This is a genomic window from Oscillibacter sp. 1-3, assembly GCF_000403435.2.
Taxonomy (GTDB): domain Bacteria; phylum Bacillota; class Clostridia; order Oscillospirales; family Oscillospiraceae; genus Oscillibacter.
This window is the reverse complement of record NZ_KE159708.1, coordinates 358,132-415,802: the sequence shown is the minus strand read 5'-3', so window position 1 is coordinate 415,802 and position 57,671 is coordinate 358,132. Positions and strand designations below refer to the sequence as shown.

Here is a 57,671-nt window from a genome sequence, read left to right as displayed (position 1 = left end):
TTTTGAAAAAGGTCACCTACCCCACCCTGGACGATATGTACGCCGCCATCGGCTACGGCGGCTTCACCGCCCAGAAGGCCGTGAGCCGGATGCAGGGCGAGCTCCAGCGCATCGCCAAGCAGCAGGCTGAAAAGCACGCCCTGGAGGCCCTGGAGAACGCCCCCAGGAGCGAGGAGCCCCGTCCCGCCGCCCCCAAGCGGATCAAGAGCGAGCAGGGCATCATCGTGGAGGGACTGGACAACTGCCTGGTGAAGTTTTCCAAGTGCTGCACCCCCGTGCCGGGGGACGAGATCGTGGGCTTCATCACCCGGGGATACGGCGTGTCCGTCCACCGCAGCGACTGCCCCAACGCCTCAAAATCCCGCCGGACGGACCCGGCCCTGGCCGACCGGTGGATCAAGGTCTCCTGGGGCAGCGACACCAACGAGAGCTATCCCACCACCCTGGAGGTGGTGGCCAAGGACCGGCTGAACCTGCTGCTGGACGTATCCGCGGCCCTGTCCACCACCAAGACCTTCGTCTCCGGCATTCAGTGCCGCAGCACGGACGACGGCTTCGCCATCGCCCGCATGGAGATCCGCGTCCGGGACGGGGAGCAGATGCACACCATCATCAACAAGCTTAACCAGATCTCCGGGGTCCTCCAGGTCACCCGGCCCTCTGGCTGACGATTAGGAGGGAGTTTCCATGCGCGCTGTCGTCACCCGCGTGAAGCACGCGTCCGTCACCATTGAAAACGAGGTCCGCGGCCAGATCGGCCAGGGCTACCTGGTCCTGCTGGGCGTGGGGCCCAACGACACAGAGGACACCGCCGTGAAGCTGGCGGACAAGATCTGCAACCTCCGGATCTTCGAGGACGAGGAGGAGCGGATGAACCTGAACCTGGAACAGGTGGGCGGGAGCCTTCTGGTGGTCTCCCAGTTCACCCTGTACGCCGACACCTCCTCCCGCCGCCCCGGCTTTTCCAAGGCCGCCAAGCCGGACCTGGCCATTCCCCTCTACGAGAAATTTATGGCCCGGTGCCGGGAGCGGGGCTTCCCGGTGGAGCACGGCGAGTTCGGCGCCGATATGCAGGTGGACTCCCGCAACGACGGGCCCGTGACCATCCTGCTTGACACGGAAAACCCATAAGGAGGTCTTTTTCATGGGACTTTTCTTCGGCAAACGCAAACCTGCCCCCGGCCAGCCCAGCGGAGACTGGCCCTGGACGCTGAATGTAAGCGGTGCGCTGCGGCCCAATTTCGGCACCTGGGAGATGATCGTCTCCGAGCTGCGGGAGCTGAATCTGGAGGAGGCGGACAGCTTCCTCATTCTGGAGCAGAAGGACCCCCGGGACCCCCAAAATTATTGGTTCATCCAAAGCGCCATAAACCGGGCGGGCCCCCATCCCGGCTGGTACACTGTAGAGGTGGGCTGGGGCTCCAGGCAGGGAAAGGCCCTTTGGGACCTGGATGTACAGACGCTGGAGGAGGCCGTCCCCTTCTTCCGGGCCGCTTACGACCGCAAAGCTGTGGATCTGTCCGGGTTTGAGGACATGTCCGACATGCTGGGCTGAACAGGAGAGATATGATGAAAGTCAGTATGACGCAGGTGGGCCCCATCGGCACCAACTGCTATATTTTGGAGGACGAGGCCGCTCATCAGGCCGCCGTCATCGACCCCGGCGGGGACGCGCCCCGCCTGCTGGAGGCGCTGAGAGGGCTGGACGTCCGCTATATCCTGCTGACCCACGGCCACTACGACCACACCGGTGCCGCCGCGGAGCTGGCTGCGGCTTTTCCCCAGGCGGAGGTCTATATCCACGAAAAGGACTACTGCGATGTGGACCCGTCCCTGTTTCCCCTGCGCACGGAGCTCTCCGGCGTGAAGTTCTACGGCGAGGGAGACCGGTTGACCCTGGGCGGCCTGGAGCTCCAGGTCCTCCACACCCCCGGCCACTCCGAGGGCAGCGTGACCCTGCGCTGCGGAGATCTTCTCTTTTGCGGGGACACCCTCTTCGCCGGCTCCTGCGGGCGGACGGACTTTCCCGGCGGGGACACGGCGAAGATCCTGTCCTCCCTGCGGCGTCTGGGGGAGCTGGAGGGCGACCTCCAGGTCCTGCCCGGCCACATGGAGGACAGTACCCTCAGCCGGGAGCGGCAGGCGAATCCCTACCTCCGCCAGGCCATGAGCGGCAGGTTTTAATTTATGAAACTGGTATTGAGAGGCCATGACGAGCGGTATACTGTGGAACAGAGCCTGATGAATCTGTTCCCCGGGGAGCTGCCGGTCTATGGGCCCGCGGCCCCGGGGGAGGACGGCGCCGTTGTCACCTGCCGGGAGGCGGGGGACTTTCTGACGGCATCGGCGGAGATCACCCGCGGCGGGCGCACCGTCTCCCGAAATTATGAGACCGCCCTCTCCGGCCCGGACTTTGATCGGGAGGGTCAGCGGCGGCACGCCGTGGGGGCCTGTTTTTATCTGGCGGCCCTGGAGCTTCTGGACGCTCCGCCCCCCTGGGGGATGCTGACCGGAGTGCGGCCCGACAAGCCCGCCGCCTGGGCCGTCATGGCCGGGAAGACCGCGGAAGAGGCCCAGCGGATGCTGGAGCAGACCTACTTCGTCTCCCCCTCCCGGGCCGCGCTGGCGGCGGAGACCGGCGGCACGGCCGCGGAGGCCGCCCGGGGGCTGGAGCCCCGGGACATCGCCGTGTATATCGGCATCCCCTTCTGCCCCACCCGGTGCGCCTACTGCTCCTTTGTAAGCCAGTCGGTGGAAAAGAGCTTCTCCCTGATGGCCCCCTATGTGGACGCCCTGGTGGACGAGATCCGGACCGGGGGCGAGATGGTCCGGCGGCAGGGCCTGCGGGTCCGGGCCCTCTACATGGGCGGCGGAACCCCCACCACCCTGACGGCGGAGCAGCTGAACCGGGTGCTCGCGGCCTTTGCGGAGTCCTTTGACGCCGCCGCCTGCAGCGAGATCACCGTGGAGGCGGGCCGGCCGGACACCATCACGGCGGAGAAGCTGGCGGTCTTAAAGGCCTGCGGCGTCACCCGGGTGTCCGTCAACCCCCAGACCATGGAGGACCGCGTCCTCCGGGCCATCGGCCGGAACCACACCGCCAGAGACATTGCCCGGGCCATGGATTTGACGGCGCAATACGGCTTTTCCCATGTGAACATGGACCTGATCGCGGGACTGCCGGAGGACTCCCCGGAGGGCTTTTGCCGGTCCCTGGACGCCTGCCTGGCCTATGGCACGGACAACGTCACCGTCCACACCCTGGCCCTGAAAAAGGGCAGCCGCATCCTCACTGAGGGCCTCACCATCCCGCCGCCGGAGGCGGTGGCGGAGATGCTGGACTACGCCGGCCCCGCCCTCCGGGCCGCGGGGCACCGCCCCTACTACCTCTACCGGCAGAAATACATGTCCGGCAGCTTTGAGAACATCGGCTGGTGCCGCCCCGGGGCGGAGTGTTTGTACAACATCTATATTATGTCGGAGCTGTGCTCGGTCCTCTCCTTCGGCGCCGGCGGGTCCACCAAGATGGTGGAGCCCGGCACCAACCATATCGAGCGGGCCTTCAACGTGAAATACCCCAAAGAGTACACGGAGCGGCCCGAGAAGCACCTTGGCAACCAGCGGCTCTTCGCCGCGTTCTATGAAAAGCTTTTCCCCGCCTGAAAGGAGGCCTTCGCCATGTCCTACTCCCTGCGGGAGATCAATGAACAGATCCGCACCGATCCCCAGGGCTTTGCCCGGCGCAGCGACGACGCCTACACCGAAAAGGTGAAACGGGCCGCCCACAAGATCGCCGCCCGCCGGAGCGAATCCCACATCGTGCTGCTCTCCGGCCCCTCCGGCTCCGGCAAGACCACCACCGCCATGAAGATCGAGGAACAGCTCAAGGAGATGGGCATTGAGACCCACACCATCTCCATGGACAACTACTTCAACACCATCGACCCAGAGACCGCCCCCCGGACGCGGGAGGGGGCCATCGACTACGAGTCCCCCTTCTGTCTGGACGTGGACCTGCTGAACCGCCACTTCGCCATGCTGGACCAGGGGCGGACCATCCACGTGCCCAAGTACGAGTTCGCCCGCCAGATGCGCTCCGACATCCTCTCCCAGCCCCTGCGCCTGGGGGAGGACGAGATCGCCGTGTTTGAGGGCATCCACGCCCTGAACGACATCATCGTGGGTAAAAACCCCAGGGCCTTCAAGCTCTATATCGCCGCCCGCAGCAACATTGTGGACGAGGACGGCAGCGTCGTCTTCCAGCACGCCTGGTTCCGCCTCTGCCGCCGCATTGTGCGGGACTTCAAGTTCCGGGGCGCCGACGCGGAGTTCACCATGAAGCTGTGGAACAACGTCTGCCGGGGGGAGCGGCTGTACATCTCCCCCTACAAGGAGAGCGCGGATATCATGTTCGACTCCTCCCTGCCCATCAGCGTCTCCGCCCTGAAGCCCTTCGTGGTACCCCTGCTGGAGGCTCTGCCCGCCGGAAAGTACCCCGTGGTGGACGACATTCTGCGGGGCCTGGAGAAAATTGAGCCCCTGGATGAGAAGTATATCGCCGCCAACTCCCTGGCCCGGGAGTTCATCGGCGGAAGCGCCTACTTTGACAACCCCGCCGCCGCCAACTGAAAAACGAAAGGAGACACCCCATGAACGAGAAGCTGCAAAACCTGCTGGAACTGGTCCGGCGCACCGCCTGGCAGGCGGGCGACCTGGCCGCCGACGCCGTCTACGGCGCGGGACAGATGGCGGATGACCTGCTGTCCTCCGCCAAGCTGCGCGTCCGCGCCGCCACGGTGGAGGGCGACATCAAAGGCAAGCTGACGGAGGTGGGCGAGATGGTCTACGCCACCCACACCGGCAATCCCACGGAGTCCGAGGATCTGCTGGCCAAGCTCCGGGAGATCGACGAGCTCAAGGCCCAGCTGGCGGACATCAACGAAAGCCTCGGCCGCGCGCCCGCGGCCCCCGTCTGCCCCACCTGCGGCGCGGCCGTCCGGGAGGAGGACGCCTTCTGCCGGGAGTGCGGAGGGAAGCTGTGAGCGCCCCCCTGGACGAAGCCCGGTACCGGGAGAGCGCCCAGGCCCTGGCAGCCCGCCTGGGGGATTTCCGCCCCCGGGTGCTGCTGATTCTGGGCTCCGGCCTGGGCTTTCTGGGGGACGAGGTGGAAAACCCCATTGTGATCCCCTACGGGGAGGTCCCCCACATGCGCTGCTCCACCGCGCCGGACCACAAGGGGCAGTTTGTCTTCGGGCGCCTCAGCGGCCAGGACGCGGCCGTGATGCAGGGCCGGCTCCACACCTACGAGGGCTGGAGTATGGAGGAGGCGGCGTACCCCGTCCGCCTCGCGCGCCTGCTGGGGGCGGAGACTCTGGTGGTGACCAACGCCGCCGGGGCGGTGAACACCGCCTTTTCCCCCGGGGACATCATGCTCATCACAGACCACATCAAGCTCTTCGCCGGCAGTCCCCTCACCGGGCCCAATATCGACACCTTCGGCCCCCGGTTTCCGGACATGAGCCGCGTCTACACCCCGGCCCTTCAGGAGACCGCCCGCGAATGCGCCGGGGCGCTGGGCCTGCCTCTGCGCCAGGGCGTCTATATGTACTTCCCCGGCCCCCAGTTCGAGACCCCTGCCGAGGTGCGGGCGGCCCGCCTCCTGGGCGCGGACGCCGTGGGCATGTCCACCGTGCCGGAGGCCATCGCCGCGGCCCACTGCGGCATGCAGGTTTTGGGTTTTACCCTGTGCACCAACATGGCGGCGGGCGTGCTGGAGCAGCCGCTCTCCGGCGATGAGGTCATCGCGGCGGGCCAGGCGGCGGCGCCCCGGTTCTCCGCCCTGGTCAAGGCCTGCCTGGAAAAGGTATAGCGGCGGCCGCGGCGGCATACGGTTATGCTGAATCAGGAATTGGGAATTTGGGCGTCCGGCTCCGCCGGAGGAATTCGACGCTTACCCCGCCTTCTTTTCAATTCCGAACTCCCAGAGCAGCAATCCTGAAAATTGCTGACAGCAGGCCGCCGAGAGCGGCGGCCCCTGCGCATTGCCTGCAGAGGCGGGTCTGTTTGTCAGGAATTTTCACGTTTGCTATGATTCCCAATTCCTAATTTTCCGAGGTATTCTCATGTCCAATCCAACCAAAAAGCAGTCCTTTATGGGCGGCGCGGCCATCCTGGCCTCCGCCGTGGTCGTCGTCAAGCTCATCGGCGCGGTCTACAAGCTGCCGCTGAACAACATCTTGGGCGATGTGGGCAAGACCTACTTTGACACCGCTTACCTCATTTACAACTTCCTGAATATCTTTGCCACTGCGGGACTGCCCCTGGCCATCTCCAAGCTCACCAGCCAGGCCCACGCCCAGGGCCGGGAGAACGAGAAGCGGAAGATCTTCCGCACCTCCATCTGGCTCTTTTTTGCCCTGGGACTGGCGGGATCTTTACTGATGTTCTTCGGCGCAGACCAGCTGGCGGCCTTCGAGGCCAATCCCATGGCCGCCCAGGCCATCCGGGCCCTGGCGCCGGCGGTGTTCTGCGTGTGCCTGCTGGCCTGCATGCGGGGCTACACCCAGGGCCAGGGGAACATGACCCCCACCGCCGTCAGCCAGGTGCTGGAGGCGCTGTGCAAGGTGGGCCTGGGCCTGCCCCTGGCCTGGTATATCCTGCGCCTGAGCCGGGCCGCGGCGGAGGACAACATGGCGGGCGTGGCCGCCGGCGCCATCTTTGGCGTCTCCGCGGGCACCATCCTCTCCGTCTTCTTCCTGATCTCCTACCTGCTGACCCACCGGAACCGGGCGGACTCCCTGGACGTCCCCTCCTCCGGCGGGGCGATCCTGCGGCAGGTCCTGGTCATCGGCATTCCCATCACCCTGGGCAACTCCGCCCTGGGCATCATCAACCTCATTGACACCAAGATCGTCATGGGACGGCTCCAGAGCGCCCTGCTGCTCAGCGAGGTGGACGCCGCGGCCCTCAACGGCCAGTACCGCATGGCCATGGATATGCCCAATATGGTGGCCTCCTTCGTCTATCCCGTCACCATGAGCCTGATCCCCTTCGCCGCCGCGGCCATCGCCCAGCGGGACACCGCCCGGGCGGACCGCATCATCTCCTCCGCCTTCCGGATCATCGCCGTGCTGGCCATTCCGGCGGGCGTGGGCCTCTCGGTGCTGTCCACGCCCATCATGCGCCTGATCCTGCCCAGCCGGCAGGAGGCCGCCGCCGCTGCGGGCCCCCACCTGCAGGTTCTGGGCCTTGCCACCATCTTTATCTGCCTGATGATCCTGACCAACGCCATTTTGCAGACCTACGGCAAGGAGAAGCTGCCTATTTTCACGGTTATTGCCGGCGGCGTCACCAAAATTGTGATGAATTACGTCCTGGTGGGGAATCCTGAGATCAACATCCACGGCGCTCCCATCTCCACTCTGTGCTGCTATCTGGTCATCGTGGGACTGAATCTGTTCTTTGTCTGGAAGTACTCCGCCAAAAAGCCCCGCTATCTCCAGCTCTTCGCAAAGCCCGTCCTGGCCTCTGTGCTGATGGGCGCCGGCGCCTGGGCGGTGTACGGCTTCGTGAACCGGACCCTCTCCGGCGGACACTCCGCCTACGGCGCCAACGCCATTGCCGTCCTGGCGGGCATTCTGGCGGGCGTGGCGGTGTACGGCGTGCTGGTCGTCGCCCTGCGCATTCTCCGGGCGGAGGACGTGCGCTCCATTCCCCACGGGGAAAAGCTGGCGCGGCTTCTGCGGCTGAAATAGTACGCAATCGTTTTTCTCAGGTTCTTTTCCAAACAGTAATCGAAAAATCTGTTGTTCTATGCGAAAAAACTTGCAAAGGCAGGCAATCTATGGTAGATTTTCAATGTAAAGACCGCTACGGCTGGGAGGACCTTCTGGAAATTACCAGGCTCCTCCGCTCCCCCGGCGGTTGTCCCTGGGACAGGGAACAGACCCACAACTCCATCCGCCGCAACTTCCTGGAGGAGACCTATGAGGCGCTGGACGCCCTGGACCGGGACGATCCCCACGGCATGTGCGAGGAGCTGGGGGATATTTTGATGCAGGTGGCCCTCCACACCCAGATGGAAACCGAGCGGGGCCGCTTCACCATGGACGACGTGGTGGACGGCGTATCCAAAAAGCTGGTATACCGCCATCCCCACGTGTTCGGCGGCGCTCAGGCGGACACCGCCGAGGAGGTGCTGGTGAACTGGGAGGCGCTGAAACGGACGGAGAAGGGCCAGCGGTCCACCGCCGACGCCATCGAGGCCGTCCCCCACACCCTGCCCGCCCTGTGGCGGGCGGAGAAGACCGTCTCCAAGACCGCCAAGGCCGGCTTCAACTGGTCCGGCCTTGACCGCCCGCTGGACAAGCTGGAGGAAGAGGTCCGGGAGCTGCGTCAGGCCCTGGAGGCCGGCGGCCCGGCGGACGCCCCCCACGGCGTGCAGGAGGAGCTGGGCGACCTGCTCTTCATTGCCGCCAAGATCGCCCAGATGTCCGGCGTGGACCCGGAGGAGGCTCTGCACCGGGCCTGCGACAAATTTGACCGGCGCTTCCGCCGGGTGGAAACGGCGGCGGACAGGCCCCTGCCGGAGTACACAGAGGAGGAGCTGATCGCGCTCTGGGAGCGCGCCAAGGAACCGTCTTAAACGCATCCGCGTTAAGAAATAAATGGAAACACCAAAGATTTTTTAGGAGGATCAATCAATGAACAAAGCTGAACTCATCAACGCCGTCGCCGCTTCCGCCGACGTCTCCAAAAAGGACACCGAGGCGGTTATCACCGCCATGCTGGATACCATCACCGATGCTCTGAGAGAGGGCGACAAGGTCCAGCTGGTCGGCTTCGGCTCTTTTGAGGTCAAGAAGCGCGCCGCCCGCATTGGACGGAATCCCCGTACCAAGGAGGAGATCGAGATCCCCGCTACCGTGCTGCCCGTGTTCAAGGCCGGCAAGCTTCTCAAGGATACCGTTGCGAAATAAAGAGGGGACTGCGTCCCCCCTTTAGATCCCCCCCCCCTGTTCTACCGGACATATGGGGGCGGACGAAAGACAGCTCCGTTCTACCGGGGCGGATTCCAACACCAGTGACTTCGGTCACTGGTGTGTTTGCCCCTGGGGCAAACAGATCAAGGTATGTTCGGCAGGCACATGTCCTGCCGAACATGATTTCATATTTTTCTTTTGCCTCCGGCAAAAGAACCGGGAAATCCTAGACCTTGTTTGAAAAATGGCGGAATGCCCAATGGCGAGAGATATTTTCGCCAATCAAGGCAAATTTTTCAGGCGGGCTGACGCCCGGCAAGAACATTTAACGCAGAGTGGCGGATCAAGATCCACCGTTTGGGCCTTTTGACTTTTTTCAAACATGGCCTAAGTTTCCCCTGGCCCCTTTCCTTAGTCCTTTTCCACGGCGGCTGCCGGGTGAGGGGTCGAGCAGCAGCCTGGCAGGAAAGTGCCGGCAGTTTTTGGAGGTATGCCCTGTATGCGACTGGATAAGTACTTGAAGGTCTCGCGGCTCATCAAGCGGCGGACCGTGGCCAACGAGGCCTGCGACAACGGGCTGGTCACCGTCAACGGCAAGCCCGCCCGGGCCTCTTACGACGTGAAAATCGGGGACCAGATCTCCCTGCGGTTCGGCGTGCGGACCATTACGGTGGAGGTGCTCTCCGTCCAGGAGACCGTCCGCCAGGCCGACGCCGGGACGCTGTACCGGGAGATCGGACGCTGAAATCTTGTCATAGTTCCCCGCCTCGTCCCATATAGTGGGGACAGGGAGGGACGCCGTATGAATGATTACAATTCCATGCCCCAGGCCGCCCACCGGCTGGAGCTGATCGGCCGGGACCGGCTGACGGTCTCCGGTGTGGAGGACGTGGAGCGCTTTGACGAGACGGGCATCATCATGTCCACCTCCGCCGGGACTCTGGTAATCACCGGGGAGGATCTGCACATCGGGAAGCTGTCCCTGGACGGCGGGGAGCTCCATGTGGACGGCCGGGTGGACTCCGTGTCCTACGAGGACGACGGGGCCGGCCGGGGCGGCTTTTTCAGCCGCCTGTTCGGATAGACCATGGGAAACCAGGTCTCCAACCAGCTGCTGGTGTTCGGCCAGTCCATCCTGCTGGGCCTGTGCGCCGGACTGCTGTACGACCTGCTGCGGCCCTTCCGCCTCCGCCTCCCCCGTCTGACGGGACTGCTGGACAGCCTGTACTGCCTTTTGGCCGGAACCGCCGTATTCCTCTTCCTCCTGCGGGGGGCGGACGGACAGCTGCGGGGCTTTGTGGTATTGGGAGCGCTGGGCGGGGCGGTGCTGTTTTTCGGCATTTTTTCGGCGCTGCTGCGGCCTGTGTGGGCCTTTTGGGCGGACACAATGGCGTATTTGGCCCGGCTGTTGTCCATGCCCATGATGTGGACAAAAAATTTTTTCAAAAAAATTGCCCTTCGCGGAAAAAAGCTCTTTTATTTTTCGCGAAAATGCTATACAATAAGAAAAAACGGACGGAGGCATCCGTCCCGGAGAGGAGGCGGCGGACATGGCAAAAAAAGAGCGGGCCCCAAGGCGAAATCGCCGCATTCTTCGCGCCGGTCCTCTGACGAAGCTTTTGCTGCTGCTTCTGCTGCTGGGCATCAGTCTGCAGCTGTACCGCCTCCAGGGGCAGGTAGAGGCCGCACAGGCGGAAAAAGACCTTCTCGCCGCGCAGGTAGAGGTAAAGCGCCAGGAAAATAACGCCCTGGCTGCCGACATCGCGGCCGGAGGCACCCAGGAGAAAATGGAGGAGATCGCCCGGAACGAGCTGGGCATGGTCTTTCCCGGCGAGTACGTGCTTTGCGATGGAATAGACTGACCGGCGCCGGGCGGATGGAGGAGATCCTCCGCGCCGGAGGCCGGCCTGTTCTTTTTCATATATGTGTGTGAAAAAAATTTGGAAGGAGAAAGAAACAGCGGTATGGATCCTCAGGTTGGGAGTATTTTGGAGGGCAAGGTGGCCAGCATCACAAAGTTCGGGGCCTTTGTCGCCCTGGAGGGCGGGCGGTCCGGGTTGGTACATATCTCGGAGATCGCCAACACCTTTGTAAACGACGTACACGACTTTTTACAGGAGGGACAGGAGGTCAAGGTTTTGGTCCTCTCCGCGGAGAAGGGGCGCATCAACCTCTCCATCAAAAAGGCCCTGCCGCCCCAGGAGCGCCCGGCGTCCCGGGGACCCAGGCCCTTCCACGCGCCCCGGCCGGCGGCCCCGCAGCAGACGGACCGTCCGCACCCCGCGCAGGCGGTCCAGAAGCCCCTGCCGCCCTCCGGCGACCAGGCCTTTGAGGACAAGCTCAAGCGCTTTCTCTCCTCCTCCGAGGGGAAGATGGCGGACCTGAACCGCAGCATGGACGGCAAGCGGGGCGGACGCAGGCGGCGGTAACGCGCAGCATTCCCCGGCAGGGTACGCTCCGCCGGGGATTTTCATTGGTGGAGAGTGGCTTATGCGCTATACCATACGGGAGATGTCCCCGGCAGAATATCCCCTTTTGGAGGATTTTTTATACGAGGCCATCTATCTTCCTGAGGGAACGGCGCCTCCGCCCAGGTCTATTCTCAATGAGGAGTCCCTGCGGGTCTATATCCGGGAGTTCGGCAGCCGGCCCGGCGATGTGTGCCTGACAGCGGAGGCCGGCGGTCAGGCCGTTGGCGCCGTCTGGGCGCGGATCATGGATGATTACGGCCATGTGGACGATGAGACCCCCTCTCTCGCCATATCCCTGTATCCGGCCTGCCGGGGACGGGGGATCGGGACGGACCTGCTGGAGCGTATGCTCGCACGGCTCCGGCAGGATGGATACAAACAGGTCTCCCTCTCCGTGCAGAAGGCAAACCGTGCCGCCAGTCTGTACCGGCGGATGGGATTTGAGATTTTCCGCGGCACGGAGGAGGAGTGGATCATGCTCCGCCGTCTATGAGAACCTCCTCTCCGGATGCGGGCACAGAATACCCAAAGGAGTGAATCTGATGAAATGGATGATCGCGTCTGACCTCCACGGCTCCGCCCGGTGCTGCCGCGCCCTGCTGGAGGCCCTTGACCGGGAGGGGGCGGACCGGCTGGTGCTGCTGGGAGACCTGCTGTACCACGGCCCCCGGAACGACTTTCCGGAGGAGTACGACACCCGGGCCGTCACCGCCCTGCTCAACGGCGTGAAGGACCGCCTGCTGTGCGTCCGGGGCAACTGCGACAGCGAGGTGGACCAGATGGTACTGGAGTTCCCCATGCTGGCGGAGTACGCCTTCCTGACGGCGGACGGCCTCAATATCTTCGCCACCCACGGCCACAACTACGGGCCGGACAATCCGCCGCCTCTGCGGCCCGGGGACTTCCTCCTCTGCGGCCACACCCACCTGCCTGTGCACCGGGACTGCGGCGGATACACCTATCTGAATCCCGGCTCCCTGTCTTTGCCCAAGGAGGGCACGCCCCACAGCTATATGACGCTGGAAAACGGCGTGTTCACTTGGCGCGGCCTGCTGACGGGAACGCCCTTCCAGCCCCTGAATTGAAAAAGCGGAGACCGCCGTAGGCGGTCTCCGCTTTCAGCTTGTCGAAAAAGTAATTTCGACAAGCTGCTGTAGATTTTCAGAACTTCAAAAAGTTCTGAAAATCTGGTGATTTCAATAGCGCAGGAAACCCCTCTTGGGTTTCCCGCACACACCCTTCCTTTCCGTTGACGAAATCTCCAGCGTTTTTTGACAGTCTGAAAGCGGAGACCGCCGTAGGCGGTCTCCGCTTTTCTTCTTATCGCTTTATCGCTTCTTACAGTACTTTGCTGAGGAAATCCCGCAGTCTTGGATGCTTAGGGCTGCCAAAGACCGCCTCCGGGGCCCCCTCCTCCAGAACCAGCCCGTCGGCCATGAACAGCACACGGCTGCCCACCTCCCGGGCGAAGCCCATCTCGTGGGTCACCACCACCATGGTCATGCCGTCCCGGGCCAGCTCCTTCATCACGTCCAGCACCTCGCCCACCATCTCCGGGTCCAGGGCGGAGGTGGGCTCGTCAAACAGCATCAGCTGGGGCTTCATGGCCAGGGCCCGGACGATGGCCACCCGCTGCTTCTGGCCGCCGGAGAGCTGGCTGGGGTAGGCGTCCGCTTTGTCCGTCAGCCCCACCCGCTGGAGCAGGGCGTCCGCCTGGGCGTCGGCCTCCTCCTGCTTCATCTGGCCCGTGCGCACCGGGGCCAGGGTGATGTTTTTCCGGATGGTCATGTTGGGGAACAGGTTGAAGTGCTGGAACACCATGCCCATCTGCTGGCGCACCTGGTCGATCTTCACTTTGGGGTCGGTAATCACGGTGCCCTGAAAGGTGATGGTGCCCTTACTGGGGGTCTCCAGCAGGTTCAGACAGCGGAGGAAGGTGGACTTGCCGGAGCCGGAGGGCCCGATGATGACCACCTTCTCCCCGGGATCGATGTGCTGGGAGATGTCGTTGAGCACCAGATGATCCCCAAAGGACTTGGATAGATTTTTAACGTCGATCACTTTCCCGCAGCCTCCTTTCCAGCTTCCCCTGGAGCCAGGTGAAGATAATGACGACGCTTAAGTACATCACGGCGATGCCGATCAGCGGCGGCATATAGTCAAAGGTCCTGCCGCCGATGGTGCTGGCATAGTACAGCATCTCCGCGCCGCCGATGGCCTGTGCCAGGGAGGTATCCTTGAACAGCGTGATAAACTCGTTGCCGAGGGACGGCAGGATGTTCTTGAACGCCTGGGGGATGACGATAAAGCGCATGGTGTCAAAATATCCCAGGCCCAGGGAACGGCCCGCCTCGGACTGGCCCGCGTCCACGCTCATCAATCCGCCCCGGATGATCTCCGCCACATAAGCACCTGAGTTGACGCCCAGGCCGATAAAGGCCACCAGCACCTTGTTGCGCTGGGCGGGAAAGATAACAAAGGTCCAGATGAACAGCTGCACCAGCATGGGGGTGCCCCGGATGACGGTGGTGTAAATCTGGCAGAGCACGTTCAGAATCTCCAGCAGGGGATTCTTCTTCCGGCCCAGGCGCTGCTGGTCGTGGGCGGAGCGGATAACAGCCACCACCAGACCCAGCAGCACGCCGAAGATCAGGGCGATGACGGTCAGCTCCAGGGTCGTGCCCAGGCCCTGGAGGTAGAGCTTCCAGCGGCCGCCCTCGATGAAAGCCCTTTGCAGGCGGGGGCCGATGCGGATCAGCCAGTCGGTCAGCGATTGGAACATGGGGGCCTCCTTTCTCTTTCTCCATGATGAAAAAGGGCGGCCCTCCGGCCGCCCTTTTCAGTCTCCTTACTCGGCGGTGATATACTTATCCACAATGCCCTGGAAGGTGCCGTCGGCCTTCAGCTCCGCCATGGCGGCGTTGACGGCCTCCAGCAGGGCGGTGTTGCCCTTGGCAAAGCCGATGGCGTAGTCCTCCACGGCGAACTCGGTGTCCAGAATCTTCAATCCCTCGTTCTCGGCCACGAAGCTCTTGGCGGGCTCGTTGTCGATGACCACGGCGTCCACCTGGCCGTTGACCAGGGCCATGACGGCCAGGGCGCCGGTTTCAAAGGCGGTGACGTGGTCCTCGCCGTAGCCGCCGTTCTCCGGGGTATAGGAGCAGTAGATATAGCCGGTGGTGGCCTTCTGGGTGCCGATCATCTCGGCGCTGGCCAGGTCGTCCACTGTGGCGATGGGAGAGTCCTCCTTGACAATGATGACCTGCACGCCGGTGGCGTAGCTGTCGGAGAAGTCCATGACCTCCTGCCGCTCGGGGTTGACGGTGATGCCCGCCATGGCGATGTCGCTCTGCCCGGTCTGGACGGCGGTGAGGGCGGCGTCAAAGCTCATGTCGTCCACCACCAGCTCCAATCCCAGCTTCTTGGCGATGGCGTCCGCCACCTCCACGTCGATGCCCTCGAAGCCGCCGGCGTCGGTGGTCATCTCATAGGGAGGGAACGCGGCGTTGGTGGACATGTGGAGCTTGCCGGCCTCCACGGTGGTAAAGGCGGCGTCCGCAGGGGCGTCGGTATTGGACGGCGCGTCGGTGCTTGCAGGGGTGTCGTTATTGGCGGGGGCATCGTTCCCGCCGCCGCAGGCGGCCAGGCTCAACACCATGGCCAGGGTCAGCAAAAGCGCAAAGTACTTCTTCATAGCTCAATCTTCCTTTTCCATAGTTTTTCTTTCCGATCCGGAAACATTACACATTCAAACGGGCCCTTCCGTCGGGATGTGGATACCTTACCACTCCCTGGCCCAACTGTCAATAGTTTTTCAGAAATTATGTATATTTATTTGGTCACTTCTTCCATTTCTCCAGAAAATATGGAACATCCGCCCGTTTCTTTGTGGATTTTTCAGGCATCTCTCACAGACCTCAGTGAATACCAAAATGAATATTCACTGGGGAGCGCCGGAAGGCGGACGCCGCGGCGTCCGCCCTCCTATTTCTATCCCAGCCACACGCCGACCACCAAAAACGCCATGGTCAGCAGCAGGAAATACAGCACCAGCTTCCAGACGTATTTCAGCCAACGGTCATAGGGGACGTGGCCCAGGGCCAGCGCTCCCATCACCACCGCCGCCGTGGGGGTGACGATGTTCACAAGACCGGAGGCGGACTGGAAGGCCGTCACCACCAGATCGCCGCCCACACCGGCGAACTCCCCCAGGGGCGCCATGATGGGCACCGACAGCGTGGCAAGGCCCGAGGAGGAGGGGATCAGCACCGTCAGGGGCAGATAGAGCAGGTACACCAGCAGCACAAAGCTGACAGCCCCCGTGCCGGAGAGGGCCTCCTCGCCCCAGTGGAGGATCGTGTCTGTAATGCCGCCGTCGTTCATCAGCACGGTGATGCCCCGGCTGACGCCGATGATGAAGGCCACGCCCAGAAGGTCCGCGCAGCCGGCCACGAAGGTCTCCGCCACCTCGTCCTCCCGCTGGCCGTCGATGAAGCCGATGACCACGCCGCCCAGCAGGAACAGCGCGCTGAGCTCCGGGAACCACCAGCCCAGCACCGGCAGGGGCAGGCCCATCTCGTCAAAGGGAATGACGCCGTAGATCATGACCAGAAACACCAGGGTAAAGAGGACCATGATGACCTTGCGCTTGGGGGTGTACTCCGGCTGGGGCTCCTCCATGCTCACCTGGATCTTGCCCGCGCCTACGCCCACCACGGACCGGGAGGGATTTTTCTTCACCCTGGCGGCGTAGGCCATGACGAACCAGATGGCGGCGCTCTCAAACACGATCCATTGGAGGACCCGCAGCAAAATGCCCTCTCCCAGGGAAACCCCGGCAAAGCCCGCGGCAATGCCGGTGGCAAAGGGGTTGACGGTGGAGCTGATGACACCTGCGCCCGCCCCCAGCAGGATGACGGAAATACCCACCACGGCATCATAGCCCGCCGCCAGAAACACGGGGATCAGCAGCGGATAAAAGGCCATGGTCTCCTCCCACATGCCGTAGGTGGTGCCCCCCAGGCCGAAGAGCAGCATCAGGATGGGAATGAGCCACTTCTCCCGCCCTCCCAGCCGCTGGATGATGCGGGCCACGCCGGCATCCACCGCACCTGTCTTCATCACAACACCCAAAAAGCCGCCCACCATTAAAATGAATACGCACACGTCCACGGCGTCGTAGAAGCCGGAGAAGGCGGCTTTCAGCACCGCTCCGATACCCTGAGGCGTGGGGGCGGTAGGGTGGTAGCTGCCTGCCACCGGCACCTCGTCCACATATTCGTAGGCGCCGGAGGGAACGATCCATGTGGCGGCGGCCACCAGAATAATCAGCAGAAAGAGGATGGTGTAGGCCGTGGGCATCCGGAATTTGGACTTCTCCAAAGGACCGCCTCCCTCTTTATTTGCCGATGGTGGCTACCAGCACGGCCTTGATGGAGTGCATCCGGTTCTCCGCCTCGTCAAAGACCACACTGTGGCGGCCCCGGAACACCTCGTCAGTGACCTCCCGGATGTCCACGCCCTTGTCCTTCCACTCCTTGGCAAGCTTCGTCTCAAAGTCGTGGAAGGAGGGCAGGCAGTGCATATAGAGCACGTTGGGGTTGCCGGTGGCCTTCATGGTCTCCTCCGTCACCCGGAAGGGGGACAGCAGCTCCGCCCGCTCGGGGATCAGCGCCTCCTCGCCCATGGAGGCCCAGATGTCGCCGTAAATCACGTCGGCGTCCTTCACGTCGTTCATGTTGTCGGTGATCTCCAGCAGGGCGCCGTTCTCCCGGGCGGTGGCAAAGGTGGTCTTGACCACCTCCTGGTCCATCTCCTTGGCCAGCTTCTCCGGGCCGATGCCCACAAAGTGCATTCCCATCTTGGCGGCGCCGATCATCCAGGCGTAGCACATGTTGTTGCGCACGTCGCCGGGGAAGACAATCTTGATCTGATTCAGGGGCTTGTGGCAGTGCTCCTCAATGGTCATCATGTCCGCCAGGATCTGGGTGGGGTGGTCGGCGTCGGTGAGGCCGTTCCACACGGGAACGCCGGCGTATTTCGCCAGCTCCTCCACGTTCTTCTGGGCGTAGCCCCGATACTCGATGCCGTCAAAGAACCTGCCCAGCACCTTGGCGGAGTCCTCCAGGGACTCCTTCTTGCCCATCTGGGAGCTGCCGGCGTCCAGGTAGGTGACGTGGGCCCCCTCCTGAGTGGCGGCTACCTCGAAGGAGCACCGGGTGCGGGTGGAGGTCTTCTCAAAGAGGAGGACGATGTGCTTGCCCTTCAGGGCGGGGTCGCAAATGCCGGCCCGGCGCTTGGCCTTCAGGTCGTGGCCCAGGTCCAGGAGGTAGCGGATCTCCGCGGGGGTGAAATCCTGTAATGTCAGAAAGCTTCTGCCTTTCAGATTAACTGCCATAGTGAAATTCTCCTTTATTCTTCTATTGATGGTGGAAACGGGGACCCCCCTGCGGGGGGACGGGGGATTTCGCGCCTCGGGCGCGGACGGGGGTGTACCGCTCTTCGGGCGGGGGTGGTCTTTACTCGCCCTGACGGGCGGGGAGTATCACTCCCGCTCCTGGGAGGAGGCAGCCTCAGGGATCATCCCTCCACAGGGGCATAGACATGCACCTCGGTCCGCCGCGCCCGCGGCTCAGCTCCGCGCTGGGAATGGTGTGGATCTTGATCCCCGCCTCCTCTAGAGAGCGGTTGGTCACGTAGTTTCGGGAGTACACCACCACCTCTCCGGGGGCGATGGCCAAGGTGTTGCTGCCGTCGTTCCACTGCTCCCGGGCGGCGTCAATCTCGCTGCCCCTTCCGCAGGGAATCAACGTCACACGGTCCAGCTCCAGATGCTCTTTGAGGATGTCCTCCAGACGGCCCTCCTCCTGGCGGATCTTCATCTGCCGCTCTCCGTCCAGCTCCATGACGAACACGGTGATGCTGGAGAGAATGTTGGGATGGACGGTGAACTTGTCCCGGTCCACCATGGTGAACACTGTATCCAGGTGCATGAAGGAGCGGGTCTTGGGGATGTTGAAGGCCAGGACCTTCTTGAATGTCTGGCTGCGGGTCAGCACGGCCTCCGCCAGAGTGTCGATGGAGCCCTCCCGGGTGCGCTGGGAGATGCCCACCGCCAGCACCTGGGGCGACAGCACCAGGATGTCGCCGCCCTCCAGAGAGGAGACCTCCCCCCGGTCGTACCAGCGGGGGGCGTGCATATACGCGGGGTTGTGCTCAAAGATCAGCTTCCCGAACAGCGTCTCCCGGTTGCGGGTGGCGGTGTGCATCTTGTGGATGGACACACCGGTGCCGATGGTGGCGAAGGGGTCCCGGGTGAAATAGAGGTTGGGCATGGGGTCAACGGCAAAGGGGTAATCGTCCCCCTCCCCCGGCAGAAAGTCCCCCAGCCGCCCGCTGCCCTGGCGCAGCTGGCTCTTGCGGACGCCGGCCATCATGGCGGACACCATCTCCCGGTCCGGCATTTTGCCCAGATACTCCTCCAGGCACTCCCGCATCCGGGGGTCCCGGATGTCCGCCTCGTCCAGGAACTGACGGAGAAACGCCTTGCGCACTTCGCCGCTGGTGATGGAATTGACCACCAGGTCGGTGAGGTACACCACCTCCACCCCCTGCTGGCGCAGGCACTCGGCGAAGGCGTCGTGCTCCTTCTGCGCCTCCCGCAGGTAGGGGATGTCGTCAAACAGCAGCCGCTCCAGATACTCCGGCATCAGGTTCTCCAGCTCCCCGCCGGGGCGGTGCAGCAATACCTTCTTCAGCCGCCCGATCTCGGACGTATTATGGATTCCAGTTTCCAAAACGGGTTCACTCCTTTTCCAGAGCCGAGAATGCCGGCGGCCTCTCTCGGCGATATGGTGGTTTGCTCTGGATTAGGGTCTCTGAAATTTCAGTTTTCATACGTCAAACGCCAAAAGCGTAAAAAAAGAACGCGAGGCGGATACTCCGTCTCGCGTTCTTTTTTCTTTGACAGGATTTCACGGGCCCTCTCAATCCCGTTGGGCCTGGAGGATCTTGCGCTGGATGGTAAACACCGCCCGCAGCAGCCGCTGCTGCTCCTGCTCGCTCAATCCCTCAAATTTGCAGCCGTACTCGTATTTGAAACCCTTTTTGGGCGTAATCCGCAGGACCCTGCAGACGACGGAGAAGGGCCGCTCATCCGGCAGCAGCTCCGCCTCCAGCTGAAAGCGGTCCCCTTCCATATACACGTTCCGGCTCAGAACCCGGGCGCCGCCGGCGCTGACGTCCAGCACCTTGCACTCCGCCATCTCCCGGCCCATACCCCGATAGTGACCGCTGGGCATTACACGGGCGTCCAGGTCGGTATTTTGGCGGAAAAAGCCGCGGTTCTCCCGGTTCTGGAGGACCTCCAGGTTTTCGATCTGCCAGAAATCCCGGGAGCTCTTGCCCACCGTTCCGTTCATGCAAAACGGCTGAGAGTTCCTCTGAAAGCCCCGGAGCTTGACCTTGCTGTTATACAGGGCCTGGGGGAGCGGGTCGCCGGTGTCCCGCCGCAGCTCCAAAACACCGCCGCCCAGGACCTTCATCCGGCCCACAAAGAGAAGGTGGTTCTCCATGGTCAAAACCTCCACCCGGTTGCCGGAGGAGAGCTCCGGCAGCCCCTTGGGTCCTCCCTGGTCCTTCGGCGCCGCCGCCTTCTCCGGCACGGCCCGCAGGGTCCCCTTGAAAATCCTCATGAGATCTCTCTCCCCTCTTCTCAGAGTGTCAGTACGCGGTGCAGAATCACCGCCATCTCCGCCCGGCTGATGGACCGGGTGGGGTTGATCCGCATATCGCTGCTTCCCCGCACCACGCCCAGGCTCACCAGCGCCGCCACAGACTCCCGCGCGTGGGAGGCAATCCGGGCCTGGTCGCTGTATGTGTTCAGGATGGTGCTGCCGGTGGCCGGGACCTTATCTCCCGCCGCCTTCATGGCCCGGCAGATGATGGTCATGGCGCTCTGGCGGGTGATGGCGCTGTCAGGCCGGAAGCGGCCGCCGCTGCCCTCCACAATGCCCATGCTCTGGGCGGTGGCCACGGCCCCGGCGTAGGGACTGCTGGCGGGTACATCCGGGAAGCTGGAGACCTTGGCGCTGGTGTCAAAGCCGAAGGCCCGGCAGACCATCAGCGTGAACTCGCCCCGGCTGATGGACCGGGAGGGCCGGAAGGAGCCGTTGCTGTATCCGTTGGAGATGCCCGCGTACCGGAGAAACTCCACAGAGGGCTTCGCCCAGTCCCAGCCGCTGTCCACATCGTAGAAGGGCGTGGCGCAGTAGCTGTTGGAGATGTCGATGGTCACATTGCCGCTGAAGGTTCCGCCCTGGGCGCTGTACCCGGTGTAGGGGATATTCACCTGCCCCTGGTACTCCGCCTTGGGCACAAAGGACAGCTGCCCGATGGTCAGGCCGCTGCTGGCGGTGTAGTTGGAGGTGGTGGTTGCGGGCGCCCCGGGACGGCTGGGGGACTCATAGTTCATGTACAGCCGTCCCGCTCTCTCGCTGGGCAGGCTGTCAAAGCGGATGTAGGACAGCGTGCCGCCCACGGCAGACTGGCAGGCGGACTCAAAGTCCTGTGTCCGCAGGGTGATGGGGGCGGAGCTGCCAATATAGCGGGTACCGTTGGAGTATCCGCTGTCCAGACCGGCGTTGCCGATGGCGATCTCCACCGTGCCGGTGAACCGCTCGCCGCCGGTGCTTCTGGCGGTGTACTGGAAGGAGGCCACACCGTTGACATTGGCGGAGGCGAAATAGACGTCGTCCAGCAGGCGGCTGCCGCCGGTGCGGTAGTAGTAGGTGGAGGTGGTGATCTGGGTGCCGGTGCCCCGGCCGGCGTTGTACTGGTAGTACAGCGTGCCGTACCGGCTGGCGGGGAGCTCAAAGCTCAGGTAGCTGAGATCGTCCCCGGTGGCGCTGCGGCAGACGGTGTTGAAATCGCTGGCGCTGAACCGCACCACGCCGCCGCTGGCGGTGGAGTAGCTCACCACCCGCCCGGTGCCCTGGCCCACGGAGATGGAGACCGTGCCCTCAAACTCGGCTCCGCTGGCGTCCACGCCGGAGAAGGGGATGGAGACCGTGCCCTCATAGCGGCTCTTGGGTACAAAGGTGATGTCGGACACGCTGGGGGTGCCGCCCCGGTAGAACCGCGTGGAGGAGGAGACCCGGGTGCCGGTGTTGCTGCTGCTGCGGTAATTGCGGTACAGCGTGCCCACGCTGGAGGAGGGCAGCGTGAAGGAGATGTAGTTCAACGAGGAGTTGTTGGCCCGCTGGCAGGCCTCGTTGAAGTCCTCCGCCCGGAAGGTCACGGGATCGTCCACATCGGTGGAGTAATACACAGTCCCCGCCGCGTCGGTGACGTGGATGACCAGATTGTCCTTGTAGGTCTGCCCCGCTGTGTCATAGCCGGTGTAGGGCACGGTGACGGTGCCGCTGAAATTGCTGGCGGGCACAAAGGTGACGCTGGAGATCCGGCTGCCGGTATTGCTGCGGTTGTAGCGGGTGGAGGTGTCCACCCGGTTGCTGGAGGCGCTGGTGTAGTTGTAGTACAAAATACCCTGAGAAACGTCAGGCAGCTCGTCGAAATAGATGTAGCTCAGCGTCCGGTCGTTGAACTCCCGGCAGGCCTCGTTGAAGTCGCTGGCGTTCAGCGTCACTCTCTGGTTGACGCCGGTGGTATACTCCACGCCGCCGCTGCCGCCGCCGTCGGCGGCGTAGATATTGATGGTCATGGTGCCGGAGTAGCCGCCGCCGGTGGTGTCCGTGCAGCGGTAGGGGATGCTGACCGAGCCGGTGAAGTTATCCGCCGGGACAAAGGTCACCTTCTCCAAGGAAGGGGTGCTGGTAAGGTAGTATCTTGTGGTGCCGTCCACCTTCTGGGAGTACTGGCCGGGGGTGTAGTTGTAATAGAGGACTCCCTTGCTGCTGCTGGGCTGGGTAAAGGTGACATAGCTGGCGTTACGGCTGGTTTTCAGCTGGCAGATGTCCTTGAACTCCTTGGCGGTGAGGGTCAGGCTCCGGCCCATGGCGGTGCTGTACGTCACATCGCCGCTGTTCTTCACCTCCACCCGGACGGTGCCGTGGAAGGACTGGCCCTCGGTGCTGTACCCCGTGTATTCAATAATTGCTGTGCCCTTGAAGCCCCCGGCGGGCACGAAGCTCAAATCGGAGATGGCCCGGCGGCCGCTGTCGGAGGCGGCGCTGGTGTAGTAGCGGTCTATGCCGCCCACACCGTGGTTGGGGGTGTCCGGAGAGCCGTAGCGGTAGTGGAGAATGCCCTGGGTGGTGGCCACCTGGAGGTTGGTAATGTAGTCCAGGGCTGCCTCGGTCTTCTCCCGGCAACGGCTGTTCAGGTCGGAGAGGAGGCCGGGAAAGTCCAGCTTCTCCCCGGCGTTGAGGGTGCGCTCGATGGCGTTGGCCACGTCCTCCTCCACTGTGACCTTGCACTCGGCGGTGTAGCGGCCCTTGGTGACGGTGATGGTGGTGATACCGGGGGCCATGCCGGTGACCCGGCCGCCGCTGGTGACGGTGGCGATGGACTCGGGGTTGGCGGACCACCTGGGGGTATCGTTGCCGGTGGCCGCCGCGCCGAAGGCCTGATAGGCAATGGTTTTGCTGTAGCCCACGACCACATTGATGGAGGTTTCCTCAATCACAAGGCCGGAGACCTCTACCATGTACTCGCCCTTGGAGCCGTCCTCCGCCGTGGCGGTGATCTTGACCTTGCCGGGGCTGACGCCGGTGACCTGACCGCTGGAGTTCACGGTGGCGATGGTCTCGTCCTCGCTGGACCAGGTAACGGCCTTGTCGGTGCCCGCGGAGAGGGTCATGGTGGATACGCCCACGTTGATGGGGTTGACTCCCCGGCTGGGGGTAACGCCGAAGTCTGCCACGGAGGAGACCACGGTGACGTTAACGCTGGCGCTTCTGTTCCCGTCCTCCGTGGTGACGGTGATGGAGACAGGGCCGCCGGCCTTGACGCCGGTAACTACGCCGGTATTCCTGTCCACGCTGGCAATCGTTGAATCGGCGCTGAACCAGGTGACGTTTTTGTTGGAGGCGTGGGCGGGCTCAATCACAGCTTTGAGCTCCAGCGTTTTGCCCTCGGTCACAGTCTGGTTCTGGCCTCCGTCGACGGTGACGCCGGTGACGGGCACGTTGACGACAGGGGTTGTCACAGTGACGGCACAGCTGTCACTCTCACCGCCGGCACTGGCGGTAACCGTGGCGCTTCCCGCGCTTCTGGCGTTGACAACGCCGGTGGGGGAAACCGTGACGGCGGAGCCGGAAGAGACTGCCCATGTGACGCTGGGAGGGTCCGACCCATCGGACATGGTGACTTTGGCGGTCAGCTGCTCCGTATTGCCGCCCACAGTCATATCCAGGGTCTTGGGGGTCACTTCAACCTTGGTCACTGAGGGGGCGGGCGGAGGGTCCGCCGCCTCCACGGTGATTTTGCATGTGGCGCTCTGACCATTACATTCCACTGTAACAGTCGCTTCGCCTTCTCCAACGGCGGTAACCGTATTCTTGAGCTCTGTCGTGCCGCTGCCTCCAACCGTTGGGCTTATTGTAAGAACATCCGGTTTATCGACTGTCCAATCCGTCTGTACACTGACCTGCAAAGGGTCCACAAACTCAAACCTGGCAGTCAGCACAGCTGTATCTCCCACTTTTATGGTATTCTCGTCACTGGACAGCGTTAAATTCTGAATATTCCCAGAACTTGCCGCAGCGGCGGGGATCAGGGAACACGCCATAACCAGGGTCAAAAGCATTGCCCCGGCCCGGCGGAAAAATCTGGATCTCATGTACATTACACTCCTTTTCCAGTCCTTCAAAGAGCGGGAGGGCGGGCGGTTCCGCCCGCCCTCCTCAGGGTCTTACTGCATTGGTTAGTCGGTAGATCTGTTCCAGGCGTCGTTCCACTCGAGGTACCAGCTGGTCTGGTCGCCGGTGCCGGTCTTGCGCAGAATCACCTGCAACGCGGCGTTAGCGGTATCGCCCCGGACGGCGCCGTTGGCGCCGCAGATGCCCGCCCGGAAGGAAATGCTGTCGCCCGGCTGGGCATTTTTCAGCTCGAACTCCAGCACGGGTCCCACCGTGCTTCCGTGCTGCCCGTTATTTGTGTTCAGCGTCGGGTTCGTCAGCGTAATACTCTGGGACGGGAACATAAACGAGCCGATATTGACGTGCTCATTATCACCCACGTTGCCCGCGCCCGTATGCATCAAATGGCTCAGCTGGCAGCTGTCCACCGCTGTGGGCGTCTCCTCGTTTCCGGACTGCACACTGAAATACAGACTGTCGCTGAAGGTGATACGCATCGTACCCGAATAGGACATGCTGGGAGCCGTTGTGTTCGTATTCTCTCCAATGCCGCCGTTAAGAATATAGAGGTAGTCGTTCAGCACATTGTAGTACGACCGGGAGGCCCGGAAGCCGTCGCTGGTGGAGTTCTGTCCTCGGGCCACCACGACCAGCGTGTAGTAGTTCCGGCCCTGCATGCCCGTGAGGTTAAACTGCCCGGTCTGAGACTGCACGAACTGGTTTCTCCCGTTCATAGCCGGAGGCGGGTTCACGAACACGCCGTTGGGCTCCCGGATGTACTCGGCGTACTCCATCTTGGCCGCTGTGGAGGCGCAGACGTCGAAAATACTGCCCATATAAGTCGTACCCTCGTTATAGGCCTGCAGCATGGCGTCCAGCACCGTGCCGCTCCATCCGTTGGGAAGCGCATTTTCCACAAGAGTGCCGCTGAAAGGCACACTGAAGGGATTTCCGCTTTGCTGAATCTGGTTGGAGAGCACCAGGATATAATCCACATTGGCGGGCTTATCCACCAGGATGTTGGTCCGGGTGCTGCCGTTGGGCTGAATGGTGATCTTGGGAGGCTCCGGCGGCGTGGTGCTGAACTTGTAGCACAGCGCCTTCTCCGCCGGGGTGCCGTTCTCATCCGTACTCACCAGATACAGGATATAGGTGGTATTGGCCTCCAGGCTGGGAATTTCCAGGAGCCTGGGAATATCCGGCTCCAGCAGGCGGTCGCCGGTGCTGCCGGTGCGGATACGGGTGGATTCCGCGGTGCCCCGGATCACCTGTCTGGGTGCGGGAGAATCCGAATCCAGCCACATGGGCTCCTTTTCCAGCGTCGCCGTCTCCCCTGGGAGAATCTCCCGCTTACTGGTGGGAATCGTCTCCAGTTCCGGGCGGCTGCCGTTCACCGCGGGATAGGTGCCATACATGATATAATCGGCGCCTGTGGTGGGCGTGCTGCCGTTCCGGTCCTTCTCAATGGGAATCGCCATGTAGTACACCCGGCCGGGGCGGTCCACCATCAGCTGGACCGTAGCGGCGATGTCACCGGCGTCAATGCCTAGATAGGGGACGCTGACCGTGGGAGCCCGGCCCGGGGGCGAGATGGTAATGGGGAAGGGGTCCGGCTCGCCGATGGCGGTGATGTCCCGCCCCTCCAGCGTGGATGCCTGGCCCTGGGGGATGGAGACGTTGGAGAACTGGGTGTTGCTGCCCGCGAAGAGCTGCACCTCCATATTCACCGTCTTCTCCAGGGTGGTCTCCACCGGCACGATAGCAAACTCCAGCGCCTGGGAGAACTCGTTGAGGAAGGGCCGCCCCTGCTTATCCGCCGAGGTCCCCACACTTCCAAAGAGCTTGCTGGCGATCATCTGGGTATTGAAGTTGCCGTTCAAGCTGCTGTAGACCTTGCCGCTGGAGACGTTGGTAACGCTGGGCCGGGCGGTGCCAAGCTCATACCAGTTGGCGTCCGTGCCGCCCACCGGGCGGACCAGCAGCTGATAGTCGATGCTGGCGTCCGTCCAGATCAGCATATCCCAGCGGGTCTCCTCCGGCACGGCGGCGGTGTCCTCCGGGGTCAGGGTGAAGATCTTCGCCGCACGGGCATCGGCACCGGCGGGATAGATCACCGTCTCCTGGTTTTGGTTGTTGGCCAGCCGCACCGTGGCGAAGGCCGTGGTGAAGCCGCCCTGAGGCGTGTAGGTGGGATTGGGGCTTATCATGTTGCCGGAGGCGTCCACCACGTTCTCAATGCGGAAGAAGTATGTGCCGCCGCTTTGCATCTTGATGCCCTTGTTGCCGGGGAAGGTGATCTTGATTCTGCCGTCCGTCCGGGTGATTACGGCCTCCCGGAAGTCAATCCAGCAGGGGTCGGTATCCTTCTTGGGATTGTCCGTGCCCACCGGCAGGGGCAGGCCGTTTTCATCCAGGCCGATGTCCAGCACCGGGTCCTGCCGGGGGTTGCCGCTGGTGGGGGGCGTGCCGGGATAGAGGCGGATGTACTTCCGCAGGGCCGCCGCCAGCTCGCTCTTGGCCTGGTTCTGCTCCGCGCCGGAGGTGCCGATCACCTTCTCATACAGGGTGAAGAAATCGTCATAGCGGTCCATGTTGCCGTCTTTGAAGGTGCCCCGGACCATCTCGTTGAACACCAGGGTCACGTCGCTCTCCACCCAGGGGTTGATAACGCCGTTGGCGCCCTCGTTGTAGCGGCTGAACTCCAGCTCCACCAGGGGCGGGGTGGCGTCAGTGGTCATCACGTTCTCCAGGACCAGCACCGCCTCAGAGTAGTTCCCCGCCGGGTCCTTGGCCACATAGTACAGGTCGTACACGCCCTGCTCCTCGAGGCGGCTGACGGTGAAGGTATAATTGGTGTCGGCCTGGGCCGCCGTGGTCCTGCCGCTGTTGACCACCGCGGCGTTGCCGCCGCCGGACTCCACCTGGATCTTGGCGGCCAGGTCCGTGGGCTCGATGATGTCGCCGGTAACCGTGGGCCGCAGGAGGGTCTCGCCGGCCTTGACGGCCACCCAGTACAGGTCCGCCCGCTCGCTCATGGAGAAGGTGATCTGGGCGCTGGTGCGGTCGGATTTGCTCTGGTAGATGTTGGTGACCACCGGGGGCGTCATGTCCTTGGTGGTGACCTGGAGACGCTGCACCGCGGAGCTCTTGCCATTGTCCGCGTCGTTGAGCCAGAAGTACAGGTCGTAGGTGGTCTCCTCCGCCAGATGGGCGGTGTTGATCCGGGAGATCAGATAAGAGCGGTTCTTGGTGACCTCCATGGTGCCGTAGCCCAGGTTGCCGGAGACAGCGCCCGCCCGCAGCGCGTTGGCCGTGGGAGCGGTGGAGTTCCGGGGCAGCAGGGCGTAGTACAGCTGGCAGGTCTTGGTGGCCATGACCCGGGCCTGGATGATCTGCTCCTGATCGTCGTTGGGATCCACCGTGAGGATGGCCTCGGGGTAACCGGTGGCAAACGCCGGTGTGGAATCATCCGTAGTGGTAAAGGCAGTTACCTTCACAGGGCTGGTGTGGCCCCGCTCATCCACCAGCATGGCAGAGATGTAGTAGGAGCCCTCCCGGGAGAGGCCCGTGAGGCGGGCGGTCATCTCCGTCTTAGAGGCGGTGACATTGATGGTGCCGCTGAGCAGAACCTTGCCGGGGTAGGCGGAAGGAGTACGCAGCTCATCCTCGCCGACGGAGCCGTCCAGCAGCGTGGACACGGCCCAGTACAGCGTGCCCCGCTTGTTGGTGCTGAACACGGCGTCCGCCGAGGTGGAGGCCAGATTCCTGGCCAGGGGGTAGCCCGCCAGCAGGCGGGGCTCGTCGGAGGACTCCTCCGCCGCGATGCTGTCCATCACCTGATTATGGATGTTGGATTCGATGCCGGGCCGGATGAAGATGCTGTCCGGCAGCATGGTGGCGGTGGACCCGGCGGCGTTGACGTTTATCTGGCCCACGTCGCCGTTGCCGGTGACCGGCGTGCCCACGTCCAGGTTCAGGACGCGGACGGTGGTGTCGTTGGCAATGCTCAGGGAGGAGCCGGTGGCCCGCTCGTCCATGGTGAGCTTATCGGTAACGCCCTGCACCACCTGGAGGTTGGAGTTGGGCGTGATGTTGACGACCTCTTTGATGTTGCCCGCCAGCTGCAGCTGCGTGCCGTCGGAGGTGCCGTCCAGGGTGATGACGCGCAGGCCCTGGTCGTCGTCCGTCACGTCCTCCAGGTAGGCGGAGGTGCGGACGGTGGTGTTGGCGATGTTGGTCAGGCCCTCGGTGCGGACGGTCATGAAGTGGTCCGACATGCTGTCGATCTCCAGGGCCTCCGCCGTCACGTTGCGCAGGATGATGCTGCTCTGGCCCCGCTCGGCCTCGCCGGCGCCGCAGACCACAATCTTGCCCATGACGGTGACGTTCTCCAGCTCCACGTTGCCCAGGCCCACGCCGCCGCTGAGGTACAGGTTGCCGGTGACCACGGTGTCTTTCAGCTTCACGCCGGCGGTGTTCACCGTCAGGTTGCCGTACACGCCGCCGACGACCTGCTCGCCGGTCTCATGGACCAGGGTGCCCAGGGCCCGCACCAGAAAGCAGGCCATCTGGCCCCGGGTGATGTAGTTCTTGGGGCGGAAGGTGCCGTCGGCGTAGCCCTGGATGATGCCCAGTTCCGCGCACTCCTGCACCATGCCCCGGCTCCAGTTGCCCATCTGATAGACATCCGTAAAGTCGCTGTTGACGCCGGCGATGCCCTGGAGGCGCAGGTTCCGGCCCAGCAGAACGGCGGCCTGCTCACGGGACACCCGCCCCAGAGGGCTGGCCGTGGTCTCAGAGGTGCCCGAGAAATAGCCTGCCTGATAGGCGATGTTGATGTCGTCGGCGTACCAGGCGTTCTCCGGCACGTCCTGGAAGGGGGTGCTCCCCCGCTCCGTGTAGCCGAAGGCCCGGTTAATCATGGTGACAAACTCCGCCCGGGTCAGCACCCGGTCCGGATTCAGGTTTCCAGAGGCGTTGCCCTGCATGACGCCCCATTCCACCAGCTTCTCCAGATAGGGCTCCATCCACTCGGCGGCCTCCGCCGCCGGGCTCAGCCCCGGAAGCAGACTCCAAAGCATCACGGCCGCCAGCGCCAGGGACATCAGTCTCCTGGCAAAAGCGGCCCGCACGGTCCTCCGTCCTCTCTTGTTCGTATTCATCGCTGTTCCTCCCCGTTGTCGTCGCCCGCGGAATGGGGCCGGTTTTCCAGCTGGATGCTGAAAACCGCCTCCCGCACCGTCACTTCCTCGTCCTCGCACATTTCTACAAATTTGATAGCGTAGAGCATCTTGTCGTTGCGCAGCTCCTGCCTGCGCAGAATCTGGCAGCGCAGGACTACCGGCTCCTCCGTCACGGGAATGACCATCTCCAGCTTCTCGCCGATCTCCAGACCGCCGTCCCCGTAAAATGCCACGCCGCCGCAGCTGAGGTCGATGGACTGTACCGCCCGCCGCCCCCGCCACCGGCCGGTGATGGGATAGATAAACGTATCAAATTTAATAGGTACCCGCAGATTCCGCCGCAGGTCCGGGTCCAGGCTGGCGATCTTCTCCAGCGCCACCCGGTCCCCCCGCTGCCGGACGATGCGGCACTGCAAAGGCGGCTCATTGCCGCTCATGCTCATCAGCACGATGACCTCATGGCAGACCACCTTCTCCACATCGTTGTCCAGCACCAGCATCTGGAGGGTCTCCCCGTTGGCGGGGCCCTCCATCCTGCCTCTCGCCAGGGGATGATTCACACTGTCCAGCAGCAGATACAGCCGCTCTTCCTGCCTCTCACTCATGTCGTCTCCTCTCCTCGCGGACCGCCCGCGCCTTCCTCCGTCTCCGCCGCCCTTCCGGCGGCGTCAAAATGGAGAAAATACACATAGATCTCCACAATCGCCTGGTACAGGCTGGGCGGAATCTCCTGGCCCAGCTGCAGCTGCGTCAAAATGGTGGACAGGGAGTTGTCCTCGTAAATGGGCACGCCGTTGTCCGCCGCCGTCTCCACGATCTTCTCCGCCAGGTATCCCATGCCGGAGGCCACGATGACCGGCGCGGTGTCGTTCGGCCCGTACTGCAGCGCCACGGCTTTTTTGGCGGCACCCCTCGTTCCTTCAGACCTTGACATTTACGCTGTTCTTCCCTTCAAAGATTTTGGGGAACACCTCGGTCAGCGTGACCGGGCGCTCCAGCCTCCGCACGGCCACGCGGGAGGGCGTGAGATCGTTCCGCGCCAGGATCTGAGACACGGTGGTTTCAATCTGTTTGGAGAAGGGAACCACCTTATCCGGGCAGGCGATCTGGATTTCCACCTCGCTGTCCCGGGCGGTGAGGATGATGTCGAACAGTCCCAGGGACTGCACATCCATCTTGAAGAGGAACTTCATGGTGTTCCCCTTTCCTTCACGGCGGCCCTGGCCGTCCTCGGCGTCCGGGTCCACCCACAGCTCGGAAAACAGCATCCGCCCGTCCCACTCCAGGGGGATCAGGTAGTGGTTCACCGGCATGTAGACGCTCTCGTTCACCAGCATGGCCCCCACCAGGTTCTGGAAGGCCTGCTGCACCTCGGCGCCGCCCTCGCCCCGCAGGGCCCGGGCCGCCGCCGCGGCGAGATGGTCCGAGAACTGGACCGCCGCCCCGCCCTGGTTGAGCTGACTGCTGCGCAGAAGCCGCAGGAGGGACTCGTCGTCGATGCCGCCCAGCTGCCCTTTCAGTGTACCATATCCGCTGAGCTGATGGAAGGCCTCCAGCAATTTTTCCTCGGAGCCGTTTTCATACCGGGCCAGATTCAGCGCCAGCATGGTCAAAAGCGTGCGGGGCAGCCCCAGGTCGTGGGTCCGCTCCACATAGCCGGCCATATAGGGGATGATCCCCCGCTGGAGAAACTCCACGTTCCCCTTCCGGTCCCCGGCCGCCATGCCGTTTTCCAGCTGGGCCATCAGCTCCCGCAGCTTCTCCGCCCAGCTGGCGGGGATGGCGTCGGCCATGTCCGAGAGGTTGCGCAGGATGTTGCCCTCGATGTGGGCGGTGGAGCCGAAGTCGGCGTAGCTGCGCAGAAACTGCAGAATATCGGCCCGCACGCCGTCGGAGGAAGCCCGGGCGTAGGCGTTTCGCAGCAGGGCGAACAGCGCCCCGCCGAAGCGGGTGCCCGCCCGGAACTGCCCCATGAGAAAGTCCAGCAGCTGGTCCTTGTCCATCCGGAGCATCTCCAGAATCTGGCTCATCTCCTGGGCGATTCCCTCGCTCATGCCGGAGAGGACCACGGTCCCCTCCCGTCCGGAGAAGAGCCGGGAGAGGCTCTCCGCCATGCCGGGGGTATCCCGCAGGCGCTGGAGGAAGGTCTGGTAGTTGGAGTCGTACCGGATCTGTCCGTCCCCCTGGAGATCGTGGTCCTGCCGGTCGGTTCTCTGGTCCGTCCTGGTGACCCGGCTGGGGTCCGGGACATTCTGCACCGGCGTGCTGTCCGGCGACACCGGCAGATTTCGGTTTGTGACTGCTTTGTCGTACCCCGGTACCGGATTGGTTGCTCCTAAAAGGTCAGGCATTCTTGACACCTCGCAGAAAAAGACTTATACTGTATATCATAGCAGAAAAATCTTCTGAAGACTACTTATTTTTTTGCGGCGTTAGGCCGATAAATTTGAAAAAGACGAATGAGGTGGTGTTCCCGTGAGCAGCAATGACATCCTGGACATGTATATCTACGAGACCAACTCCCTGCTGGAGCAGCTGGAGACGATTGTTCTGGACGCGGAAAAGGAAAATACGTTCTCTCAGGACAACGTCAATGAGATCTTCCGGATCATGCATACTATTAAAGGCTCCTCCGCAATGATGGAGTTCGACACCCTGGCGACGGTCTCCCACCGGATCGAGGATATGTTCTTCGTAATCCGGGAGGGCACAATGTCCGTGGTCAAGGACGCGGACCGCCCTGCGCTGTTCGACGTGATGCTCCACGCAGTGGACTATTTCCGCGAGGAGATGGAAAAGGTGGAGGCAGAAGAACCCCTTAATAAAGATGTCGACAGCTTCCTTGCAAATATTAATAGCCTGATCGCTAAAATTAAAGGTGAGGAGCCGGAGGAGGCGCCCGCTCCCAAGGCCGCCCCAGCGGCTCCCCAGCCTGCCCCGGCCGAGAGCGCCCCGGCGGCCGCGCCCGCCGCCGCCCAGGCCGCGCCCGGCACGGGCAACCCCGATTTCCCCTACGAGCTGCGGGTGTTCTTTGACGACGGCTGCGGCATGGAGAATCTGCGGGCTTACATGCTCATCACCTCCATCCAGAGCTTCTGCGCCGAGGCGGACTTCCTCTATGAGCCCGCCTCCGTGGAGAGCGACGCCTCCACCTCCGAGCAGATCATCGACAACGGCTTTTTGCTGATGTTCAAAAACGCCGCCGACCGGGAGCGGGCCATTCCCGTGATCCGGGAGGCCGGTTCCGTGCACTCTTACCAGCCCCACGATTACGTTCCCGCTCCGCCCCAGGAGGAGGAGCCGGAGGAGGAGCCCGCTCCCCAGGCCGCCGCAGCGGCTCCCAAGCCCGCCGCGCCCGCCAAGCCCGCCCCCGCCGCGCCTGCCGCCGCCAACAACCAGCAGCACCAGAAGGAGAGCCTCATCAGCGTGGGCCTGAGCAAGCTGGACCAGCTCTCCGCCATCGTGGGCGAGATCGTCATCACCGAGGCCATGGTCACCGCCTCCCCGGATTTGAAGGGGCTCCATCTGGACGCCTTCTCCAAGTCCGCCCGGCAGCTGCGCAAGCTCACTGACGAGCTCCAGGACGTGTCCATGTCCCTGCGGATGATCCCGGTGTCCAACACCTTCCAGAAGATGAACCGCATCGTGCGGGACATGAGCAAGAAGCTGAACAAGCAGGTCAAGCTCACCCTGATCGGTGAGAACACCGAGGTGGATAAGACCATCGTGGACTCCATCGGCGACCCCATCATGCACATGGTCCGCAACTCCATGGACCACGGCATTGAGGAAAATCCGGAGGACCGCGTGGCCGCCGGCAAGGACCCCGTGGGCGAGATCGTTCTCTCCGCCGAGGACACCGGCAGCGAGGTCATCATTCAAATCAAGGACGACGGCGCCGGCGTCAACGACGAGGCCGTGCTGAAAAAGGCCATCAAAAACGGCATCGCCTCCCCGGACGTGGAGTACAGCCACAAGGAGATTCTGAACTTCCTCATGGCCCCGGGCTTCTCCACCAACCAGCAGGTGACGGAGTTCTCCGGCCGCGGCGTGGGCATGGACGTGGTGAAAAGCGGCGTGGAGAGCCTGGGCGGCACCGTCAGCATCACCAGCGAGCAGGGCAAGGGCATGATTACCACCATGCGCATTCCCCTGACCATGGCCATCATGGACGGCATGGAGGTCTCCGTGGGCAACTCCATTTTCACGATCCCCATCAACAATATCCGCTCGACCATGAAGATCAGCTCCGCGGACATTCTCCACGACTCCATCGACGGCGAGATGGTCAAGGTCATGGACGGGTACTACCCCGTGGTCCGCGCCAAGGACTTCTACAACCTCCCCAGCGGGACGGACGAGATCGAGGAGGGCATTTTGATGTGGCTGGAGTCCGGCGACTGCTCGTACTGCCTGTTTGTGGATGAGCTGCTGGGCGAGCAGCAGATCGTGGTCAAGCCGCTTCCCGCCTATGTCAACAGCTTTGACATCAAGAATTACGGCATCACCGGATGCAGCATTCTGGGCGACGGCAACATCAGCATTATTCTGGACGCGGGCGGCCTCTTCGCGGCGGCCCGGGGCGCATAAGACGCCGAAGGAGGAAACGCAATGAGCGCGGTAAATGAAAATGTCCTGTTCCAGGTGGAGGATGATTCCCCGGAGAACTCCGCTTTGGAAGAGACCGTAGAGAGCCGGAAATACCTGATCTTCATCACGGATGATCTGCGCCTGGGCGTGGACGCCGAGTATGTGGTGGAGATCCTGAACACCCATACGGCCACCTATCTGCCCATGATGCCGGATTACATCTGCGGCATCTACAATATGCGCGGCCAGATCATCCCCATTATGGACATCCGCCGGCGGCTGGGCAAGCCCCCCATGGAGAGCGAGAGCCTGCTGGTGGTCCTGAACTACAACGGCACGCAGCTGGGCATCCTGGTGGACTCCGTGGAGGTGATGCTGGACATTCCCAACGCCAGCATCCTGCCCATTCCCTCCCAGAGCGCCCAGAAGCTGGTGTCCGGAATGTGCACGCTGCCCGACGGCTCCGGCACCATGCTGGTGCTGGACTGCGACCAGCTGATTCCCCATGAATAACATGACTAAGGGCGCAGAGGGGGCCAGCGCATTTTCCCCTATGACGATCTCGGACGCCGATTTCCGGCGGATGGTGAATTTCATCCAGTCCTCCTACGGCATCGACCTCTCCCAGAAAAAGCAGCTCATCACCGGACGGCTCTCTCCCGCCATCCGGAAGCTGGGCTACAAGAGCTTTGGGGAGTTTGTCAACCATGTGCTGGACAAAAAAGAGGACAGCGAGATCACTCTGATTATCAACAAGCTCACCACCAACTACACCTTTTTCATGCGCGAGAAGGAGCCGCTGGACTTTTTCCGCGAGAAGATCATCCCGGACCTGGTCCAGCGCCACCAGCGCGACAAGTGTCTTTCCATCTGGAGCGCCGGCTGCTCCAGCGGAGAGGAGCCCTACAACCTCTCCATGTTTCTCTTTGACTACCTGGGCAGCCAGGCCAGCCAGTGGGACACCCGCATTCTGGCCACGGACATCTCTGCCCAGGCCCTGACGGCGGCCCGGAAGGGCGTCTACACCCTGCCGGACACCATCCCCCCGGAGTGGAAGCGGAAGTACTTTACGCCCAACAAGGACGGCACCCACACCGTCGCTCCGGCGGTGCGGAACAACGTGGACTTCCGGACGTTCAACCTGATGGGGCCCATTCAGTTCCGCCGGAAATTCGATATGATTTTCTGCCGCAACGTCATGATCTATTTCGACCAGCCCACTAAGGACGCCCTGGTCCGCCGTTTTTACGACGCCACGGTCCCCAGCGGCTATTTCATGATCAGCTGCTCGGAGAATCTGGGCGCCAACGCGCCCTACCGCAGGCTGGCCACGGCGGTCTTCCAGAAATAACGCCCCTTTGTAAGGAGGTTTCCCAACAGACATGATACCAGGCAAAAAAATCCGCGTCCTGGTGGTGGATGACTCTCTGCTGGCACGCAGCATGATTACAAAAGGCCTCTCGGCCCATCCCAGGATCGAGATCGTCGGATTCGCCATCAATACATTGGACGCCAGACAAAAAATTCCCGCGTTGAATCCCGACGTGGTCACAATGGACGTGGAGATGCCCGGGCAGAACGGCATTGAGTTTTTGAAGGAGTACCTCCCCACCCATCCCATACCCGTGATCCTCGTCTCCTCGCTGAATCTGAAGGTCTTCGACGCCCTGGCGGCCGGCGCGGTGGACTTTGTACGCAAGCCCACCACCGACGATACCCGGGCCTCCTTTATCACCGCCCTGGCACAGAAGGTGCTGGTGGCCTCCATGTCCCGGGTCCGGGTGGCCCGCCCTGCGGCGGTGTCCGCCGCCTCTTCCGCCGCCGGCGCCGCTGTGGCGGCAGCGGCGCCCTCCGCGCCCGCGGGTCTTCTGGGGGGCAGTCCCGCTTTGAACAGCGTGGTTATCGGCCTGGGCGCCTCCACTGGTGGAACGGAGGCCACGCTGGAGGTTATGAAACGCCTGCCCGCCGACATCCCCCCCATGGTCATCGTGCAGCACATGCCCAAGGGCTTTACCGCCATGTACGCAAACCGCTTGAACAACCTCTGTCAGATGGAGGTGCGGGAGGCCAAAAACGGCGATGAGCTCCGCCGGGGGCTGGCTCTGGTGGCCCCTGCGGATCTCCAGGCCCGGATTGTCCGCATCGGGGACAAATACACCATCTCCTGTACACCGGGAGAGAAGGTCAGCGGCCACCGCCCCTCGGTGGACGCCTTGTTTCAGTCCATGTCGGAGGTGGTCCGCTGCAAGATGGTGGGCATCATCATGACCGGCATGGGCCAGGACGGCGCCGCGGGCCTGCTGGCCATGCGCCGCAAGGGGGCCTACACCATCGGCCAGGACCAGGAGTCCAGCGTGGTGTACGGTATGCCCAAAGTGGCCCATGATATTGGAGCGGTCTGCACACAGGCTCCCTGCGAGGGCGTGGCTGGCGTGCTGCTGCGGCATTTGAAGACCCTCTGACTTCCCCGGCGGCGGGACACCACGAAAAGGAATATGCTCCACGGCGGAACCCGCTTGGGTTCCGCCGTATTTTTTTACCAAAAACTGCCCTTGACGCGAAAAGTTCTTTATTCCGCGTTCTTAACTTTTCGGCACAATTGCCGATATGAGTATTAAGAGATTCAGATTGACTTTACAGAAAGGATGTGAGATATTGTGCTGACTTCTTCCAGTCGTCCCGGCGCTGTCTCCTCTGTGGCCGCTTCCAAGGCCTATTATTCCACGCCCCGGCGGGGCGCTTCCGCCCAGTCTGCGGCGGGACACAAGTATGACTCCGCCACCTTCTCCCCCCTGCCGGAGGGACGGAGCGCCTTCCATATGCAGCTGGTCAGCCGCCTGTCCCAGGAGGTCCGGACCGCCACCACCACCGGGGATATTCAGGCCCTGCGCCAGTCGGTGTCCTCCGGAGAGTATGCGCCTGATCCCACAGCCATTGCCGGGCGGATGCTGTTTTTGACGGAGGCCTGACCTATGGACGGCGTATATCAGGCATATCTCAATCTGCTGCGCTCCCTGGGGGAGAGTTTAGATCAGCTCTCCGTCCTGGCGCAGAAAAAAGTTGCCGCCGCCAACGGCGACGACCTGATGGCCCTGGACGAGATCATGAAGCAGGAGCAGGCCATGACCCTGGCCTTCCGGGGCATGGAACAGACCCGGGAGAAGCTGCTGGAGCAGCTGAACTGCGGCAATGTCCCCCTCTCCCGCCTGCCGGAGCGGTTCCCTCCGCAGATGCAGGGCCAGGCCAGGGAGGCCGTGGCCGCTCTGCAGAAGCAGTACCAGAATTACCGCAAGGACGCGGACGCCGCCAGGCTGGTCCTGGAACGGCACCTGCGGGAGATCGACGCCATCATCACCGAGATGGGCGGCGCGCCCGCCCCGGAGGGCGGCCCCGGCTATGTGCCGCCTCCGCCGCCGGACACTCCCCCCAGCATGAAGACGGATTTCCGCGCCTGATGCGCTGCGCAGGCGTTTCATTAGAGGCCCTCCGGGCCGCATCTCAAACTTGGCGCCAAGGGGCGCATGGAGGTTATTTATGGGTATCGGTACATTTGGTTCTTTTACGCAGGCCCGTCTGGCGATTTACGCCTCCCAGACCGGCCTGAGGGTTACGGGCAACAATATTTCCAACGTCAACACTCTGGGCTATACCCGGCAGCGGCTGGACCAGAAGAGCTTATACAACGCCGGCGCGGACCGCTATTACTCCACCACCGGCGTGAAGGTTGGCCAGGGCGTTTTGTGCTACGGCCTGTCTCAGCTGCGGGACCCCTATCTGGACATTCAGTACCGCTCTAAGACCGCCGAAGTGGGCGCCATGGACGCCCTGCTGGAGGGTCTGAACCGCATTGCCGGCGTTCTGGACGAGGTTGGCAAGGGCGGCGAGACCTCCGAGGGCAAGGAATTCGGCATCATCCACTCGCAGTTCCGGGAGATTTTCAAGGCGCTGAGCAATCTGAACGGCAATACAGGCCACAACGAATACGACGTTCAGGTGAAGTCCGCCTGCCAGACGCTGACCAACTTCCTGCAGTCTTACAGCCGGGGTCTGGAGGAGCAGTACAACAACACCGTGCAGATGTTCGAGAGAAACGTGGATAAGGTGAACACCCTTCTCACCAACATCCGGAATCTGAACGAGAACATCCGTCAGGCGGACATCTTCGGCGACGACGCTCTGGAGATGCGGGACGAGCGGAACCTGCTGATCGACGAGCTGTCGGAATATATCAAGATCGACGTGAGCTACAGCATGGAGAAGGTGGGCGTTGGCGCCGAGGTTGAAAAGCTGACCATCAAGCTGGACGACGCCAACCCGGACGCCTCCGTCCACACCGACGAAACCGTACTGATTGACGGCATTTACTCCTCTCAGCTCTCCATTGACGCCGTGCTGAACAAAAAGGCCTACAAGTACGTGGAGGCGGACGGAACGCTGACCAACAACGAGGCCCGGGCCGAGCTGGTGCGGGCAAAGGATGAAAACGGCAATTATGTCAAGATCAACGACGACGGCTCCATGACCATCGTCAACAACGAGGCGGACGCCTCTCTGGTTCCCAAAAAGAATGCCGACTATGACACGACCGGCGCAAACGACGGTCTGCTCTACATGAAGGCGGACGGCAAGACGGCCACCGCCTCCTATACGGAGGCCGCCCACGACCCCAATTTCAACATCACCGTCTCCGAGCTGACGGACCGCAACGGCCGCGTTCTCTACACCATCGGCAAGCCCACCAGAACGGAGATCACAGAGGCTGATTTCATCGCCAGCGGCGGCAAGGCCACTGCCACGGTGAATCCCGCCGACGATGTGGTCACCATTACCACCTATATCAAGGAGCTGTCCGACGAGATCATCCGCAACCCCCTGTGGAACAAGGGCAGCACCACCGCCTATCCCTACCTCACCGCCAGCGGCACGGGCACCAACGACCCCCAGCAGGCGGCCAAGGTATACCAGTACAATCCCAACTTCGGCAAATCTCCGAACGATGACGACTGGGACCCCAACGCTCCCCAGGATGGAAACTCCAGGTATATCAAGGTCGATCAGACCACCATGCAGCCCACCAATCAGGGCACCAACGATTACAACGAAGCCTGGATTCCCAAGGCGAACAACGCCTATGACGCCAATGATACCACCGGCTACCGGTATATCAAATATGCCAGCAAGGACAAAGACCCCGCTACGCTTACCGCCGCCGATTACACCAACGATCTGGACGAGGCCCGGGGCGCGCCCACCTATTATAAGGAGGTCTACGAGAAGGTCCCCTCCTCCAAGGTGAAGCTGGACGACAACGACCTGTACGGAAAGCTCCAGTCCCAGCGGGAGCTGCTGACGGAGGCCGGCGAGTTCTCCAGCCAGGACACCGTGAACAATGTGGACGAAAACGCCCTCAAGAAGCGGGGCATCCCCTACTACCAGAAGTCTCTGGACCTGCTGGCCCACACCTTCGCCACGGAGATGAACAAGGCCAACCAGGGCTACCTCACCAACCCCAACCGGGAGATTGTCACCCAGGTCTGGGATCCCGCGGGCGGCACCAGCAAGACCGGCGGCATGACGACGCAGGCCATCACCCTGCCGGGCGATTACACCCTGAAAACCTCCGACATGCTGGGCCCCAAGGAGTGGGACATGACAAAGGTCCCCGACGTGACCAAGCAGTGGCTCAGTGACAACGGCTATGTCAACGACGATGGCGAACCGGACGTGATCGCCTATCTGAACAGTACCCAAACCGTCAAAAATCTGGACGGCACCGAATACAAGGACGCCGACGGAAATTCTGTGGAGATCACCGCCGGCACCTTCCGGGGCGGGAACCTGTTCAGCAACAACGGCGACACCAACGACGACGACCCGCCCATCACCGCCGGCAATATCTCCATCTCCCTGGACTGGGCCTCCGGACCCCTGATCGTCAACTCCTTTATCTGTCCCACAGGCTTCACGGAGCCCGCCTCCTCGGACAGCGACAATATCGTCCAAAACTTCATCAGCCTGGGCTATAAGAGCCTGGAGTTCCACCCTGACACCGTGCCCTATGACGGCGTGGAGAACGTCCGCCACGAGGCCATGTTCACCGGCAAGCTGGAGGATATGTGGCTCAACATGGGCACCGTTCTGGGCAACGACACGATGATCGCCGCCAAAAGCCTGGACAATGCCTACAATTCTCAGGTGAGCATCGACACCAGCCGGGACTCCGTCTCCGGTGTGGACTTCAACGACGAGGCCATGAACCTGACGATGTACGCAAAGGCCTATAACGCCGCCTGCCGGCTGATGACCACCATCGACTCCGTGCTGGATAAGCTCATCAACAACACCGGTCTGACGACCTGATCTTAGAAGGAGGGAATAGCCATGATTCCTCGCATGACAGTCACGGGCTCCCTGAGAGGATACCGTTACAACTTACAGCGCTCCACCTATACCCTGAACAAGTCCATCACCACTGTAATGACCGGCCGGGCCTTCAACTCCTTCGCCGAGGACCCCGCCACGGCGGCCCAGAGCTTCACCCTGCGCCGGGCCTATCTGCGCACCAGCGCCCAGCACAGCCTCAACGAGGACACCGTACGGAAATACGATGTGGCATTCAGCTCTGTGACCAGTGTGGAAAAGGTGATTGACACCGATCCCGACGCCGAGGGCTCCGCCTATTTCGCCATTCTCCGGGCTCTGAACGACCCCGACGCCTCCGGCCGCAACGCCCTGGGCCAGTCGATCACCGCCCACGCCAACGATCTGGTGCAATTTATGAACGGACGTTACGGCGACAACTTCGTCTTCGCCGGCGCGGACGCGCTGAACGTACCCCTGACCTGGGAGCCCACCACAAATCCGGACTACGCGCCGGACAGCATTGCGGCGTTCAAATACCTCAAGGCCGACGGCACAGGGACCAACGACGCCGCCGAGGCCAACATCGTAGCTCAGTTAAATCCCAATTATGACGCGGCAGTCACTGATCCCGCTGACCCCGCGTATGGCCAGTATCTGCTTCCCGACGGCACGGGAACCAATGATGCGGCTCAGGCTGCCACAGTTCCCCAGGAGAATCCCCAGTACGACGTGAAAGTCACCGCCCCATACCTCACCAGCAACGGCGAACCCACCGACGACCAGTTCAGCGCCGGCCGGAGCCTCTTCTACCGGGGCGTGAACGTGGCCTCCAACGACCCCTCCGACCTGGAGAAGCTGGACTATATCTCCAAGGGCGAGAAGAAGTACGTGGACATCGGCCTGGGCTACGACATGAACGGCGGCAAGGTGGAGTCCTCCAGCGTGTACAACATCGCCCTCCAGGCGGTGAACTTCCTGGGCGGCTATGGTTTGGAGGAGCGGACGGTCACTCTGCCCGAGCGCAAGAATGAGAACGGCGAGACGATTCCCGCGCAGACGTTTACCTTTAACGACATTCCCAAGAACATCGTCGCCATCACCGACGAGATCGGCACCATTCTCCAGCGGTGCAGTCCGGACAACGGCGACTTTGCCTCCACCGAGGACGAGGCCCGGTTCAACGCCCTGGTGGAGTCCTTCGAGGAATCCTCCTACCGGATAAAGGACCGCTACACCGAGCTGACCACTCAGTCCCAGTTCCTGCAAAACAACCAGAAGCAGCTGGAGAGCAACGCCTATACCATCAATGAGCAGATCCAGTCTATCGACTATGTGGACCCGGCCGCAGCCATTTCTGACTTTATTTTCGCCAAATACTGCTATGACACTGCTCTGAAAGTCGGCAACAGCATCCTCAACCAGAGCCTGATGGATTATATGAATTTTGCCTGATTGATATTGTAGTTTTGTATTTTGAAATAGAGAGGAGTTTGGCATGATCTATGAACCAGCTCATTGAAATCACAAGCGTCCCTATTGAAATCGAGATGAGGACCTCCCACGCCAGGCTGGAATACGCGAATGCCTCGGCGGACTTGGAAATCTCTCGGGACAAAGGCGGTCTGAGCATCAAGAGCCGCCCCATCCGGCTGAATATCGACACCTTTGAAATGCAAAGCTCCATCACTCCCACCGCGGCCCAGAAGATCGAGCAGAGCGCCGAAAAGGGCAAGCAGGCTGCCTATGAGGCCACGGCCACCTATGCCCAGCAGGGAGAGCTGCTGCTCAAGGCAAAGGTGGGTGGCGGCGATCCTCTGGCGCAGTTCTCCTTTACTGCCCTGAGCCCCGACATCAACACGCAGCCGGGGCTGGATTTCATCCCCACCACCGGTCCGGAGATCAGCTGGGACCCCGCGGAGCTGAACATCCGCTTTGAGATGGATAAGCTGAATTTCGACTGGCGTCTCAACCAGACCCAGTTCGAGTTCGTGCCCGGCGACATCGAGATCACCGTCAAGCAGCAGCCTGAGGTCATCATCAAATACATCGGCGGACCGCTGTATGTCCCTCCCTCTGCCGATCCCAATTACGAGCCCATTGACGTACAGGCATGACAGGAGGTTCCCTATTGAAGCTCCAGACAAAGTATTTCGGAGAGATCGATTACGAGCCCTCCGAGACCATCACCTTCCCCGCCGGTCTCTTTGGTTTTGACGACGAGCACAGCTTCCTCCTGCTGCCCTTTGAGGGCAGCGGGGAGAATCTGCTGTGTCTCCAGAGCACTGCCACGCCCGCGCTGGCCTTTGTGGTGATGGACCCCTTTTCTCTCTGCCCGGGATATGTCCCCGCCCTCCGAAAGGCGGAACTGCAGCTTTTCGGCGTGGAGGATATACAGGGACTGTGCTTCTATGTGATGTGCGCAGTAAAGCACCCCGTCTCCGCCAGCACGGTGAATTTGAAGTGCCCGGTGGTCATCCACCCCGGCACCCGGGAAGCCCGTCAGGTCATTATGGAGATTGAGGACTACGGTATGCGGCATCCCCTGGCCGAATTCGGCCCCAGGGAGGAGGCCGCCACGTGCTGATCTTACAGCGCAAGCCCGGTGAGTCTCTGGTCATCGGTGAGGATATATCGATTACGGTGGTCTCCGTGGACGGCGGACGCGTTCGTCTGGCCATCTCCGCCCCGCAGGATGTGCCCATCCTGCGCAGCGAGCTGGTAGACGCCACAGCCGCCAACCGGGATTCCGCCGCAGGCGAGACCGCCCCTGTGGAACTGCTGGATCTCTTCGGCGGCAGTCCGGAGCACTCCCGCCAAACTCCCCCGGCTGCGAAAACACCCAGGAAGGAAGTGTGAAACCATGATGGACTCAATCGCCAGCGCCGCCATGAGTATGAGCGCAGCTCAATTCTCCGTTCAGTACTCCACGGCTCTGGAGCGGAAGGCTATGGACACCATGGAGATGGCCGCCCAGGAACTGCTGAATATGCTCCCGGACGCCCCCGCCATGGGTCAGTACATTGACACCTACGCATGAGAGCGATCCACCAGCCGGCATGGCAAGGCGCCATGCCGGCGCTTTTTTTGCAAATTATTTCGGCCTTGTTTGATAAACGCCGGAATGTTCAGCGGCGAGATCTCTTCGTTGGGCAGGGCAAAAATTTGCAGGAATACTTTGTATATTTCAAAAATTTTGCGCAGCCCTATTTGAAAAATATCCGCCATTGATATTTTTCAAATAGGGCTGCATCAACACACCTGAAAACCGCAATATGCGGTTTTCAGGTGTGTTTGACTATCCTTCTGCTGCCGCAGTCTCCAAAAGCAGAGGGATTCTTTTGCCGTACTCTGTCTATAAAAAACCGGCTTTTTTCCCACTTTCCGTTAAAATTCCTGTTTTTGGGAAATAATGGTTTGAAAATACTTTTCAAACCCACTTGGATGGAGGGATTCCGTGACCTTTTATCAGCTGTGCACCGCTTCGCCGGCGGCCTTTCAGGCCCTGCAAACCTGTATCGACATCCACGCCCATCAGGGCAAGGCCTATGAATTTCAAGACTGCCAAATGCCCGCCGGGTGTACTCCGGAGCGGACCGCCTTGGGTTTTCTCCGCCAGGGAGAGAGCTATACGCTGTATTGGCGGCCTATGGTGACTTACCGGGGAAAGAGCCCGGTGCTGACAGTGCTGTTTGGGCGGAACGTCTGGCGGTTTGACAGCTTCCAGGCACTCTCCGCCCGGCTGCAGTCTCTGCGGCGGGAGGTGGAGGCAGGCGCACCGCTCCGGGGCCGCCCTCTTCCACGCCCGGAGCGGCGGACGGTCTCCCGGCGGCAGACAGCCGTTCCGGAGGTCTGGCCGCCTCTCTACCGCCGCCTGACTGAGGAGCTGGGCAAGGCCGTACTGGGGCAGGAACACGCGGTGGAGGCCACGGCCTTTCGGCTGTACGCCCATGTGGGCAAGCAGGCGCCGGCACGGCCTCTCTCCCTGATCTTCCACGGCCCCACCGGGGTGGGAAAGTCGGAGCTGGGCAAGGCGCTGGCGCCGGCGCTGGAGCGATGCTGCGGAAAACGGTACCAATTTGTCTGGACGGAGCTGAACACCTTCACCCAGTCCCATTCCGTCCACCGCCTCACAGGCGCGCCGCCGGGATACGTGGGCTATGAGGACCAGCCCATCTTCGAGACAGTGCGTAGAAATCCTCTCACGGTGTTCATGTTCGACGAGCTGGAGAAGGCCCATCCGGAGGTATTGAAGGTCTTCATGTCCATTCTGGATGAGGGCCGCTGCACCGCCCACCGGGCGGACAACAGCGGAGAGCGGGAGCTGGATTTCCGGCGGTGCGTCTTCGTCTTCACCACCAACGCCGATCTGACTGCGGCGGGCGGACAGCGGCGCCTGGGCTTCTCCGGCGGGGACACCCCGTCCGAGTCAGGCGGCAGGCAGGAAAAAGCCGCCTCGCCAGCGGAACTGGCGGAGCGGCTTTTTGAAGAAAACGAGGAAGCGCGGCGAGCCATGGTCCGTCAGGGAGTCCTGACGGAGATCGCGGGCCGCTTCAGCGGCCTTATCGGCTTCCAGCAGCTGGACGAGGCCGCCCGGCTGGCCATCACCGTCAAGCAGATCCGCTCCCTGGGCCGGGAATACGGCCTGGAGATTACCACCGTGGCGTCGGAAACTGTCCAAGCCCTGGCTCCGGGGCGGGACGCCCTCTCCATGCGTTCCTCGGTCAGCGTACTGGAGGGCGTGCTCACTCCGCTTTTCTCTCAGGTCCCAGCAGGGTGGAAGGCTTTTTCCTTAACAGGCACTCCGGGCCAGCTGCGGCTCCTGCCGGATCACTGCGGAAGATCAAGCTCCGTCACAGAGTTGCTGGCCACGTCCAGTCTGTAAAGATGAGTGCCGTCCAGGGAGAGGAAGTAGTTTCCTCCGATCTCGTTGGTTCCAGTCTGGCTGTTGATCCGGTAGGCGTTGACACGGACGCAGGGATTGCCGTCAATCAGAACAGATCCCTCCTGCATTAGAAGGTCATAACCCTCCATAGTGGAGCCCTCCAGGCCCAGAACAGACGGATTCAGGGACTGCATATAGTCGATTATCTGGTCCGCTGACATACCCATGGGGCCCATGGGCGACGTCGGCTCCGGAGGATTCTTCACCCTGCCGTCCACCAGATCCACTGTAACGGTACAGATCTCCTCTGTCCACTCCAGCTGGATGGACATGGCCTTCCCGTCCTCCGGGGCATTCTTCGCCAGGTGGACGGAGCCCGCCTCCACTGCCAGTTCCTCCGGCTCTTTGATGCGGGTCAGCTCTTCATCCACCTGGGAGAAGCCTACGTCATCAAGTGTCATCAGTGTGGTGTATACGGAAGCCAGCGTGCCGGGACTGCTGAGTCCCTCGTAGCGGTAGGTCACTGCCGTGGGCACCGGCGGCTCTTCCTCAGTCTCCGCGTCCTCAGTCTCCGCGTCCCCGGTGTCCTCCTTCTCGACATTCTCCACAAGCGGCACTTCCTGTTCTTCCAGATAGACCGTGCTCTCCCCCCATACCGGCAGGGCGTGGACCTCAGTCTCGCCCATGGTGTACATGAGGGGGAGCTCCACCGGCTCCGGCGGAGGCGGCGGTTCCTCCGTTTTTTCTCCGCCCAGCCGGGGGCGGACGACAAAAAAGAACACCGCCGCACCCACCGCCAGGACCAAAACAGGCAGAAGGATTATCAAAAGTTTCTTCTTTTTGCTCTTTTTACCGGTTTCAACGACGCCCTCCTCCGGATTTTCCAGCTCCGGAGCGGCGCCTTTTTTGCCCTTTTTCGGCTTCTTTTCCTTCTTGGGCTTCGGCGCTTTTTCCTTTTTGGGCTTTGGCGCCTTTTCCTTTTTTTCGCGTTTCAACTGTTTCACACTCCAAATTCCAGAGGGCAGGGCCTCGACATCCCCATGGGACCGGCCCGGCCTCGGTCATTGTTACTGCGTCTGCAATCAGTCACAACGGATGGTAACCACATCTCCGCTCCGTACCGCCTGACTGAATCCGCTCTCCATACCGTTTACCGTCAGGCGGACCGGGCCCTCCAAGTGGTCAAAGTCCAGCCCGGACCGCTCCAGCAAGTCCATCAGGTAGTAGGGCTGGCCGCTGTCCTTCTCCGGCAGAGTCAGCGGCGTTCCGTTCAAAATAAGGTGTACTCCTCTGGGCGCTTCCGCCGGTTTCACCGGGGCTGGAGCGGGCGCCGGGGTCTCCACAGGCGCAGGAGGCGGCGGAGGCGGCGCAGGAAGCGAAGACGGCGGCGCGGCGGCCTCCGCATCCTCAGCCTCCTCCAATCTCACCTCAGAGGCGGCTCCTCGGTCCAGGGTCAGAATCACATCTCCCTGCTGCAAAGGCGTATCCAGCGGCACATTTTGGTTGTTCACCAGTACCCGGCCGGTAAATTCCTCTCCCAGAAGCTGGCCCAGGGTTCTAAATGCGTCCGCACCGGAGCGGGCAGGCGTAAAGGCAATGCGGTCTCCGGCATTGACGATGGCTGTGAGGGCGGCCTCCTCCCCGTTAATCATCAGGATGGCGGGCACAGCGGGCTCGCCCCGCAGGTGAATCCGCCGGCCATCCAGCGTAATGCTCAGGTTCTTTCCGGTCCTGCCCAGCATATCGGCATAGGTGTAGCCGTTCATCAGCAGAATATCCCGCAAGGTCAGACTGCCGCTGCGGAACAGTTTGGCCGTCTCCCCGTTGAGGGTGACCACATAGCTGTCATTCAGCAGCCCCAGGCCGGCGGAGACGGCAATGCCCAGAGGCGTCGCGTACTCCGGATTTCCCAGATCCAGCCCATCGGCAAAGGCGCTCTTGGCGTAGTTGCTGCCGGCGGTGGCCACCCGGCGCTCATCCATACTCAGGCACCTGGCCACCCGCTCCCGCAATCCGTCCAGCTTGCTGCCGCCACCGGCCAGGAACAGGGCGGAGGGCGCCACAGTATTGACCTCTGTGACCCGCTGGGCAATGGCCTCCGCCAGACGGCCCAGGGGCTCTTCAATGGCGGTCCGGACCTCCTGACAGGGAACGGTGTTTTCCATTCCCAGGATGTCCATATAGGTCAGGTCCTCGCCGGTGTGCAGCGCCCGCTTCATCTCCTCGGCAGTCTGAAAGTCCACCAAAAAGGCCCGCATCAGCGCCTCGGTGATCTCGTCTCCGGCGATGGTCGCCATGGTATAGCCCACCACGCTGCCATCCCGGCAGACGGCAATATCCGTGGTGCCCGCGCCGATGTCCACCAGCGCCAGATTCAAAAGCCGCAGCTCCATGGGGACGGCGGCGTTCATAGCGGCAATGGGCTCCAGCGTCAGGCTGGCCACCTGAAGCCCCGCGGCCCGCATGGCGGTGTAGAGGCTCTCCACCACTTCGCCGGGCAGAAAGGTGGCGACCACCTCCGCCTCTGCCCGCTGGCCGTTGTGATCCAGCAGCGTCGCCAGCGGGTAGTTGTCCAGGCGGTACTGGGCCACCGTGTAGCCCACCATAAAGAACTGCCGCCGGGTCTCCTCCTCCACCTGCAGCGCCTCCTCCGCAGCGGAGAGAGCGCCGGCCTCCAGCCGGCTGATCTGCTCGGCGGTAATGGCCTGCTTCTGCGGCAGGTCGATCCGGAAACAGCCGCTCTGCGTCCGCAGGGCACGGCCGGCGGCGGCCACGCACACCCGCTCCAGACGAATGCCCAGACGATCCTCCAGACGGTCCGTCACCGTGCGGGCCAGGGCGGCCACCTGCTGTATATTGTCGATCTGGCCGTCCATCATGGCCCGACTGGTGTGCTCCGCCATCTCAATGTCCAGCACTTTGAGACGGCCTCCCACAGGCCTGCCCACAACGCCGACAATGCTGCGTGTGCCAATGTCCAGGGCAAAGATCATATCCTGCTCCTGCGCTTTGTATTCCGCCATATAGCCGACGCTCCTTTTGTCTTTAATTGATACCCGCGCACGGCACGGGAAAAATATTGCCAGAGGGCGGCTGCAAACCGCCCTCTGGCAACCGCGGCAGGGTCACTTTACCAGCGCGAAATCTCTCTTCCCGCCGCCGGAACGGCAGCGCTCACCCCTCTGCGAGCTTCCACGCACAAGGCTCAATACTTGCTAAAGGGGCTGGAACCGCTGTAACTGCTGCTGGAATCCACTGGCTCCTCCACGCTGGAGTAATCGGGAGTATAGCTGGGCTGGGCGGCGGTATAGCTGGCTTCACCGCCGGAAGTGCGCAGCTTGAATTTAGCCATCAGGGACTTCATCAGGGACGCCTGGCTGCTGAGCTCCTCACTGGCAGCGGCAGACTCCTCGCTGGTGGCGGAGTTGGTCTGCACCACGGCGGAGATCTGGTCGATGCCCTCGGTCACCTGGGCGATGGACTCGGACTCCTCCTCCACGGCCTTGGCAATATCCTGAATGGCCTCCATGGACAGCTTCGTGGCCTCCACGGTCTTGTTCAGGGAGTCGGAGACCTGCTTGACGATGTCGCCGCCCTCCTGCACAGAGTTGATGGAATTGTCAATCAGGTCCTTGGTGGCCTTGGCAGCCTGGTCAGACTTGGTGGCCAGGTTGCGCACCTCGTCGGCCACAACGGCGAAGCCCTTGCCGGCGCTGCCGGCCCGGGCGGCCTCCACGGCGGCGTTCAGGGCCAGAATATTGGTCTGGAAGGCAATATTCTCAATGGTGGCGATGATCTTGCTGATCTCGGTGGAGGACTCGGAGATCTTCTCCATGGCCTTCACCATCTGATCCATGTACTCGGCGCTCTCCCGCACCCGCAGATCGGAGTTTCTGGAGTGCTCCATAGCCTCCTCGCTGCGCTTGGCGTTGCTGTGGGAGTTGGTGGAGATGTCGGCGATGGTGGCGGACAGCTCCTCCACGGCGCTGGCCTGCTCGGTGGCGCCCTGCGCCAGAGCCTGGGCGCCGGTGGAGACCTGCTCGGCACCGGAGGAAACCTGCTCAGCGCTGAGGTCAATCTGGGCCAGAGTGTCGCTGAGATTGCGGTTGATGGCTCGGATGGACTTCAACACGGCGCTCAGATCGCCCACATAGAGCTCCTCGGTTTTCGTGCGGCAGTTGAAATTGCCGCCGCCCATCTCCTCCAACAGGAAGCAGATGTCACCGATGACTCCGGAGAGGACATGCTGACTGGTCCGCAGGGCCTGGCACATCTCGCCCAGCTCGTTCTTGCTCTCGTAATCCACAGGAACTTCCAGGTTGCCCTCGCTGAAGCCCACCAGGGCCACGCGCACCTGCTCGGCGGGAATCACAATGCTCTTGATGATGATTAGGGCGATGCGGATCACCACGATGGTGGCAATAATCATGGCCGCAACGATGATAATCATAGCGATGTTGGAGATGGTGGACTGCCGCTCAATAATGGCCGCTTCCTCAGCCTCCAGTTTGGCGGCCAAGGCATCACCGGCGGAGGCGGCCTGATTCAGGGCGGGGGTGCAGGTCTCCACAATCATCGTAGCGGCCTTCGCCTGGTTGGTTCGGGCAGTCTGGCCGATGGTAGTGGCCTCCGTCTCCCACGCCTTCACCAGGTTGACAAAATTGTTCAGCTCAGTCTTGTCGTCCAGGGGATACAGGCTGTTCAGCTCCGCCAGTGTGCTCTCCAGAACGCTGATCTGACTGTTGGCACTGTCAATGCTGGACATGTCGCCAGACAACACTGCATCACGCAGGTTTCGTGCGGCGCGGTTATACTCAATGCGGCACTCAGACGCCAGCTGGGTGGACCTGACATACCGGTCCAAAATATCGGTATACTGACCCTTCTGCACTCTCATCAGGATCAGCGACACGATGATGATAATTACGGAGACAACGATGGTGATTCCGTAACCCATGACCAGGCTCTTCCTGATCTTCATGTTCTTGATCATTTCCGATCTCCTCCTCAGTTTTCGTATATCCCGGACTTTCTTTATATTCTAATCGGCTTCGCGGCGCTACACCACGTCTCCGTATCTTCCCCGCTCCACGTCGCCGAAAATATGCCCGTCCACCAGGGTAATGACCCTGCGGCGCATGATGTTGACATATTTGCTGGCGTGGGTTGCCATAATGACGGTGGTCCCCCTTCGGTTGACCTCATTCAGCAAGATAATCATATCCCAGATGTTGTCGTCGTCCAGATTGGCTGTAATCTCGTCCAGCACCAGAATGGGCGGGCTGTTTATCATGGCCCTGGCAAGCTCCACCCGGCGGCACTCGCCGATGGACAGCTCCCCGGGATACTTTTTCTCCGTGCCCCGCATCCCCACCAGGCCCAGTACCTTCCGGATTCGCTCATCAATGTGCTTTGCGCTCTCAAATCTGCGCCTGCCGATCATGGCGGCCATCCGCAGATTCTCCTCCACCGTGATCCTCCGGGCCAGCGTCTGCTCCTGACACACCTTGCCGAACAGCAGCGCTGTCTGGTTGTGGCTCCAGGGGAACAGCCGCGCCAGGTCCTTCCCGTTCAGGGAGACGGTCCCCTTGTCCGGCTTCACCTTGCCGGAGATCAGGTCCAGCAGGGTGCTCTTTCCCGCCCCGCTGCTGCCGACCAGAAAGACGAACTCTCCCTGCTCCACAGTGAGATCCACGTCCTCCACGCCAATCTCCACACGATTTTCGCCCCGGCGGTGCTTCTTTTGTACCTTATAATATTTTGTCACCTTTTCCAGCGTAATGGTGGGCATAGCCAGCGCTCCTGTACCTCAGTGATGACGGAGAGTACCTTCCCTCTTGAAAAGCGACGTACTCTTCTGATATAATACCATTGTTCATGGGTATCATGCAAGAGTTATCTCGGATTTTTTGGTGGTGAGATCATGAAAAAATCAGCTTCCCCCAGCCGGACCAAACGGAACCTGCTGCTGATTATCCTGCTGGCCGTCCTCTGCGTCGGAACTGTGGAGCTGGCGGCCTGTTCTTTTTTTGCCCCTGCTGTCTATGAGCAGATCACCGCGCCTGTCCGGCAGGGCGCTCAGGCTGCGGCCCAAGCCTGCGGCCGCGCCGCAGCTGCCCTCTCCCAGGCCTCTGAGGAGGCCCACCGGCGGGTCTCCCGCCGCATCGCGGCAGCCGGGGTTCAGGCCACTGTCCTCTGGTCCCGCCTCACGGCCCCCAAAGAAGAGCCTCTGCCGGAGGAGGACATCCAGCTGGCCGACGATCCGGCTCTGACGGACGGCGGCCCCGCCGCCGACCCTGCAGTCACAGAGTTAAACGTAATCAACGGCCAGGAAATCCTGACCGGCGGAACCATTCCTATTGTCTATTTCAACCAGGGCAGTGAAACCTGGGCGGAACAGCCCTACGGCACCGACGACATTGGCCGCTATGGCTGCGGCCCCACGGCCATGGCCATTGTGGTCAGCAGCATGACCGAGGCGGACACCGATCCCCTTCAGATGGCCCAGCTGGCGGTATCTCTGGGGTACTGGGCCAAACGAGGCGGCTCCTACCTCTCCGTTGTGCAGGGTCTGGCCGCCGAATTCGGCCTTACCGCCGCCTCCTTCCGGGAGCGGACGCCGGATGCCCTGATGGACGCCCTGCTGGGCGGCAATCTCCTGGTGGCCCTCATGGGACCCGGACATTTCACCCAGGGCGGACATTTCATCGTCCTCCGGGGGGTGACCCTCAGCGGAAACATCCTGGTGGCCGACCCCAACAGCGAGGAGCGGAGCCTTATGGAGTGGGAGCCGGAACTGATTCTGGACGAGCTCTCCCGCAGCACCTCAGATGGGGCGCCGCTGTGGGTCATCTCTCAAAATCCGTCCAATACCGGCTGACAGCCGATGGGACAGGCGCCGGCCCGGCTTGGGCCGGCGCCTGAACTTTATTTGTAGACGGACTTCTCCCGGGTCATCTTGCGGTTCAGCACCTGGTCCAGCTCCAGGATCTGCGCCAGCAGGCGGCGGTTGGCTCCGACCTGAGCCGCCAGAGGCGCCTCCGCCTCTGTCTCCGCCTCCTCTCCGTTCAGCAGCTGGGTGAGCCGCCGGGCTGTCTCCGGCTCCAGGGCTTCCCGCTGCTCCTTCAAGACCCGGCGGGCCTGGCGGAGCTTGTGAATCGGCTCCTCCCGCATGGAGACCAGCATCTGGATGGCCACCTGGTCATTCCGGTCCATGGCCTCCGCCATCTGTCGGGAGACATCCATCACCTCATTGAGCAGATTGTAAATCCGCTTCGCCTGCACATGGGCATCCAGCAGCGTCGACGCTTCCATTTTGGCACCTACCTCCCGGATTCCCCGTTTTTCTGCGCCTCCCGAAAGGCCTCCCGCAGTTCCCTCACCATGGATTCCACATGGGTCAGCGGGTCGCTCCGGCGGCCAATCTTCACCCGGCCCAGCTCATAGGTAAAATACTCGTAGAGCTGAGTCAGGTTGGCACTGATGGGATACTGCTTATCCAGCGTCTGGTCCAGATAGTTGATAATATCAATCCCGCGCTGGACGGAGGCTTCAAACAAGGGCCAATTCTCTTTGCCCAGCGCCAGCTCCGCCTGAGTCAGCCGCTTAACCAGCTCGTCGTACAATAGGAGAAGCAGCTCGCCTTGGGTCATGGTGTTGATGCTTTGTTCCTTATACTGTTGGAAGCCTCGCATTTCCATTTTATGTGGCACTCTTTATCAATAGCCGCCCATCATCTGGGACAGCGTGGAACTCTGGGAGTTCATCTGGGCGATCAGCTGCTCCAGCTGGGTGAACTGGGTGGTGTAGTAGTCCACCTGATCGGACATCTTATCCTGCCACTTCTCAATCTGTGTATTCAGATTGTCCATCTGCTTTTGGATATAGTTGGAATAGATCGTCGTGGGAGCCAGCGGAGAACCCGCCTTTTCCACCAGCGTGCCCTTCGTGGCGCCGGTGGTGGCGCCGAAGACGTCCAGGGGCTCTTTAATGGCGGCTACTATGCCGTTGGTGTCGGCGCCGCTGCTCTTACTCTTGACGAAGATGTCCCGCACCCGGTCCGGGTCACTGTCCAGCGTATCCCGCAGGGTGTTTTCATCAAAGGACAGCGTGCTCAGGCCGTTGCTGTAATTCACGGTGATACCCGCGGCCTTCAAGTCCGCGCCGTCCTGTCCGTACATGGACACGGCGGAGGTCAGACGGCTGTACAGGCTGGACAGATCCCGGTCGCCGAACAGCAGGCCTGTTTTGGCCTTTTCCTCCCACTGTTCAATGGCGCTCTCGCTCATGCCCTCCTTGTCGTCGTCGGTCAGGGGCTCGTAATACTGCTTGCTGGCGGTCTGGAGGGGCAGGGTGGAGTAGGCCTCCTTAATCTGGGTGATCATCTCGTTGTAGTCGTTGACAAAGGACTTGATGGCATCCACGATTTTATCGGAATCGGCGCTGGAGGTAAAGGTGATCTTCTCCGCGGTCGGGTCCAGCTCGTTGGTATACTTGGGCTCGCCCTTCTCGTTCAGCACCGGATTGCCGTCGGCGTCCACCTCCTGCTTATATCCAAACTCGCCCTTGAGGGTGACGGTGAGGCCGTCGAAATCGATGATATTGGAGCTGCGGGTCAGCTCCATCACCTTGCCGTCAACGGTGGCGGTGAAAATTGCGTCCTGGCCCTCGGTGGTCTGCTTCGCGCCGCCGAACAGCTTGCCGCCCAAGCCCTTGTCGCTGAACTCGATCTGTCCGGCAGTGCCGGTCTCCTTGGCGGTAAAGGTGAACTCGTTGGTGAGCTTGGAGTAGGTGACGTTGACGCCGGCTTCCTTGTTGCTGTTGATGCGGCTGAGAATGGTGCTCAGCTCTGTCTTCTCTGTGAAGTCGCCGATTTTCACGCCGTTGATTTCCAGAGCATAGATGGTGTTTCCATCCTTGTCGGTGCCGGTCTCCAGGCCCTTGAGGCCCTCCTCGCCCAGCAGGTCTTTCAGCGTCTTGTTGGTATTGAGGTAGCTGGTCAGCTGTGTATCGCCAAAGCCCATGGACTTGCCCTTGCTGGAGGAAACCGCGAAGGAAGAGCCCTTCTGGCCGGCCTCGAACTGCAGCTGGATTTTTCCGCTCTCTGTGGAGAGGTTCTTAACCTCCAGCTTTTTGGCGCCGCCTTCCAGCGTGCCGAATGCCTTGTCAATTCCGCCCTGCAGCGCGTCCATATAGGCGTCGGTCCGCATCTGCTTCTCGTCATCGGTCAGCTCCGCACCCTTGCCAAGCTTCTCAATGAGGTCGCTGATGGCCTGCACCTTGTCCCGGTCCCCGTCCGGCTTCTTGCTCTCCTCTTCCGCCTGGGCCTTGAGCTGGTTGATAATATCTTCCTTGGTCGGCATCTTGACGCTCTTGGTCACGCCGTCCAGGGTAATGCTCAGAGGAGAATCACTGAGATAGTCCACACTGTCCACTTCCTTGGTGAGAGACTTCACCCGGAAGGATTTATTTCCCTCGCCGGTGCTGACGGCAAAGGCCTCCGTCATGCTGTCGCTGACGCTGCTGATATAGACCTGGTTGTTGGCCTTATCCTTAAAGGAGATGGTGTTGCTCACCTTGTCGACTTCCACGCTCACCATCTCGGAGGCCTTTTTGCTGCCGCCGCCGGAGAGGCTGATAGTCTGGTTCTCCAGCTGCTTTTGCATGTTCTCCGCCAATTCTTCTATGCTGTTGAACGCGTCGCTCTCGCTGAACGTGAAGGACAGGTACTGGTTACTGCCGTAGGTCAGGTTCATAGTGCCGCTGAAGCTGCTGACAGTCATCTTGTCCAGATCAAAGCTCTCGGTGCCGGCGGCGGCGGCGTACTCACTGCCCGTGCCCCCCAGCAGCGCGGAGCCGCTGAGCTTGTAAGTGGCGGCGGTAGCCAGCTGCCGCACGCCGTTGATGGCCACGTCGCTGGTGCCCCTGCCGGAGGCCGCCACCTTGGCGGCGTTGGCTCCGTTGGCCACCGCCCGCACCGCCTGATTGAAAAAGGTGCTGGACATCAGGTTGGTGCTGGAGGTATAAGAGGTGTACTTGGAGCTGAAGCTTGCCATTTTGCCGATGATGTCCCGGTAGGCCTCCTGCTGCCAGCCCAGCTTGGTGAGCTGCTGGTTCAGACCGGAGATTTTGGTCTTATAACCGGAGATTGCATTTTCGATCATGCTCTCCGTATCCATGCCGCTGGCAAGGCCGCTGATGACATTTCTGGTGCCGTATATGCTGTTGGCGCTGGAACTGCTGGTGCCGCTGATCGATGCCATAGTGATCCACTCCCTTCATGAAATAACATCCCGGCCCGGTCCCGTTCCGGGTATAGAGAGGTCCGGCCGCCGGATAAAGTTTTTTTACAATTCCTCTATGTTTTTTTATCGACATATAGTATAATAAAAATAAGAGGTCCGCACATAGTTTTTACAGTAAGGGGGAAAAACCTTTGACGCAAATCATCACTGTTACCAATCAAAAGGGCGGCGTTGGAAAAACCACAGTCGTCTCCGCCCTGGTCTGCGGCCTGCATGAACGGGGCGCCCGGGTCCTGGGCGTTGATCTGGACCCCCAGGGAAACCTGGGCTTCACCCTGGGCCTGGACATCGGCGACGGCTACACGGTCTATGATGTGCTGAAGGGAAGCTGTGCCATTGAACAGGCCATCGCCCATACGGAGTACGGGGACATCCTCTCCTCGGACATCCTGCTCTCCGCCGCGGAGGTGGAGTTCACCGCTCCCAGGCGGGAGTTCATGCTCTCCCAGCAGCTGGACGCTGTGAAAGACAGCTACGACTTCATCATCATCGACACGCCGCCCTCGCTGAACATCCTGACCATCAATGCCTACGTGGCCTCCACCGGCATCATTCTCCCCATGGAGGCGGAGGTTTTGAGCCTGGTGGGCATCTCCCAGATCCAGGACATCATCGAGACGGTGCAGAATTCCTTCAATCCCAATTTGAAGGTTCTGGGCATCCTGCTGAACAAGTACAACCCCCGTCTCACTCTCTCCCGGGACATTCTGGACCTGGCGGAACAGGTGGCGGAACAGCTGCACAGCCAGGTGTTCCCCGCCAGGATTCGCAGGAGCGTCAGCGTGGCCATGGCCCCGGCCTACGGGCAGAGCGTTCTGAGCTACAAGCCGGACGCCACCTCCGCCCGGGACCTGCAAAAAATTGTCAGCGCCGTGGCAGGGGACAGGTTCCCCCGCCGTAAAAAACGATAAATTTTACATGAAGGAGAGTTCGTTATGGCCTCAAATAGGGATTCCAAGACCAGCAAAACTGCCCATGTGATGAATCTGCTCAGCAAAAACCGCAGTGCGGAACCGGCTCCCGCCCCTCAGGCGGAGACGGCGGCCCCCGCGGCCGCCGCGCAGGAGTCTGCCGCACCCACGGCCGCGCCGATCCCGCCTATCATCACCTCTATCAATGCCGACGCCGCCGTCTCCTCCCAGATCAAAGATGCTCTGGAGGCCTCTTTGACCACGGAGGAGCCCGCCGTTCAGACGCCGGCGCCTCCCGCGCCGGAGCCGGCCCGCACGGCGCCCGTCGCGCCCAAGTCCGCCCCGGAGCCGCAGCCCCAGGCCGCCGCGCCCGCGCCTCAGTCCGCAGAGCCTGCCGCACCCGAGGCAGCGGCGCCCCAGCGCGCGGAGTACGAGCCGCCCGCCTATGTCAACGTCATGGAGGTCCTGGTGCGGGAGAAGGCGGAGAAGTATATGCGCGCCTCCGGCATGTGCTGCTGCGACCACTGCATGGTGGACGTCATGGCCTACACCCTGAGCCACCTGCCGCCCAAGTATGTGGTCATGAGCAAGGGCGAGATGATCCCCAAGCTCACCTTCTATGAGGTACAGCACAGCAGCGACATCACCACCCAGCTGATGCAGGCCTGCAAAATCGTGGCCAAATCCCCCCACCACGGCAGAGGCTGACCCTGTGAAAAGAGATCCGGCGGTCCGGGAGCGGCTCCTGCAAGGAAGCTGCCGCCCTCTGAAAAGCAGTCATCTTCCATGAACTAATCGATAAATTGTTGGTTTTTAGAGGAGTAAGCACTATGAAAGATTTAGTTCATACCTGTAAGGTTGCATTGATACAAGCGGAACCTGTAATGTTTGATAAGAGAGCATCCCTTGAGAAGGTTCTGAAATATATTGATGCGGCAATGCAGCAGCAACCCGATCTGATTGTTTTTCCTGAGCTTTTCATTCCCGGATACCCAATTGGGATGAATTTTGGATTCAGTATGGGCAAAAGAACCGCAGCCGGCAGGGAGGATTGGAAAAAGTACTATGACGCTTCTGTTGTAGCTGGCGATATGGAATTTCAAGCGCTTGCAGAAGCGGCGAGGAAATCCGGGACATACGTTAGCTTGGGCTTTTCCGAACGAGATGC

Annotated in this window: 54 protein-coding genes and 1 pseudogene (2 of these 55 only partly in view); 36 read left to right on the top strand and 19 right to left on the bottom strand. The window is 61.8% G+C overall.

From position 1 onward, the window contains the following. The 18 genes and pseudogenes from C816_RS12340 to yfcE all read left to right on the top strand — a co-directional run. On the top strand, positions 1–668 hold the end of the coding sequence (locus tag C816_RS12340; RefSeq protein ID WP_016322725.1) for a RelA/SpoT family protein. Its footprint begins 1,543 nt before the window's first position; only the last 668 of its 2,211 coding nucleotides appear in the window; the start codon falls outside the window, past its left edge; its stop codon occupies positions 666–668. 19 nt (positions 669–687) lie between these two features. Continuing rightward, positions 688–1,131 carry a D-aminoacyl-tRNA deacylase gene (dtd, locus tag C816_RS12335; protein ID WP_016322724.1) on the top strand — a complete coding sequence of 148 codons (444 nt, stop codon included), beginning with the start codon at positions 688–690 and terminating at the stop codon, positions 1,129–1,131. A gap of 13 nt (positions 1,132–1,144) precedes the next feature. Next, on the top strand, positions 1,145–1,555 hold the full coding sequence (locus C816_RS12330; RefSeq protein ID WP_016322723.1) for a hypothetical protein: 411 nt from the start codon (positions 1,145–1,147) through the stop codon (positions 1,553–1,555). An 11-nt stretch (positions 1,556–1,566) separates the two neighbouring features. Beyond that, positions 1,567–2,184, top strand: a complete 618-nt coding sequence (locus C816_RS12325) for an MBL fold metallo-hydrolase (protein WP_242832193.1) — start codon at positions 1,567–1,569, stop codon at positions 2,182–2,184. A 3-nt stretch (positions 2,185–2,187) separates the two neighbouring features. Continuing rightward, positions 2,188–3,663, top strand: a complete 1,476-nt coding sequence (gene hemZ / locus C816_RS12320; RefSeq protein ID WP_016322721.1) for a coproporphyrinogen dehydrogenase HemZ — start codon at positions 2,188–2,190, stop codon at positions 3,661–3,663. Between the two features lie 15 nt (positions 3,664–3,678). Continuing rightward, entirely contained in the window at positions 3,679–4,629 is a 951-nt protein-coding gene (locus C816_RS12315; RefSeq protein ID WP_016322720.1) for a uridine kinase family protein, read from the top strand. Positions 4,630–4,649: 20 nt separating this feature from the next. Then, on the top strand, positions 4,650–5,042 hold the full coding sequence (locus tag C816_RS12310; RefSeq protein ID WP_016322719.1) for a zinc ribbon domain-containing protein: 393 nt from the start codon (positions 4,650–4,652) through the stop codon (positions 5,040–5,042). After that, entirely contained in the window at positions 5,039–5,869 is an 831-nt protein-coding gene (locus C816_RS12305; RefSeq protein ID WP_016322718.1) for a purine-nucleoside phosphorylase, read from the top strand. The genes C816_RS12310 and C816_RS12305 overlap by 4 nt, the downstream gene beginning before the upstream one ends. 253 nt (positions 5,870–6,122) lie before the next feature. Next, a complete protein-coding gene (locus C816_RS12300; protein WP_016322717.1) occupies positions 6,123–7,754 on the top strand; it encodes a putative polysaccharide biosynthesis protein in 1,632 nt (543 codons plus the stop codon). Between the two features lie 89 nt (positions 7,755–7,843). Next, complete coding sequence (mazG, locus tag C816_RS12295) at positions 7,844–8,644, top strand: nucleoside triphosphate pyrophosphohydrolase (protein ID WP_016322716.1); 801 nt, start codon at positions 7,844–7,846, stop codon at positions 8,642–8,644. Positions 8,645–8,702: 58 nt separating this feature from the next. Further along, positions 8,703–8,978, top strand: a complete 276-nt coding sequence (locus C816_RS12290; RefSeq protein WP_016322715.1) for an HU family DNA-binding protein — start codon at positions 8,703–8,705, stop codon at positions 8,976–8,978. Positions 8,979–9,480: 502 nt separating this feature from the next. After that, complete coding sequence (locus tag C816_RS12285) at positions 9,481–9,726, top strand: RNA-binding S4 domain-containing protein (RefSeq protein ID WP_016322714.1); 246 nt, start codon at positions 9,481–9,483, stop codon at positions 9,724–9,726. A gap of 57 nt (positions 9,727–9,783) precedes the next feature. Further along, positions 9,784–10,065, top strand: coding sequence for a YabP/YqfC family sporulation protein (locus C816_RS12280; protein ID WP_016322713.1), 282 nt, complete (start codon positions 9,784–9,786; stop codon positions 10,063–10,065). A 3-nt stretch (positions 10,066–10,068) separates the two neighbouring features. Further along, positions 10,069–10,320: pseudogene (gene yabQ, locus C816_RS25660) on the top strand (spore cortex biosynthesis protein YabQ); the annotation flags it as partial. 211 nt (positions 10,321–10,531) lie between these two features. Further along, a complete protein-coding gene (locus C816_RS24955; protein ID WP_016322712.1) occupies positions 10,532–10,843 on the top strand; it encodes a septum formation initiator family protein in 312 nt (103 codons plus the stop codon). Between the two features lie 102 nt (positions 10,844–10,945). After that, positions 10,946–11,410, top strand: coding sequence for a S1 RNA-binding domain-containing protein (locus tag C816_RS12265; protein WP_016322711.1), 465 nt, complete (start codon positions 10,946–10,948; stop codon positions 11,408–11,410). Between the two features lie 61 nt (positions 11,411–11,471). Then, positions 11,472–11,945, top strand: a complete 474-nt coding sequence (locus tag C816_RS12260) for a GNAT family N-acetyltransferase (protein WP_016322710.1) — start codon at positions 11,472–11,474, stop codon at positions 11,943–11,945. A 49-nt stretch (positions 11,946–11,994) separates the two neighbouring features. Further along, the gene (gene yfcE, locus C816_RS12255; RefSeq protein WP_016322709.1) at positions 11,995–12,537 is read left to right on the top strand and encodes a phosphodiesterase; all 543 of its coding nucleotides are present in this window, start codon (positions 11,995–11,997) and stop codon (positions 12,535–12,537) included. Positions 12,538–12,790: 253 nt separating this feature from the next. Here the strand turns inward: yfcE and C816_RS12250 are convergent, their stop codons facing one another. From C816_RS12250 to C816_RS12190, 12 genes are all read right to left on the bottom strand, one after another. Further along, entirely contained in the window at positions 12,791–13,513 is a 723-nt protein-coding gene (locus C816_RS12250) for an amino acid ABC transporter ATP-binding protein (protein WP_016322708.1), read from the bottom strand. Beyond that, a complete protein-coding gene (locus C816_RS12245; protein ID WP_016322707.1) occupies positions 13,500–14,234 on the bottom strand; it encodes an amino acid ABC transporter permease in 735 nt (244 codons plus the stop codon). Before C816_RS12245 ends, C816_RS12250 begins: the two co-directional genes overlap by 14 nt. 66 nt (positions 14,235–14,300) lie before the next feature. Continuing rightward, positions 14,301–15,146, bottom strand: a complete 846-nt coding sequence (locus tag C816_RS12240; protein ID WP_016322706.1) for a transporter substrate-binding domain-containing protein — start codon at positions 15,144–15,146, stop codon at positions 14,301–14,303. Positions 15,147–15,442: 296 nt separating this feature from the next. Further along, positions 15,443–16,834 carry a YfcC family protein gene (locus tag C816_RS12235; RefSeq protein WP_016322705.1) on the bottom strand — a complete coding sequence of 464 codons (1,392 nt, stop codon included), beginning with the start codon at positions 16,832–16,834 and terminating at the stop codon, positions 15,443–15,445. A gap of 16 nt (positions 16,835–16,850) precedes the next feature. After that, entirely contained in the window at positions 16,851–17,849 is a 999-nt protein-coding gene (gene argF, locus C816_RS12230) for an ornithine carbamoyltransferase (RefSeq protein ID WP_016322704.1), read from the bottom strand. Positions 17,850–18,024: 175 nt separating this feature from the next. After that, positions 18,025–19,248, bottom strand: coding sequence for an arginine deiminase (gene arcA, locus C816_RS12225; protein ID WP_016322703.1), 1,224 nt, complete (start codon positions 19,246–19,248; stop codon positions 18,025–18,027). 189 nt (positions 19,249–19,437) lie between these two features. Continuing rightward, a complete protein-coding gene (locus C816_RS12220) occupies positions 19,438–20,145 on the bottom strand; it encodes a flagellar brake protein (RefSeq protein ID WP_016322702.1) in 708 nt (235 codons plus the stop codon). A gap of 20 nt (positions 20,146–20,165) precedes the next feature. After that, a complete protein-coding gene (locus C816_RS21870; RefSeq protein ID WP_016322701.1) occupies positions 20,166–24,251 on the bottom strand; it encodes an Ig-like domain-containing protein in 4,086 nt (1,361 codons plus the stop codon). 84 nt (positions 24,252–24,335) lie between these two features. Continuing rightward, a complete protein-coding gene (locus C816_RS12205) occupies positions 24,336–29,432 on the bottom strand; it encodes an S-layer homology domain-containing protein (RefSeq protein WP_016322700.1) in 5,097 nt (1,698 codons plus the stop codon). After that, entirely contained in the window at positions 29,429–30,058 is a 630-nt protein-coding gene (locus tag C816_RS12200) for a PilZ domain-containing protein (RefSeq protein ID WP_016322699.1), read from the bottom strand. The genes C816_RS12205 and C816_RS12200 overlap by 4 nt, the downstream gene beginning before the upstream one ends. After that, a complete protein-coding gene (locus tag C816_RS12195; protein WP_016322698.1) occupies positions 30,055–30,387 on the bottom strand; it encodes an EscU/YscU/HrcU family type III secretion system export apparatus switch protein in 333 nt (110 codons plus the stop codon). Before C816_RS12195 ends, C816_RS12200 begins: the two co-directional genes overlap by 4 nt. After that, positions 30,374–31,804, bottom strand: a complete 1,431-nt coding sequence (locus C816_RS12190) for a hypothetical protein (protein WP_016322697.1) — start codon at positions 31,802–31,804, stop codon at positions 30,374–30,376. The genes C816_RS12195 and C816_RS12190 overlap by 14 nt, the downstream gene beginning before the upstream one ends. Positions 31,805–31,952: 148 nt before the next feature. Here C816_RS12190 and C816_RS12185 point away from each other — a divergent pair, with 148 nt between their 5' ends. From C816_RS12185 to C816_RS12130, 14 genes are all read left to right on the top strand, one after another. After that, positions 31,953–34,043, top strand: coding sequence for a chemotaxis protein CheA (locus C816_RS12185; protein ID WP_040655583.1), 2,091 nt, complete (start codon positions 31,953–31,955; stop codon positions 34,041–34,043). A 21-nt stretch (positions 34,044–34,064) separates the two neighbouring features. Next, positions 34,065–34,556: a chemotaxis protein CheW gene (locus C816_RS12180; RefSeq protein ID WP_016322695.1), complete on the top strand. Its 492-nt coding sequence runs from the start codon at positions 34,065–34,067 to the stop codon at positions 34,554–34,556. Beyond that, on the top strand, positions 34,549–35,394 hold the full coding sequence (locus C816_RS12175; protein ID WP_016322694.1) for a CheR family methyltransferase: 846 nt from the start codon (positions 34,549–34,551) through the stop codon (positions 35,392–35,394). Before C816_RS12180 ends, C816_RS12175 begins: the two co-directional genes overlap by 8 nt. A 31-nt stretch (positions 35,395–35,425) precedes the next feature. Continuing rightward, complete coding sequence (locus C816_RS12170; protein ID WP_016322693.1) at positions 35,426–36,505, top strand: protein-glutamate methylesterase/protein-glutamine glutaminase; 1,080 nt, start codon at positions 35,426–35,428, stop codon at positions 36,503–36,505. Positions 36,506–36,700: 195 nt separating this feature from the next. Further along, complete coding sequence (locus tag C816_RS12165; protein WP_016322692.1) at positions 36,701–37,012, top strand: flagellar biosynthesis anti-sigma factor FlgM; 312 nt, start codon at positions 36,701–36,703, stop codon at positions 37,010–37,012. Between the two features lie 3 nt (positions 37,013–37,015). Next, on the top strand, positions 37,016–37,498 hold the full coding sequence (flgN, locus tag C816_RS21865) for a flagellar export chaperone FlgN (RefSeq protein ID WP_016322691.1): 483 nt from the start codon (positions 37,016–37,018) through the stop codon (positions 37,496–37,498). A 79-nt stretch (positions 37,499–37,577) separates the two neighbouring features. Beyond that, on the top strand, positions 37,578–40,403 hold the full coding sequence (locus tag C816_RS12155) for a FlgK family flagellar hook-associated protein (protein WP_016322690.1): 2,826 nt from the start codon (positions 37,578–37,580) through the stop codon (positions 40,401–40,403). A 21-nt stretch (positions 40,404–40,424) separates the two neighbouring features. Beyond that, positions 40,425–41,858 carry a hypothetical protein gene (locus C816_RS12150; protein WP_016322689.1) on the top strand — a complete coding sequence of 478 codons (1,434 nt, stop codon included), beginning with the start codon at positions 40,425–40,427 and terminating at the stop codon, positions 41,856–41,858. Positions 41,859–41,908: 50 nt separating this feature from the next. Further along, the gene (locus tag C816_RS12145; RefSeq protein ID WP_016322688.1) at positions 41,909–42,520 is read left to right on the top strand and encodes a DUF6470 family protein; all 612 of its coding nucleotides are present in this window, start codon (positions 41,909–41,911) and stop codon (positions 42,518–42,520) included. Between the two features lie 14 nt (positions 42,521–42,534). Beyond that, positions 42,535–42,990 carry a flagellar assembly protein FliW gene (fliW, locus tag C816_RS12140; RefSeq protein WP_016322687.1) on the top strand — a complete coding sequence of 152 codons (456 nt, stop codon included), beginning with the start codon at positions 42,535–42,537 and terminating at the stop codon, positions 42,988–42,990. After that, on the top strand, positions 42,984–43,262 hold the full coding sequence (locus tag C816_RS12135) for a carbon storage regulator (RefSeq protein ID WP_016322686.1): 279 nt from the start codon (positions 42,984–42,986) through the stop codon (positions 43,260–43,262). Before fliW ends, C816_RS12135 begins: the two co-directional genes overlap by 7 nt. Positions 43,263–43,266: 4 nt before the next feature. Continuing rightward, a complete protein-coding gene (locus C816_RS22755; protein ID WP_016322685.1) occupies positions 43,267–43,443 on the top strand; it encodes a putative motility protein in 177 nt (58 codons plus the stop codon). Beyond that, positions 43,440–43,634, top strand: a complete 195-nt coding sequence (locus C816_RS24950) for a hypothetical protein (RefSeq protein WP_242832192.1) — start codon at positions 43,440–43,442, stop codon at positions 43,632–43,634. Before C816_RS22755 ends, C816_RS24950 begins: the two co-directional genes overlap by 4 nt. Before the next feature lie 226 nt (positions 43,635–43,860). Beyond that, the gene (locus C816_RS12130; RefSeq protein WP_016322684.1) at positions 43,861–45,288 is read left to right on the top strand and encodes an AAA family ATPase; all 1,428 of its coding nucleotides are present in this window, start codon (positions 43,861–43,863) and stop codon (positions 45,286–45,288) included. On the opposite strand, the gene C816_RS12125 is transcribed toward C816_RS12130, so the two are convergent. From C816_RS12125 to C816_RS12110, 4 genes are all read right to left on the bottom strand, one after another. Further along, positions 45,234–46,283, bottom strand: a complete 1,050-nt coding sequence (locus C816_RS12125) for a hypothetical protein (protein ID WP_016322683.1) — start codon at positions 46,281–46,283, stop codon at positions 45,234–45,236. The two genes, C816_RS12130 and C816_RS12125, sit on opposite strands and share 55 nt — an antisense overlap. Positions 46,284–46,370: 87 nt before the next feature. Continuing rightward, positions 46,371–48,311 (bottom strand): cell division FtsA domain-containing protein, encoded by a 1,941-nt coding sequence (locus C816_RS12120; RefSeq protein WP_016322682.1) that lies wholly within the window; start codon positions 48,309–48,311, stop codon positions 46,371–46,373. A gap of 182 nt (positions 48,312–48,493) precedes the next feature. Then, on the bottom strand, positions 48,494–50,281 hold the full coding sequence (locus C816_RS12115) for a methyl-accepting chemotaxis protein (protein ID WP_016322681.1): 1,788 nt from the start codon (positions 50,279–50,281) through the stop codon (positions 48,494–48,496). A 66-nt stretch (positions 50,282–50,347) separates the two neighbouring features. Continuing rightward, positions 50,348–51,079 (bottom strand): cell division ATP-binding protein FtsE, encoded by a 732-nt coding sequence (locus tag C816_RS12110; protein WP_016322680.1) that lies wholly within the window; start codon positions 51,077–51,079, stop codon positions 50,348–50,350. Between the two features lie 132 nt (positions 51,080–51,211). Between C816_RS12110 and C816_RS12105 the strand changes: the two genes are divergently transcribed. Then, a complete protein-coding gene (locus tag C816_RS12105) occupies positions 51,212–52,168 on the top strand; it encodes a C39 family peptidase (protein WP_016322679.1) in 957 nt (318 codons plus the stop codon). Positions 52,169–52,215: 47 nt separating this feature from the next. On the opposite strand, the gene C816_RS12100 is transcribed toward C816_RS12105, so the two are convergent. The 3 genes from C816_RS12100 to fliD are packed head-to-tail and all read right to left on the bottom strand — an operon-like array spanning position 52,216 to position 55,550. After that, positions 52,216–52,602 (bottom strand): hypothetical protein, encoded by a 387-nt coding sequence (locus C816_RS12100; protein ID WP_016322678.1) that lies wholly within the window; start codon positions 52,600–52,602, stop codon positions 52,216–52,218. A gap of 8 nt (positions 52,603–52,610) precedes the next feature. Beyond that, the gene (gene fliS, locus C816_RS12095; protein ID WP_371254373.1) at positions 52,611–52,982 is read right to left on the bottom strand and encodes a flagellar export chaperone FliS; all 372 of its coding nucleotides are present in this window, start codon (positions 52,980–52,982) and stop codon (positions 52,611–52,613) included. A gap of 24 nt (positions 52,983–53,006) precedes the next feature. Continuing rightward, positions 53,007–55,550 (bottom strand): flagellar filament capping protein FliD, encoded by a 2,544-nt coding sequence (gene fliD, locus C816_RS12090; protein WP_016322676.1) that lies wholly within the window; start codon positions 55,548–55,550, stop codon positions 53,007–53,009. 173 nt (positions 55,551–55,723) lie between these two features. Between fliD and C816_RS12085 the strand changes: the two genes are divergently transcribed. The 3 genes from C816_RS12085 to C816_RS12075 all read left to right on the top strand — a co-directional run. Further along, the gene (locus C816_RS12085) at positions 55,724–56,503 is read left to right on the top strand and encodes a ParA family protein (RefSeq protein WP_016322675.1); all 780 of its coding nucleotides are present in this window, start codon (positions 55,724–55,726) and stop codon (positions 56,501–56,503) included. A gap of 24 nt (positions 56,504–56,527) precedes the next feature. Further along, the gene (locus C816_RS21860) at positions 56,528–57,211 is read left to right on the top strand and encodes a late competence development ComFB family protein (protein WP_016322674.1); all 684 of its coding nucleotides are present in this window, start codon (positions 56,528–56,530) and stop codon (positions 57,209–57,211) included. Between the two features lie 122 nt (positions 57,212–57,333). Further along, positions 57,334–57,671, top strand: partial view of a carbon-nitrogen hydrolase family protein gene (locus tag C816_RS12075; RefSeq protein ID WP_016322673.1) — the start only. The gene runs 583 nt beyond the window's last position; only the first 338 of its 921 coding nucleotides appear in the window; its start codon is at positions 57,334–57,336; its stop codon lies off the right edge, out of view.

Bases quoted from the DNA above. Each gene is read 5' to 3' on its own strand.
- dtd (WP_016322724.1), top strand. From the start codon at position 688: ATGCGCGCTGTCGTCACCCGCGTGAAGCACGCGTCCGTCACCATTGAA.
- C816_RS12330 (WP_016322723.1), top strand. From the start codon at position 1,145: ATGGGACTTTTCTTCGGCAAACGCAAACCTGCCCCCGGCCAGCCCAGC.
- C816_RS12325 (WP_242832193.1), top strand. From the start codon at position 1,567: ATGATGAAAGTCAGTATGACGCAGGTGGGCCCCATCGGCACCAACTGC.
- hemZ (WP_016322721.1), top strand. From the start codon at position 2,188: ATGAAACTGGTATTGAGAGGCCATGACGAGCGGTATACTGTGGAACAG.
- C816_RS12315 (WP_016322720.1), top strand. From the start codon at position 3,679: ATGTCCTACTCCCTGCGGGAGATCAATGAACAGATCCGCACCGATCCC.
- C816_RS12310 (WP_016322719.1), top strand. From the start codon at position 4,650: ATGAACGAGAAGCTGCAAAACCTGCTGGAACTGGTCCGGCGCACCGCC.
- C816_RS12300 (WP_016322717.1), top strand. From the start codon at position 6,123: ATGTCCAATCCAACCAAAAAGCAGTCCTTTATGGGCGGCGCGGCCATC.
- mazG (WP_016322716.1), top strand. From the start codon at position 7,844: ATGGTAGATTTTCAATGTAAAGACCGCTACGGCTGGGAGGACCTTCTG.
- C816_RS12290 (WP_016322715.1), top strand. From the start codon at position 8,703: ATGAACAAAGCTGAACTCATCAACGCCGTCGCCGCTTCCGCCGACGTC.
- C816_RS12285 (WP_016322714.1), top strand. From the start codon at position 9,481: ATGCGACTGGATAAGTACTTGAAGGTCTCGCGGCTCATCAAGCGGCGG.
- C816_RS12280 (WP_016322713.1), top strand. From the start codon at position 9,784: ATGAATGATTACAATTCCATGCCCCAGGCCGCCCACCGGCTGGAGCTG.
- C816_RS24955 (WP_016322712.1), top strand. From the start codon at position 10,532: ATGGCAAAAAAAGAGCGGGCCCCAAGGCGAAATCGCCGCATTCTTCGC.
- C816_RS12265 (WP_016322711.1), top strand. From the start codon at position 10,946: ATGGATCCTCAGGTTGGGAGTATTTTGGAGGGCAAGGTGGCCAGCATC.
- C816_RS12260 (WP_016322710.1), top strand. From the start codon at position 11,472: ATGCGCTATACCATACGGGAGATGTCCCCGGCAGAATATCCCCTTTTG.
- yfcE (WP_016322709.1), top strand. From the start codon at position 11,995: ATGAAATGGATGATCGCGTCTGACCTCCACGGCTCCGCCCGGTGCTGC.
- C816_RS12245 (WP_016322707.1), bottom strand. From the start codon at position 14,234: ATGTTCCAATCGCTGACCGACTGGCTGATCCGCATCGGCCCCCGCCTG.
- C816_RS12240 (WP_016322706.1), bottom strand. From the start codon at position 15,146: ATGAAGAAGTACTTTGCGCTTTTGCTGACCCTGGCCATGGTGTTGAGC.
- argF (WP_016322704.1), bottom strand. From the start codon at position 17,849: ATGGCAGTTAATCTGAAAGGCAGAAGCTTTCTGACATTACAGGATTTC.
- C816_RS12220 (WP_016322702.1), bottom strand. From the start codon at position 20,145: ATGAGGATTTTCAAGGGGACCCTGCGGGCCGTGCCGGAGAAGGCGGCG.
- C816_RS21870 (WP_016322701.1), bottom strand. From the start codon at position 24,251: ATGAGATCCAGATTTTTCCGCCGGGCCGGGGCAATGCTTTTGACCCTG.
- C816_RS12205 (WP_016322700.1), bottom strand. From the start codon at position 29,432: ATGAATACGAACAAGAGAGGACGGAGGACCGTGCGGGCCGCTTTTGCC.
- C816_RS12200 (WP_016322699.1), bottom strand. From the start codon at position 30,058: ATGAGTGAGAGGCAGGAAGAGCGGCTGTATCTGCTGCTGGACAGTGTG.
- C816_RS12195 (WP_016322698.1), bottom strand. From the start codon at position 30,387: ATGTCAAGGTCTGAAGGAACGAGGGGTGCCGCCAAAAAAGCCGTGGCG.
- C816_RS12190 (WP_016322697.1), bottom strand. From the start codon at position 31,804: ATGCCTGACCTTTTAGGAGCAACCAATCCGGTACCGGGGTACGACAAA.
- C816_RS12185 (WP_040655583.1), top strand. From the start codon at position 31,953: ATGTATATCTACGAGACCAACTCCCTGCTGGAGCAGCTGGAGACGATT.
- C816_RS12180 (WP_016322695.1), top strand. From the start codon at position 34,065: ATGAGCGCGGTAAATGAAAATGTCCTGTTCCAGGTGGAGGATGATTCC.
- C816_RS12175 (WP_016322694.1), top strand. From the start codon at position 34,549: ATGAATAACATGACTAAGGGCGCAGAGGGGGCCAGCGCATTTTCCCCT.
- C816_RS12170 (WP_016322693.1), top strand. From the start codon at position 35,426: ATGATACCAGGCAAAAAAATCCGCGTCCTGGTGGTGGATGACTCTCTG.
- flgN (WP_016322691.1), top strand. From the start codon at position 37,016: ATGGACGGCGTATATCAGGCATATCTCAATCTGCTGCGCTCCCTGGGG.
- C816_RS12155 (WP_016322690.1), top strand. From the start codon at position 37,578: ATGGGTATCGGTACATTTGGTTCTTTTACGCAGGCCCGTCTGGCGATT.
- C816_RS12150 (WP_016322689.1), top strand. From the start codon at position 40,425: ATGATTCCTCGCATGACAGTCACGGGCTCCCTGAGAGGATACCGTTAC.
- C816_RS12145 (WP_016322688.1), top strand. From the start codon at position 41,909: ATGAACCAGCTCATTGAAATCACAAGCGTCCCTATTGAAATCGAGATG.
- C816_RS22755 (WP_016322685.1), top strand. From the start codon at position 43,267: ATGATGGACTCAATCGCCAGCGCCGCCATGAGTATGAGCGCAGCTCAA.
- C816_RS24950 (WP_242832192.1), top strand. From the start codon at position 43,440: ATGAGAGCGATCCACCAGCCGGCATGGCAAGGCGCCATGCCGGCGCTT.
- C816_RS12120 (WP_016322682.1), bottom strand. From the start codon at position 48,311: ATGGCGGAATACAAAGCGCAGGAGCAGGATATGATCTTTGCCCTGGAC.
- C816_RS12115 (WP_016322681.1), bottom strand. From the start codon at position 50,281: ATGATCAAGAACATGAAGATCAGGAAGAGCCTGGTCATGGGTTACGGA.
- C816_RS12110 (WP_016322680.1), bottom strand. From the start codon at position 51,079: ATGCCCACCATTACGCTGGAAAAGGTGACAAAATATTATAAGGTACAA.
- C816_RS12105 (WP_016322679.1), top strand. From the start codon at position 51,212: ATGAAAAAATCAGCTTCCCCCAGCCGGACCAAACGGAACCTGCTGCTG.
- C816_RS12100 (WP_016322678.1), bottom strand. From the start codon at position 52,602: ATGGAAGCGTCGACGCTGCTGGATGCCCATGTGCAGGCGAAGCGGATT.
- fliS (WP_371254373.1), bottom strand. From the start codon at position 52,982: ATGCGAGGCTTCCAACAGTATAAGGAACAAAGCATCAACACCATGACC.
- fliD (WP_016322676.1), bottom strand. From the start codon at position 55,550: ATGGCATCGATCAGCGGCACCAGCAGTTCCAGCGCCAACAGCATATAC.
- C816_RS21860 (WP_016322674.1), top strand. From the start codon at position 56,528: ATGGCCTCAAATAGGGATTCCAAGACCAGCAAAACTGCCCATGTGATG.